The organism is Butyrivibrio proteoclasticus, assembly GCF_900115735.1.
Lineage (GTDB): Bacteria > Bacillota > Clostridia > Lachnospirales > Lachnospiraceae > Butyrivibrio > Butyrivibrio proteoclasticus_B.
The window spans coordinates 57,672-115,342 of sequence record NZ_FOXO01000007.1 but is presented as its reverse complement, the minus strand read 5'-3'; the positions used below and the strand labels follow the sequence as shown (position 1 = coordinate 115,342).

Annotated in this window: 62 protein-coding genes (2 of these 62 cut by a window edge); 2 read left to right on the top strand and 60 right to left on the bottom strand. The window is 40.1% G+C overall.

What is annotated here, in order from left to right; genetic code table 11:
• The 41 genes from BM146_RS06220 to BM146_RS06020 form a co-directional block, all read right to left on the bottom strand.
• Positions 1–164, bottom strand: the 5' portion of a protein-coding gene (locus BM146_RS06220; RefSeq protein ID WP_022775057.1) for a Fur family transcriptional regulator. 85 nt of this gene lie to the left of the window's left edge; 164 of the gene's 249 nt are visible here — the first part of the coding sequence; the start codon lies at positions 162–164; its stop codon lies off the left edge, out of view.
• Positions 165–181: 17 nt separating this feature from the next.
• The gene (locus BM146_RS06215; RefSeq protein ID WP_074885948.1) at positions 182–547 is read right to left on the bottom strand and encodes a heavy-metal-associated domain-containing protein; all 366 of its coding nucleotides are present in this window, start codon (positions 545–547) and stop codon (positions 182–184) included.
• A 70-nt stretch (positions 548–617) separates the two neighbouring features.
• Complete coding sequence (locus BM146_RS06210) at positions 618–779, bottom strand: FeoB-associated Cys-rich membrane protein (RefSeq protein WP_074885944.1); 162 nt, start codon at positions 777–779, stop codon at positions 618–620.
• Between the two features lie 32 nt (positions 780–811).
• Positions 812–2,803 (bottom strand): ferrous iron transporter B, encoded by a 1,992-nt coding sequence (gene feoB, locus BM146_RS06205; RefSeq protein ID WP_074885941.1) that lies wholly within the window; start codon positions 2,801–2,803, stop codon positions 812–814.
• Between the two features lie 146 nt (positions 2,804–2,949).
• Positions 2,950–3,162, bottom strand: a complete 213-nt coding sequence (locus BM146_RS06200) for a FeoA family protein (RefSeq protein ID WP_074885938.1) — start codon at positions 3,160–3,162, stop codon at positions 2,950–2,952.
• 298 nt (positions 3,163–3,460) lie between these two features.
• Entirely contained in the window at positions 3,461–4,852 is a 1,392-nt protein-coding gene (locus BM146_RS06195) for a PhoH family protein (protein ID WP_074885935.1), read from the bottom strand.
• A gap of 1,774 nt (positions 4,853–6,626) precedes the next feature.
• On the bottom strand, positions 6,627–7,859 hold the full coding sequence (locus BM146_RS06185; RefSeq protein ID WP_074885930.1) for a glycerate kinase type-2 family protein: 1,233 nt from the start codon (positions 7,857–7,859) through the stop codon (positions 6,627–6,629).
• A gap of 31 nt (positions 7,860–7,890) precedes the next feature.
• Complete coding sequence (locus tag BM146_RS06180) at positions 7,891–8,574, bottom strand: GntR family transcriptional regulator (RefSeq protein WP_074885927.1); 684 nt, start codon at positions 8,572–8,574, stop codon at positions 7,891–7,893.
• A gap of 133 nt (positions 8,575–8,707) precedes the next feature.
• Positions 8,708–10,168 carry a GntP family permease gene (locus BM146_RS06175; protein ID WP_074885924.1) on the bottom strand — a complete coding sequence of 487 codons (1,461 nt, stop codon included), beginning with the start codon at positions 10,166–10,168 and terminating at the stop codon, positions 8,708–8,710.
• A 31-nt stretch (positions 10,169–10,199) separates the two neighbouring features.
• The gene (locus BM146_RS06170; RefSeq protein WP_074885921.1) at positions 10,200–11,366 is read right to left on the bottom strand and encodes a UxaA family hydrolase; all 1,167 of its coding nucleotides are present in this window, start codon (positions 11,364–11,366) and stop codon (positions 10,200–10,202) included.
• Entirely contained in the window at positions 11,363–11,683 is a 321-nt protein-coding gene (locus BM146_RS06165) for a UxaA family hydrolase (RefSeq protein WP_074885919.1), read from the bottom strand. The genes BM146_RS06170 and BM146_RS06165 overlap by 4 nt, the downstream gene beginning before the upstream one ends.
• A 12-nt stretch (positions 11,684–11,695) precedes the next feature.
• Positions 11,696–12,982, bottom strand: coding sequence for a nickel-dependent lactate racemase (gene larA / locus BM146_RS06160; protein ID WP_022774153.1), 1,287 nt, complete (start codon positions 12,980–12,982; stop codon positions 11,696–11,698).
• Between the two features lie 178 nt (positions 12,983–13,160).
• The gene (locus BM146_RS06155; RefSeq protein ID WP_074885916.1) at positions 13,161–14,804 is read right to left on the bottom strand and encodes a SulP family inorganic anion transporter; all 1,644 of its coding nucleotides are present in this window, start codon (positions 14,802–14,804) and stop codon (positions 13,161–13,163) included.
• A 145-nt stretch (positions 14,805–14,949) separates the two neighbouring features.
• Positions 14,950–16,848: a peptide ABC transporter substrate-binding protein gene (locus BM146_RS06150; protein WP_074885913.1), complete on the bottom strand. Its 1,899-nt coding sequence runs from the start codon at positions 16,846–16,848 to the stop codon at positions 14,950–14,952.
• A gap of 61 nt (positions 16,849–16,909) precedes the next feature.
• Complete coding sequence (locus BM146_RS06145; protein WP_074885911.1) at positions 16,910–17,926, bottom strand: ABC transporter ATP-binding protein; 1,017 nt, start codon at positions 17,924–17,926, stop codon at positions 16,910–16,912.
• Positions 17,926–18,912 (bottom strand): ABC transporter ATP-binding protein, encoded by a 987-nt coding sequence (locus BM146_RS06140; protein ID WP_022774158.1) that lies wholly within the window; start codon positions 18,910–18,912, stop codon positions 17,926–17,928. Before BM146_RS06140 ends, BM146_RS06145 begins: the two co-directional genes overlap by 1 nt.
• A 225-nt stretch (positions 18,913–19,137) precedes the next feature.
• Positions 19,138–20,196 carry an ABC transporter permease gene (locus tag BM146_RS06135; RefSeq protein ID WP_074885908.1) on the bottom strand — a complete coding sequence of 353 codons (1,059 nt, stop codon included), beginning with the start codon at positions 20,194–20,196 and terminating at the stop codon, positions 19,138–19,140.
• Between the two features lie 37 nt (positions 20,197–20,233).
• Positions 20,234–21,163 (bottom strand): ABC transporter permease, encoded by a 930-nt coding sequence (locus BM146_RS06130; protein ID WP_074885905.1) that lies wholly within the window; start codon positions 21,161–21,163, stop codon positions 20,234–20,236.
• A gap of 434 nt (positions 21,164–21,597) precedes the next feature.
• Positions 21,598–22,365 carry a flagellin gene (locus BM146_RS06125; protein WP_083413421.1) on the bottom strand — a complete coding sequence of 256 codons (768 nt, stop codon included), beginning with the start codon at positions 22,363–22,365 and terminating at the stop codon, positions 21,598–21,600.
• Positions 22,366–22,770: 405 nt separating this feature from the next.
• A complete protein-coding gene (locus tag BM146_RS06120) occupies positions 22,771–23,208 on the bottom strand; it encodes a hypothetical protein (protein ID WP_074885903.1) in 438 nt (145 codons plus the stop codon).
• Positions 23,209–23,501: 293 nt separating this feature from the next.
• Positions 23,502–25,079, bottom strand: a complete 1,578-nt coding sequence (locus tag BM146_RS06115) for a helicase HerA-like domain-containing protein (RefSeq protein ID WP_074885900.1) — start codon at positions 25,077–25,079, stop codon at positions 23,502–23,504.
• A 124-nt stretch (positions 25,080–25,203) separates the two neighbouring features.
• Positions 25,204–28,455: a carbamoyl-phosphate synthase large subunit gene (carB, locus tag BM146_RS06110; RefSeq protein ID WP_074885897.1), complete on the bottom strand. Its 3,252-nt coding sequence runs from the start codon at positions 28,453–28,455 to the stop codon at positions 25,204–25,206.
• Positions 28,456–28,612: 157 nt separating this feature from the next.
• Positions 28,613–28,987 carry a desulfoferrodoxin family protein gene (locus BM146_RS06105; RefSeq protein WP_074885895.1) on the bottom strand — a complete coding sequence of 125 codons (375 nt, stop codon included), beginning with the start codon at positions 28,985–28,987 and terminating at the stop codon, positions 28,613–28,615.
• Between the two features lie 194 nt (positions 28,988–29,181).
• Positions 29,182–29,712, bottom strand: coding sequence for an arsenate reductase/protein-tyrosine-phosphatase family protein (locus BM146_RS06100; protein WP_420314839.1), 531 nt, complete (start codon positions 29,710–29,712; stop codon positions 29,182–29,184).
• A 692-nt stretch (positions 29,713–30,404) separates the two neighbouring features.
• Complete coding sequence (locus BM146_RS20500; RefSeq protein WP_242949354.1) at positions 30,405–30,569, bottom strand: DUF2087 domain-containing protein; 165 nt, start codon at positions 30,567–30,569, stop codon at positions 30,405–30,407.
• Positions 30,521–30,889, bottom strand: coding sequence for an ArsR/SmtB family transcription factor (locus tag BM146_RS06090; RefSeq protein WP_074885889.1), 369 nt, complete (start codon positions 30,887–30,889; stop codon positions 30,521–30,523). Before BM146_RS06090 ends, BM146_RS20500 begins: the two co-directional genes overlap by 49 nt.
• 494 nt (positions 30,890–31,383) lie before the next feature.
• Positions 31,384–31,677: a hypothetical protein gene (locus BM146_RS06085; RefSeq protein ID WP_074885886.1), complete on the bottom strand. Its 294-nt coding sequence runs from the start codon at positions 31,675–31,677 to the stop codon at positions 31,384–31,386.
• Positions 31,678–31,681: 4 nt separating this feature from the next.
• Positions 31,682–32,017: a HepT-like ribonuclease domain-containing protein gene (locus tag BM146_RS06080; RefSeq protein ID WP_074885883.1), complete on the bottom strand. Its 336-nt coding sequence runs from the start codon at positions 32,015–32,017 to the stop codon at positions 31,682–31,684.
• A complete protein-coding gene (locus BM146_RS06075) occupies positions 32,018–32,332 on the bottom strand; it encodes a nucleotidyltransferase family protein (protein WP_074885880.1) in 315 nt (104 codons plus the stop codon). It lies immediately after the preceding gene.
• 225 nt (positions 32,333–32,557) lie between these two features.
• Positions 32,558–32,944, bottom strand: coding sequence for a DUF5688 family protein (locus BM146_RS06070; RefSeq protein WP_074885878.1), 387 nt, complete (start codon positions 32,942–32,944; stop codon positions 32,558–32,560).
• 443 nt (positions 32,945–33,387) lie between these two features.
• The gene (locus BM146_RS06065; RefSeq protein WP_074885875.1) at positions 33,388–34,584 is read right to left on the bottom strand and encodes a site-specific integrase; all 1,197 of its coding nucleotides are present in this window, start codon (positions 34,582–34,584) and stop codon (positions 33,388–33,390) included.
• Between the two features lie 119 nt (positions 34,585–34,703).
• Positions 34,704–35,069, bottom strand: coding sequence for an excisionase (locus BM146_RS19990; protein WP_242949351.1), 366 nt, complete (start codon positions 35,067–35,069; stop codon positions 34,704–34,706).
• Complete coding sequence (locus BM146_RS06055) at positions 35,062–35,346, bottom strand: hypothetical protein (RefSeq protein WP_074885871.1); 285 nt, start codon at positions 35,344–35,346, stop codon at positions 35,062–35,064. Before BM146_RS06055 ends, BM146_RS19990 begins: the two co-directional genes overlap by 8 nt.
• An 80-nt stretch (positions 35,347–35,426) precedes the next feature.
• Positions 35,427–35,663 (bottom strand): hypothetical protein, encoded by a 237-nt coding sequence (locus BM146_RS06050; RefSeq protein WP_074885867.1) that lies wholly within the window; start codon positions 35,661–35,663, stop codon positions 35,427–35,429.
• A 64-nt stretch (positions 35,664–35,727) separates the two neighbouring features.
• A complete protein-coding gene (locus BM146_RS06045; RefSeq protein WP_074885864.1) occupies positions 35,728–36,954 on the bottom strand; it encodes a DUF6591 domain-containing protein in 1,227 nt (408 codons plus the stop codon).
• Positions 36,955–37,069: 115 nt separating this feature from the next.
• Positions 37,070–37,234, bottom strand: a complete 165-nt coding sequence (locus BM146_RS19400) for a hypothetical protein (protein ID WP_177201604.1) — start codon at positions 37,232–37,234, stop codon at positions 37,070–37,072.
• A 7-nt stretch (positions 37,235–37,241) separates the two neighbouring features.
• The gene (locus BM146_RS06040; protein WP_074885861.1) at positions 37,242–37,604 is read right to left on the bottom strand and encodes a hypothetical protein; all 363 of its coding nucleotides are present in this window, start codon (positions 37,602–37,604) and stop codon (positions 37,242–37,244) included.
• A gap of 184 nt (positions 37,605–37,788) precedes the next feature.
• Entirely contained in the window at positions 37,789–38,685 is an 897-nt protein-coding gene (locus tag BM146_RS20495) for a major tail protein (RefSeq protein WP_330391747.1), read from the bottom strand.
• Positions 38,686–38,881: 196 nt separating this feature from the next.
• Positions 38,882–39,160: an aldo/keto reductase gene (locus BM146_RS06030; RefSeq protein WP_074885858.1), complete on the bottom strand. Its 279-nt coding sequence runs from the start codon at positions 39,158–39,160 to the stop codon at positions 38,882–38,884.
• Entirely contained in the window at positions 39,144–39,539 is a 396-nt protein-coding gene (locus tag BM146_RS06025; protein ID WP_074885855.1) for a hypothetical protein, read from the bottom strand. Before BM146_RS06025 ends, BM146_RS06030 begins: the two co-directional genes overlap by 17 nt.
• A gap of 116 nt (positions 39,540–39,655) precedes the next feature.
• Positions 39,656–39,973: a hypothetical protein gene (locus tag BM146_RS06020; RefSeq protein WP_074885852.1), complete on the bottom strand. Its 318-nt coding sequence runs from the start codon at positions 39,971–39,973 to the stop codon at positions 39,656–39,658.
• A 30-nt stretch (positions 39,974–40,003) separates the two neighbouring features.
• Between BM146_RS06020 and BM146_RS06015 the strand changes: the two genes are divergently transcribed.
• The gene (locus BM146_RS06015; RefSeq protein ID WP_074885849.1) at positions 40,004–40,405 is read left to right on the top strand and encodes a helix-turn-helix domain-containing protein; all 402 of its coding nucleotides are present in this window, start codon (positions 40,004–40,006) and stop codon (positions 40,403–40,405) included.
• Between the two features lie 180 nt (positions 40,406–40,585).
• Here the strand turns inward: BM146_RS06015 and BM146_RS06010 are convergent, their stop codons facing one another.
• The 17 genes from BM146_RS06010 to BM146_RS05935 all read right to left on the bottom strand — a co-directional run bounded on the left by BM146_RS06010 (position 40,586) and on the right by BM146_RS05935 (position 55,289).
• Positions 40,586–42,388 (bottom strand): hypothetical protein, encoded by a 1,803-nt coding sequence (locus BM146_RS06010; protein WP_074885846.1) that lies wholly within the window; start codon positions 42,386–42,388, stop codon positions 40,586–40,588.
• Positions 42,389–42,570: 182 nt separating this feature from the next.
• Positions 42,571–43,554, bottom strand: a complete 984-nt coding sequence (locus BM146_RS06005; protein WP_074885843.1) for a hypothetical protein — start codon at positions 43,552–43,554, stop codon at positions 42,571–42,573.
• A gap of 35 nt (positions 43,555–43,589) precedes the next feature.
• Positions 43,590–44,348, bottom strand: coding sequence for a hypothetical protein (locus BM146_RS06000; protein WP_074885840.1), 759 nt, complete (start codon positions 44,346–44,348; stop codon positions 43,590–43,592).
• Between the two features lie 309 nt (positions 44,349–44,657).
• Positions 44,658–46,082, bottom strand: coding sequence for a sensor histidine kinase (locus tag BM146_RS05995; protein ID WP_074885837.1), 1,425 nt, complete (start codon positions 46,080–46,082; stop codon positions 44,658–44,660).
• A gap of 17 nt (positions 46,083–46,099) precedes the next feature.
• A complete protein-coding gene (locus BM146_RS05990; protein WP_074885833.1) occupies positions 46,100–46,864 on the bottom strand; it encodes a LytR/AlgR family response regulator transcription factor in 765 nt (254 codons plus the stop codon).
• A 350-nt stretch (positions 46,865–47,214) separates the two neighbouring features.
• The gene (locus BM146_RS19395; protein ID WP_207649900.1) at positions 47,215–48,114 is read right to left on the bottom strand and encodes a hypothetical protein; all 900 of its coding nucleotides are present in this window, start codon (positions 48,112–48,114) and stop codon (positions 47,215–47,217) included.
• Positions 48,115–48,214: 100 nt separating this feature from the next.
• Complete coding sequence (locus tag BM146_RS18990; RefSeq protein WP_083413420.1) at positions 48,215–49,009, bottom strand: hypothetical protein; 795 nt, start codon at positions 49,007–49,009, stop codon at positions 48,215–48,217.
• A gap of 38 nt (positions 49,010–49,047) precedes the next feature.
• Positions 49,048–49,644 (bottom strand): hypothetical protein, encoded by a 597-nt coding sequence (locus BM146_RS05975; protein WP_074885830.1) that lies wholly within the window; start codon positions 49,642–49,644, stop codon positions 49,048–49,050.
• Positions 49,610–49,765 carry a hypothetical protein gene (locus BM146_RS19390; RefSeq protein WP_177201602.1) on the bottom strand — a complete coding sequence of 52 codons (156 nt, stop codon included), beginning with the start codon at positions 49,763–49,765 and terminating at the stop codon, positions 49,610–49,612. The genes BM146_RS05975 and BM146_RS19390 overlap by 35 nt, the downstream gene beginning before the upstream one ends.
• A gap of 21 nt (positions 49,766–49,786) precedes the next feature.
• Positions 49,787–50,461, bottom strand: a complete 675-nt coding sequence (locus tag BM146_RS05970) for a hypothetical protein (RefSeq protein WP_143087433.1) — start codon at positions 50,459–50,461, stop codon at positions 49,787–49,789.
• Positions 50,462–50,491: 30 nt separating this feature from the next.
• A complete protein-coding gene (locus BM146_RS05965; protein WP_074885822.1) occupies positions 50,492–51,022 on the bottom strand; it encodes a hypothetical protein in 531 nt (176 codons plus the stop codon).
• Positions 51,023–51,225: 203 nt separating this feature from the next.
• Positions 51,226–52,071, bottom strand: coding sequence for a hypothetical protein (locus BM146_RS05960; RefSeq protein WP_074885819.1), 846 nt, complete (start codon positions 52,069–52,071; stop codon positions 51,226–51,228).
• A 54-nt stretch (positions 52,072–52,125) separates the two neighbouring features.
• Positions 52,126–53,379: a M56 family metallopeptidase gene (locus tag BM146_RS05955; protein WP_074885817.1), complete on the bottom strand. Its 1,254-nt coding sequence runs from the start codon at positions 53,377–53,379 to the stop codon at positions 52,126–52,128.
• Positions 53,380–53,440: 61 nt separating this feature from the next.
• Positions 53,441–53,833: a BlaI/MecI/CopY family transcriptional regulator gene (locus BM146_RS05950; RefSeq protein ID WP_074886058.1), complete on the bottom strand. Its 393-nt coding sequence runs from the start codon at positions 53,831–53,833 to the stop codon at positions 53,441–53,443.
• A 247-nt stretch (positions 53,834–54,080) separates the two neighbouring features.
• Entirely contained in the window at positions 54,081–54,512 is a 432-nt protein-coding gene (locus tag BM146_RS05945) for a C-GCAxxG-C-C family protein (protein WP_242949350.1), read from the bottom strand.
• A gap of 2 nt (positions 54,513–54,514) precedes the next feature.
• Complete coding sequence (locus BM146_RS05940; RefSeq protein ID WP_074885814.1) at positions 54,515–55,102, bottom strand: 4Fe-4S binding protein; 588 nt, start codon at positions 55,100–55,102, stop codon at positions 54,515–54,517.
• Positions 55,089–55,289 carry a 4Fe-4S binding protein gene (locus BM146_RS05935; protein ID WP_074885810.1) on the bottom strand — a complete coding sequence of 67 codons (201 nt, stop codon included), beginning with the start codon at positions 55,287–55,289 and terminating at the stop codon, positions 55,089–55,091. The genes BM146_RS05940 and BM146_RS05935 overlap by 14 nt, the downstream gene beginning before the upstream one ends.
• Before the next feature lie 125 nt (positions 55,290–55,414).
• On the opposite strand from BM146_RS05935, the gene BM146_RS05930 reads away from it, so the two are divergent.
• On the top strand, positions 55,415–55,759 hold the full coding sequence (locus BM146_RS05930; protein ID WP_074885807.1) for a winged helix-turn-helix transcriptional regulator: 345 nt from the start codon (positions 55,415–55,417) through the stop codon (positions 55,757–55,759).
• A 17-nt stretch (positions 55,760–55,776) separates the two neighbouring features.
• On the opposite strand, the gene BM146_RS05925 is transcribed toward BM146_RS05930, so the two are convergent.
• Both BM146_RS05925 and BM146_RS05920 read right to left on the bottom strand, forming a co-directional pair.
• Entirely contained in the window at positions 55,777–56,760 is a 984-nt protein-coding gene (locus BM146_RS05925; protein ID WP_074885803.1) for a class B sortase, read from the bottom strand.
• Positions 56,761–56,874: 114 nt separating this feature from the next.
• Positions 56,875–57,671 carry the 3' portion of an amidohydrolase gene (locus BM146_RS05920; RefSeq protein WP_074885800.1) on the bottom strand. The gene runs 664 nt beyond the window's last position, so only the last 797 of its 1,461 coding nucleotides appear in the window; its start codon lies off the right edge, out of view; the stop codon is at positions 56,875–56,877.

The following is a 57,671-nucleotide window of genomic DNA, read 5'->3' as shown; positions in this document are numbered from 1 at the left end:
ACAGTAGCCATTCCTACGCTGTTGTCCTTTGCCATGACCTTATAATATATATCTTTACAGGAAGAATGGTCATTTCCCATAATAACATCAACTATCAGTTTTCTCTGCTTGGTAATACGGCATCCGTTTTGTTTAAGTCTGTCTATAACCTGTTCACTGCTCATACTACTGCTCCCCCTCCTTATAGTGCCTCCACACTTATAACTTCATAGCCAGCCTTAGTTATGGTGTCACAAATAAGGCTTTCAGGAATCTCCTTATATAAAGAAACATACGCCGCCTTTTGGGATAACTTAACTTTTGCCACTACCCCGTCCAGCTCATCAAGTTTTCTTTCAACCCTGTTCTTACAGTTATCACAGTGCATGCCCTCTATCGTCACTTTAAGTTTGGACAAAGGTTTTCCGGGAATTTTCTTTTTGGGAGCTTTTTCTTTGGGGCCTCCACAGCATGATCCCTCTCCCTTCATGTGCTGGATCGTACCTCTGACAGCAAAGAAAAGGATCACAGAAATAACCAGAATAATTATTATATTGGAAACGTTCAAACTGTTACCTCCAACAGATTCTAATACAAATCTAGTGCCTTATCTGCCTGACAAGACACTAGACATCTGATCATTGTTTTTTTGTTAAAGAGCTACATGCTTTTGCTTTGCTGCAGTTTCCCGCCATTGGACAACCTATGCAGTGTGTGCCCTTTTTCTTTTCCTTATAGATATAGAAAACAGCAAGTCCAACACAAAGTAAGATTATAATTGAGATTAAAATATCTATCATGATAACTCCTAACTAACAATTGCTTTTAAATATCAGCCAAGTTTGTACTCAAGTACCATCTGTTTCTGATTTCTCTTGATGATATATGTGATAATTGCTGCAAATACTGCTACTGCAACAAGTCCGCCTACAAAGCCTGTTCCAAAAGAACCTGTTGTGATAAGTGTACCAATCTGGTATACAAGGAATCCAACTGTAAATCCTGTTGCAAGCTGGAGAGCGATCGCACCCCAAAGCCACTTAGCAGATTTCATTTCAGAGTTCATAGCACCAAGTGCTGCGAAACATGGTGGTGTATATAAGTTAAACATAAGATATGCAAGTGCTGCAACCTTTGTTATTCCCATAACTGCTGCTACTGCATTTCCTTCACCGATAAGCTCAAGTTCCTCTGTATCAATGAGGTTAGAGATAGCATAAACTGTAGCGATTGTTCCTACAACGTTCTCTTTTGCAATAAAGCCTGTGATAGCTGCTGCAGCAAGCTGCCAGCTTACGATACCAACTACAGGAACAAGAAGATAAGCAAATGGTCCTGCTACGCCTGCAAGGATTGATGTGCTCTCCATTCCCTCTTCAACAGGCTGGAATGAGAAGTCAAATGTCTGCATGATCTGAACTACTGTGTTACATACTAAGATAACTGTTCCTGCCTTAACGATATAAGCCTTACCTCTTTCAAGCATTGACTTAAGTGCAAATGTAAGACTTGGAACCTTGTACTCAGGAAGCTCAATGATAAAGAATGACTTTCTGTACTTCATACCTGTAACAGCCTTGATGAGAAGAGCTCCTAAAAGGATAAGGAGGATACCACCCATGTAGCAGATGAAGCTAACCCATTTTGATTCAGGGAAGAATGCGCCTGCAAAAAGAGCTATAACAGGAAGCTTAGCACCACATGGCATGAAAGTTGCAAGCATAGCTGTTGCACGTCTTTCTCTCTCATTTCTGATAGTTCTGCATGCCATGATAGCAGGGATACCACAACCTGTACCAATGATCATAGGAATTACAGACTTACCTGAAAGACCTACTCTCTTGAAGATAGGATCAAGAACTACTGTTGCTCTTGACATATATCCGCAATCCTCTAAAAGAGCGATGAGGAAGTACATAACCATAACAAGTGGAAGGAAACCTACTACGGCACCAACACCACCGATAATACCATCAACAAGAAGGGCATAAAGAAGTGGATTAGCATCTGCCATAGCATCTCCAACCCATCCCTGGAAGCTTTCGATCCATCCGGCAAGAATATCTGCAAGCCATGTACCTACTGTTGTCTGTGAGATGTAGAATACAAGCCACATAATAGCAGCGAAAACTACGATACCGATAACCGGATGAGTAATAATATTATCAATTGTATCGCCGATGTTCTTATCTTTTGTAAGAACCTTACGGTTTTCAACATCTGCAACAATCTTATTTACAAATTCGAAACGCTTTCTGTCTGCCTCTTCAACTTCAGACTTGTTAGAAAGGTCGATATTTCCTTCTGAATATGCTGCCTTCTGTCCTTTTCCTTCAAGCTCTGCAGCAGCCTTAACAACGTCCTTAAGACCTGTCTCTGATGTTGCAACTGTATTTATTACAGGGCAACCAAGCTTTTCTGACAAAGTCTTTACATCAACCTTGTTACCTTTTTTATCATTGGAATCTGTCTTATTAAGTGCAACTACAACAGGAATTCCAAGCTCAAGAAGCTGTGTTGTGAAGAATAAGCTTCTGCTAAGGTTTGTAGCGTCAACAATATTTATGATTGCATCAGGATGCTCATTTTTAACGTAACCGCTTGTGATGCTCTCCTCTGATGTAAATGGTGACATTGAATATGCACCAGGAAGGTCTACAGCGATAAGCTCCTTGTCCCCATCATAGAAGCTCTTTTTAATAGGACTCTCCTTTTTGTCTACTGTAACGCCCGCCCAGTTACCTATTTTTTCATTACGACCGGTGAGAGCATTGTACATGGTAGTTTTTCCACTGTTTGGATTACCAGCCATTGCGATTCTCATTTCTTTTCCTCCTGAAATAAACTAATTGTATTTTATTTATCAGGGACGCACCTTACGATGAATCCGAGCAAACTAAGTTACTTATGGCTAACAGCCTGTGAAAAAATATCTGGCATAAATTGATATGCCAGTCTTTCAGATAATGATCAGATTGTAATAGCGCTTGCAAGTTCAGGATCGATGTTATATCTTGCATCCTTGATTGCAACTACAAGATTACGCTTCTTATCTACAACTGTGATCTTCTCTCCGCTATAGCATCCAAGTGAAAAGAGAAAACTCTTCATGTCCTCATCATCACCTGTATCTACGCCAGTAACAACATACTCTTGACCAAGTACAGCTTCATTTAATGTCATATCAGTACTCCTTTTCGTTACCTCTTGCTAACCAAATGTTAGTTTATTCTAACTGATATTTTTTGTCAACAACAGGTTTTGCACAATTTAATATTTATTTTTTATTAGGAAAATTATAATGATTCTTGTTAGCTATTGCTAACTTCTTTTTCTAAATAATATCCTTTTTGAAAAATAATGTCAATAAAATATTGATTAATCTTTGATAAAGGAGATGGCTTTAAAGGAATCTTCTATGAAATAAAAAAACTGGCTCATGCAAAACGCATAAGCCAGTCAGATCAAGCGCATTGTTCAATTAAAAATACTTTTTGTCCTTCATTCTCTCAATAGCATCCATAGCAAGTTTACTTCTCTCGCACTCTGCTGCAGAAAGGGATATCTGCCATGCATAAGGACTTCCCTTCATATGCTCTGAAGCATATGACAAACCATTTGTCCTCTCATCAAGGAAAGGTCTGTCTATCTGGTTAGGATCACCTAAAAGGATTATCTTGGTGTCCTTTCCGGCTCTTGTAATGATTCCTTTTGCCTGAGTTGGAGTCATGTTCTGAGCTTCATCAATAATAAGATAGGTCTTAAGTATTGACCTTCCTCTGATGAAGTTTAATGCTTCACACTGAACGATTCCTCTTTCAAAGACCTCATCTGTCTTTCCCTGCAGCTCTTTTTCATCCTTATATCTCTCTTCTTCATTGGAGTCAATGAGCTGCTCAAGGTTGTCGATAATCGGTCTCATAAGAGGTGATATCTTCTCCTGTTCATCGCCGGGGAGAAAACCAATATCATCATCAAACTGAGAGTTTGGTCTGCAGACAAGAATCCTTCGATATTCACCAGTCGGTCTGTTTATCATCTTTTCAAGACCTACAGCAAGTGAATAAAATGTCTTGGCTGTACCAGCCATGCCCTTTACAATTACAAGCGGAGCTACATCAGCAGGCTGCATGAGCGCTTCCTGAAGGAAATACTGTCCGGCATTTCTGGGTTTAACTCCATATGGCTGACTCTTTTCAAACTCAAGCTTTTTTATGAAGCCTTTAGATACACGGCCCATCTGGGTTTTATTAGTTGACTGATCTGCTCTTACTATAACAAATTCGTTTTCATACAGCTCAGGTGAATACTGATTTCCATCGTCATCACAGCAATAGACTTTATCAACAGGAATACCTTTTTTCTTGAAATCCTTAAAGATTTCTTCCGGCGCAAAAACAGATATTCGTCCGCTATACTGCTCGCCATGGTCTGCAACCTGTTCTGTTGTGAAGTCCTCTGACTTAATACTAAGGAGCTGTGCCTTAATCCTCATCAGAATGTCCTTAGTTACAAGAATTACCTGAAACTTGGATACCTCACTTAGACCCTTACATACTTTCAGGATACGATTATCAGATTTATAATCTGCCATATCCTTAGGGAGTTCTACATCTTTAAAGTTCTTTTCAACTCTAAGAAGTCCCCCATTGTCAAGCTCTACACCTGCAACCAGATCGCCTGATCCTCGAAGCTGATCGAGAATTCTGATTGCCTCTCGTACATTCGCTCCTCTCTCGCCCTCATCTCTCTTGTGGGCGTCAAGCTCCTCTAACACTACCAGCGGAAGAACGACCTCGTTATCATCAAAGCACTTTAAGGCGTGTGGTGCCTGAATCAAAACGTTGGTGTCCAGTACGTAGATCTTCTTCATGCGTAGGTCCCCCTCTATTTGTATGACTTATATTGTAATTATACCACATATAGTGGTTGAGGGATACAAAATGAAAAAGATATGTAATAAAAATCCTTTTTATTTGTATATGCGTAAGTGACTTCTCTAACTCTCTAAAAATTTTAGATTGCGGCTACGTACGCCACCATTGACTGAACCTGAGGAAAACGCCTTGTCAGCTTTGCCGACGGTGAGGATGATGGGAACAGTAATTAGATTCGCGCACCGTCGGATTCAGCATTGTAGCGTTTTCCTCAGAACCCGTCAATGGCAAGCACCTACGGTGTGGCTGGGTTTTAATACCTCGGGTTCTGACTCCGAGAACAGTATGGGCGGCTACTTTCAAGGAAATCTGGAACTATATACCTGCGGCTTCCAATGTAAAGAGAGCGAAGATTATGTTTTGGAAATATAGCCTGATTTTTGAGCTTACAACACCATTCGACAATGATTTTGACTTGCGATTTTGGGCATATACGGCTTTTTTGAAGTTCACGCACCATCATATAGCTGATCATATGTCTCAGTTCACTCATCCAATGGATGTGGCAATCCATTTTTTCTCGTATATGCCCATTTTCACTTCCTAAAAATTTTGTCGATGGATGTGTTAGCTTAAAAATATGACTATTTACCCATTTCACTGTGACAAACCGGAGATGTTGAAAAAGATGCCGGAGTGATGTGGGATAAGTGCTTAATTATTGTTCATCTTATCCTATGGATTTAACATTCCGTATAGTGTGTTTTCTCATGAGTAGGATAAGTGTTTGACTTTTGCGGGTTTTTCTCCCACTATTCTTATCATTTTTGTTAACAATTATGCTGGTTTGTAGGATAAAACCATTGTTTTTATCGCGTTTATCCTACTTTTCATTCAAGCGCAGTGTTCAGAAGGCTGAAAGTGTAGGATAACTTCAATAAAATTTCATGTTTTATCCCACGTCTCAGAAAATTGGCTTGGGTTGAATGGGATAAGTATTACAGTTTTTTCGGTTTTATCCTACATCCCCGCTACTCCCATATTTATCCAATGTTTGAATCGCCCCCAGATAGCCATTGTAATGATTTGCATGAATCCTTATGCTAATTAAATCCATGTCATTCCGTCCGTATAACAATCCATACAGTGGAAATAATTGTTTTGAGCATATAGCGATTTGGAAAGCTTCCAGTCACCTCTGATTTTTACAATTTTGTCCTTATAGCAACTTTTTGCGATGTTACACCCCTCATGAAAGTTCAAATGGGCTTATAGGCCGATTTCAAGCTTCGGGCCACCATGATGAGGGGTAAAGTCTGAAATCAGGCTATGAGCCCAAAACTTGTCTGATTGCAGGTGGCCGGACTATTGAAAACGAGCTATATGCCCAAAGCAGCATCTCAGCTCTAATTACATTGGGAGCTGCGGGCATATAGCTCTACATATTCTTGAAAGTGGCCACCCCTACTGTTCTCGGAATTGGATCCTGAGGCACCTTAACCTAGCCACACCGCAGGTGCTTGCCATTGACGGGTTCTGAGGAAAACGCTACAATGCTGAATCTGACGGTGCGAGAAAATCTACTGTTCCCATCATCCTCACCGTCGGCAAAGCCTGCAGGGCGTTTTTCTCAGACTCAGTCAATAGTGGCGTACGGTGCCAATTACTTACGCATATACAAAAAGAGAGTACTCTGATATATGCTAATTGCACACATAAGAATCCTCTCCCTAATCTACAACGATATTCTTTTATAGCATTTTTATTGACTTAAACTCCTATCAGCAGTACTGCAACATCATTAACGTTTGTCCCAGTGGGGCCTGTTATAACAAGACCATCTACGAGCTTTAATGCATTATATGAATCATTATTGGCAAGAACATCAGATATTGTTATTTCTTTTGATAAAAGAGCTTCTTTTGTATCGCCATCTACAATGCCGCCTGCGGCGTCTGTTGGCCCATCTGTTCCATCACTTCCGACGGAAAATACACATACGTTCTTAAGTCCGCCAATGCCTTCTGCACAAGCCAGGGCAAGCTCTTGGTTCCTGCCACCAAGACCTTTTCCTGTAAGCTTTACTACTGTCTCACCGCCCATGATATATGCAAGCTTTTTGCCATCTTTTGAGTGTTCTCTGGCAATGGCAGAAATAAACTGCCCTGCTGCCTTTGCTTCACAGTCAAGACATGCTGTCAGGACAATAGGTTCATATCCAAGTTCCTTGGCCTTTATGGATGCAGAGGCACAAAGCTGCTTAACACTTCCTGTGACTATAGTTTTAACATTAGATAGCTCTTTTGGTGTCTCCTCAGTTAAAAGAGCTTTCACATCTTCTATCACTTTAAGGCTATATTTATTTATGATCCCAGTTGCATCCTCAGTCGTTGCTGAGTCAGGATACGCCGGCCCTGAAGCAATCATATCAAGAGGATCTCCGATTATATCTGAAAGGATAATTGAAAAAACTGTTGCCGGTTCGCACATTTTGGCAAAACGGCCGCCCTTTACATTTGAGAGTCTCTTTCTTATAGTGTTTATCTCTGTGATACTTGCTCCCGATGAGAGAAGCTGCTTGTTGATATCCTGAAGTTCAGACAGTGGAACCTTGGGATCTTCGAACAAAGCTGAACCGCCACCTGAAACAAGGAAAATAACAAAGTCATCTTTAGAAAGACCTGATACAAGCTTTTCTGCTTCTTTTGTTGCAGCTACAGAGTTTTCATCAAGAACAGGGTGTCCTGCCTCAAAGCATCTGATCCCTTCTATCTGGTCTTTAACATGATCATACTTGGTAATGCACACACCATCTGTAATTTTATCGCCAAGTTCATCTTTTGCAGCCTTGGTCATCTGCCAGGCAGCTTTACCTATTGCGACGAGATATATTTTCCCATCACATGCAGGTAACTTCTTAAGAGCTTTTTTTACCGCATTATCAGGTAGTGCGCTTGCAATTGAAGCATTGATTATTTCTTTTGCATCTTCTCTTATACCCATGTTTTCCCCCATTGATACTTATGCAGCCTGTTTATTCATCCTCATCGTCTTTAGAACATTCTCCAAGCAAGTGCTCCAAAGCTGTATCCTTTGCATAGGTCAGATGAGTTTTGTTTATCCTGTCTGCGCCTTTATAATCACCACTTATCAGTTTATCAATTATATCTGAATGCTCTTTTTGAGACTCATCAAAACGTTCTCTTGTAGATAAAGAGAATATTCTAAATAGCATATTCATATTCCTGACTTTTCTGTAAAGCTCCATCAGAATACTGTTATCACAACACTCAATGATAAATCTGTGAAATTTGGAATCAACTTCAATATACATGTCCAGATCATCTTCTTTATGGTACTTTTTAAAGTCTTTTTTATAATCCGTAAGCTTCTTTTGCTGCTCTTTTGTAAGCTCTTTTGGAAGGTTCAATATAGCGTAGGACTCTAAAAGCTCTCTTATCTCATATATCTCAATTATCTCTTTTTGTGTAAATTCTCTTACAAATGTCCCCTTATTTGGAATTTCTTTTACAAGCCCATCTGCAGATAATTGCTTTAGGGCTTCGCGAACAGGGCTTCTGCTAACTCCAAGCTCCTTGGAAAGCTCCACTTCCTGAAGCCAGAACCCCGGCGCATACTCCCCTGAAACAATAGCTTTTTTAATAATAGAATATACCTGATGACTTATTGTATTTACCTGCAGTTTTTTTGTTGGCATACGTTTTTTCCCCATATAATACGATTTCTGATAAAAATACTTATCATCAGAATTATACCAAATTTCGAGCTGTTAAAAAAAATAATCCGGTCCAAAAGTCTGTATATTTGGACCGGATCTTTCGCATATAGTCTTAATGAATGAACAAGCTAAGAATGATTATAAGAATCGATCCAAAGATTGGAATAATAAATGTTGAAATTGTCCATGTCTTTAGAGATGTTTTGATGTCCATTCCTGAGAAGTTAGTTACAACATGGAAGTAAGAGTCATTAAGGAATGAAGGCATCATAGCTGTAAGGCAGACTGCCAAAGCTGCAAGATATGGATTGATTCCAAGTGTAGCCATCATAGGAGCTACGATTGCTGAACCTGTGATCATTGCAACTGTTCCTGAACCCTGTGGGAATCTCATGATTGTTCCAATGAGGAGTGGAACTAGGATTGCAGGAATACCCATAGCTACGATTCCGTTAGCCATTATCTGAGCTGCACCTGTTGCTTTAACAACAGCACCTAAAGCACCACCGGCTGCTGTGATAAATACTATAGGACCTGCGTCCTTACAAGCTTCTCCCATCATAGCAATTACAGTCTTGTTATCAAGGTCTTTTGCCAGTCCAAATGCACCAATGCAGAGAGAGATGAAAAGGGCGATGATTGGTGTTCCAAGGAACTGTACGATTTGTCCGACCATTGTGGCCTTAAGTGCTGTCTGTCCTACCAATGTGTTTAAAAGAATGAGTACTACAGGTAAAAGAAGAATTGTAAATGAAATAAATGCTCCAGGGAGCTTTTCTGTTGAAAGAAGCTCAGCAAAATCTGTATTTTCAAGGTCTTTTCCTGCATTTAACTTAGCTTCGATCCTGTCGAGAACCTTAAGCTGATCTGCTGTATATTTTGATCTGTCAATCTCAGATGGAACAACGAATTTGTCCTTATACTTTTCACCGAACCAACGGAATAAGAATACTGATACGATGAAAAGAGGAATTGAGAAAAGAAGTCCTGCAATAATGAAAAGTCCAAGATCAATTGTTATGCCATTTTGCTGGAATGTGCTGATAACAGCAAGTGGTCCGGGTGTCGGAGGAACCATGAAATGAGTAATGTAAAGGCCCATTCCAAGAATACCGCCAAGCCATACCATTGATTTCTTGGTAAGTCTTGAGAACTCTTTTGCAAGAGAAGAAAGAATTACAAAACCGCTGTCACAAAATACAGGAATAGAAACAACAAATCCTGTAAGTCCAAGAACAACATCTGCATTTTTTACACCTACAAGTTTTAATATTGTAAGTGCCATTCTCTTGGCTGCTCCACTCTTTTCCATAAAAATACCCATTATTGTACCAAAGCCAATAACAATACCAATGGAAGTCATGGTGCTTCCAAAACCGCCAGTTACAGTGCTTACTGCAACTGATAAAAGATTGCCACCTTCATTACCTGTTCCAACAAGAAGTGCGTTTCCTGAAAGGATTGCAATAAAGATAGCAGACACGATCATCGCCGGGAAGGGATGAAGACGTGTGCAGATGATGAGAACCATCATCACAACAATACCGATAAGCATTGCTAATACTGGATTCATAAAAGAAACCCCCTTTCACTTTTTGTGAATTTTATATAACAGGTCCGAGACAGTGAATGTCTATTGCGCTGAAATACTGAATCGCCTCATTTTTTGTCATCTCTCCGTTCAGTACCCGCAATAATTTATCAAATGCCTCTTCCCCTACCTGTTCTATAGTTTTTTCTCCCGTTATGATAAGACCGGCATTGAGGTCCATATCGTCCTTCATATTTTCATAAGTATTTGGATTGCCACAGATTTTGATTACAGGCATGCTAGGGAACCCCTGTGGTGCTCCGCGTCCTGTTGAAAAGCACATGAACTGCGCCCCCGTTGCAGCCATGCCGGTAAGGATTTCAGGTTCTCTTCCTGGCGTATCCTTTATCCAAAGACCTTTCTGATCAGTAATGTGTTCCGGATACTCCAAAACACCCTGAATTGGTCTTGTGCCGCTCTTTACAATAGCTCCAAGGCTCTTTTCCTCTATACTTGAAAGACCTCCTGCAATATTTCCCGGTGTAGGCTGTCCCCTTCTCATATCACAGCCTATACTCTTTGCTCTGTCCTCCATTTCAGTAACGATCTGATATATTTTATCTGCCACCTGCTTATTGACAGCTCTTTTAGCTAAAAGATGTTCTCCTCCAAGGAACTCTGTAGTCTCGCCAAAGACTACTGTTGCCCCAAGGTCAACAAGCTTATCAGCCACATATCCGATAACGCAGTTTGATGCCATTCCGCTGGTGGTATCAGAAGCGCCGCATTTAATTGCCATTACTATTTCTGATACGTCAGCCTTTTCCCTTTGCTGGCCTGAGATCTCTATTACAAGTCTTCTTGCTATGTCAGTTCCCTCTCGTATAGCCTTTGAAACTCCGCCAAGGGCCTGGATGTGAATGATTTCTGTTGGCTTACCTGTTGCCTTTAGCTCCTCATACATTCTGGCATGATCGGTTCCCTCACAGCCAAGGCTTACAATCAGCACAGCTCCTACGTTAGGGCTTTTCCCCAAACTGATAAGCGTATCTGTAACCCTGTCAAGATCAGGTGGAAGCTGACAGCATCCCTGATGATGCATGTAGGTAACAGTTCCCTGAACCTCCCTGCAGATGGCATTTGCTACGTCATTTGCGCAGGTTACAGATGGGATGACAGCCACATAATTTCTAGAGCCAACTGAGCCATCTTTTCTTCGATAACCATTCCAAGTTGTCATGACTTATCCCCCTTTTTCTCAAGATCTCCTCTTCCTCTCATGCTATCAAGGTTGTGAACGTGTACATATTCGCCAAACTTTATATCATGAGTGGCTACTCCTATTTCCTCGCCGTACTTTGTTATCTGCTCGCCTTTCTTTATATCTTTTACGGCAATCTTATGACCGTAAGGAACATTTCCAATTACTTTTACATTTGTCTTTTGGCCCTTTTTATCTCTGATCTCAACTTCTGTTCCATCAGTTATATTTTCTGCAAAAATGGTGGCGACATTATCGAGGTCATTTACTTTAAGAGCAATCTTTACTTCCTCCATACTCCCTCCTTCTCAATTTTCAGGTGCAACAGCAAGTACACTTACCCCGTCAGGGATCACAACTACACTGGCATCTTTTCCTTTTATTCCATAAGCTATCTCAAGTGCTTCATCAGGAGTTTTTGCTGGTATCATGTTGCACTTTTTCACAGTCTCAGGATCAAGATATGTTGTGACAAGGATCATTTTGTGCTTATGAAGGATCCTTGCATAGATCTGAGGGCACCACTGCTCAGGGATCGTATCCTTTGCAGGGATTTTGGATAGATAAGCATCAATTTCCTCAGGTGTTCCCATCTGGATCAGCTTTTCAAAATGAGTTCCTCCCATACCATCAGCACAGCTGCAACACATAATGATCACGCCGTCTTCTCCGGCACAGGCTTCTGCTGTAGCAACTGCCTTGGGGCTCTGATAAAGGTTCTGATCAAGAGGATAGCCTCCATTGCTTGTAACAACTATATCTCCTGTAATGCTAGGGCACTGTGACCACTCTCTTATAAACTTAACTCCCTGTGCATGCGCAGCCTCAAGGTCACCGGCCCAGGCAGCAATAACTTTTTTCTCAGCGTTAAGTGCTACATTTAAGATAAACTGCACGTTCACTCTTCTTGCAGCACACAACATATCCTCATGTATAGGATTATGCTCAAGTACACCGGTTTTTGCATACTTACTGGCTATTGCCTGATAGGAATGATTCATGTTTACAGTTTCCTGTGAACAGATTCCAGGCAAAATACTCTTTCTTCCACCGGAAAATCCGGCAAAGAAATGAGGTTCAATAAAGCCTTCGCAAATAAGAAGGTCACATTCTGTCGCGAGCTTATTAACATGGAATTCAGCGCCTGATGGAAGTGTTCCCATATCAGCAAAGTCAGCCGGCTCAAATGCATTATTGATGGCAATCTTCTCGTTATCTACTATCTCATCGCCAAACATTCTGCGCTGTTCTTCCTCGGTTGTTGCCCTGTGAAGACCTGTGGCAATAAGTATCGTGATATCAGCATCAGGACTTCCCTTCCTGATCTCTGCAAGCTCCAATGGAAGTGTTATTTTACTAGGCACAGCTCTGGTGTGATCACTTGTAACCAGCACAACTTTCTTTTTACCTTTGGCAAGTTCGCAAAGTGGTGCCACTCCAATCGGATGTTCTAAAGCCTCTTTTACAAGCTCTACCTCTGTTTTTTCAGTTTTAAATTCGTGCATTTTTGCTGTGATAACAGCTTTAAGATTCTCCTCTTCCACATGAATGTCCATGGTGGACGTGTAGTAAGGAATAGAAATTGTTTTTTTCATGCCCCGCCTCCAATAAGATGTATCATGTATACATCATACATTCATTGTAGACTCGTGCATCTGATATTACAATGTGGTTTTATCTATTTTTCGACCAAAAAAGTGACAAAAAAAATGGTTTATAAATGGTGATTATTTCCATTTACAAACCATTCCCTGTTGTTCTATTCAGTTTCCATCAAATTTCAGATGCTCTCTTAAGTGCATCCTCAATATGAGGTTTAAAGTTTTCTCTTCCCACAAGGTCTACGAAACCATCTTTTTCCATAGTGTTCATAGGCTGCTCATTAACATGTGAAAAGACAAGCTGTACATTATTTTTCTTACATCTGTCATAGAGCTGCTCAAGTGAATGCATAGCTGTTGCATCGATAGCAGGTACACCACGCATACGGATAACAAGTGCTCTTGTGAAGTCCTTGAAGCTGATCTCTGCAATCTGCTCAGCATCACCAAAGAACATAGGTCCTGAAATCTCATATACTCTTACGTGCTTTGGAATATCCTTAAGCTCTGTTCCATCAGGGTCATCTTCAGGATCAAAATACTTCCATCCGCGAACTCTTGACTCTTCGCTCATTCTCTTCATGAAAAGAACACAAGCTGCAACCATGCCAACTTCAATAGCTACAACAAGATCAAATACAACAGTAAGCACAAAAGTAGTTACAAGTACTATAATATCGCTCTTTGGAGCTGTTTTGCACAGATGAACAAAAGTTTTGTACTGACACATATTGTAAGCAACCATGAAAAGAATTGATGCGATGGTCGGCATAGGAATAAGCGCAGCAAGTGGCATAAGAATAACAAGTACCAAAACAAGGCAGATTGCATGAACCATACCTGCAATAGGAGTTCTTCCGCCATTTTTTATGTTTGCAGCTGTTCTGGCAATAGCGCCTGTAGCAGGGATACCACCGAATAAAGCTGATCCGATGTTACCAACACCCTGGGCAACAAGTTCCATATTAGATCTGTGCTTGGAATCGATCATGCTGTCAGCAACAACACAAGACAAAAGAGATTCTATTGCAGCAAGAATTGCTATAGTGAATCCATCTCCTGCTACAGACTGAATTGTTTTAAAGCTAAATGCCGGCATATGTGGTGTAGGAAGTTTTCCGCTTATCTCATAAAGATCACCGATAGTATTAACATGAAGGCCACCAAATTTAACAATAAGGATACCAACAATAACTGCTATCAGAGATCCGGGAATCTTCTGATTAACCTTAGGCCATACAATCTGGATAGCAAGACAAAGAAGTCCCACAAGAAGTGCCTGGCAGTTAAAGGTTCCAATATTTTTTACAATGGCTTCCACCTTATCAACTGTCTCAACAGTAGCTGTTCCGGCAGGATATGTAAGTCCCAAAAAGTCTTTTACCTGACCTATTGCAATTGTTACTGCAATACCTGCTGTAAATCCGGTTGTAATTGTATAAGGGATAAATTTTATAAGAGAGCCAAGCTTAAATACCCCCATCAGAATAAGTAAAACACCCGCAAAAATAGTTGCAAGGGCAAGACCATCCATTCCCTTTGTTGCTACGATACCTGCTACGATAGTAGCAAATGCAGCTGTCGGTCCTGCTATCTGAACTCTGCTGCCGCCAAGGAATGAAATAATAAATCCGGCAACGATTGCTGTGTAAAGACCTTCCTGTGGTCCAACACCTGAAGCAAGAGCAAGTGCAATTGAAAGGGGAAGTGCTATGATAGCTACAATGATTCCCGCAACAAGATCAGTTGCAAACTGCTTGCCATTATAACCCTTAAGGGCCGTGAATAACATGGGTTTTAATTTTTCGTTTTCCATAATCTCCTCACCTATATAAATAAACTAAAAATCACCAAGAAATATAATACAACAACTAAAACAATAAGCAAGAAAAAAACACGGAAGATGCATTATTTTTCCCGCATCTTCCGTGCTTATTTTTTCACATATTTATATCAATCTATTATTCTGCCACTGTGCAGTACATGAAGTACTTGTATCCAAGTGGGCTTGAGAAGAAGCCGTTTACCTTGTCAGAGATCATGTAAAGATCTGTGTAGTAATAGATTGGGCAGATGCAACCTGTTGACATAAGAAGGTCTTCTGCTCTGTGCATAAGTGCATAACGTGTGTTAGCATCTGTGCACTTCTTGATGTCAGCGATAACTACATCATATGTCTCAGCCCAGGTTCCGTTCTCAACCTTTGTGTCATATCCAAGGTCTGTAAGATCGATTGAGTATGCAGCAACCTTAGCGTTGTCGCCCTTACCGAACTGAACATCGTTGTTACCTGAAGCTGTTGTCCACATATCAAGGAATGAAATAGGATCGTTGTAATCACCAAGCCAACCGTTACGAGCGATTGAATAGTTACCAGCTTTACGTGTATCAAGGAATGTAGCCCACTCCTGGTTCTCAAGGTTAAGTGTGATACCTACACCTGCAAATGTTGACTGAATAGCTTCACCAATTGCCTTGTGTCCCTCTGATGTGTTGTAGAGGTATGTAAGTGTTGGGAAGTCTGTGAACTGCTGTGTAGACTCATCAAATGTATAGTACTTCTTAAGTGTCTCAAGTGCTGAAGTCCAGTTTGCTTCGTAAGCTGCATCTGTTACATCATAGTAACCTGTGAAGCTTGAATCTGGTCCGGCATTCTCATAGAACTGAGATCCATCAGCATCTGTAAGACCCATAGCAACGAATGAAGAAGCAGGAACCTGTCCGCCCTGTGCAATGTCGTTAACAATGTAATTTCTGTCGATGAGAAGTGCAAGTGCATTACGAACTTCATTCTCAGCTTTTGCTTTTTCAACGCCTGTAAGAGTGCTTGTTGAAGGAAGGATTTCTTCATTGATGTTCCAGCATACATAGTATGTTCCAAGCTGACCAGCTGTTACAAACTGTGTAGGATAGTTCTCTTTAAGAGATGCGATCTCATTTGTAGGAACATCATCGATGAACTCCCAGTCACCATTCTCAAAGTTAGCAAGCTGGTTGTTAGCATCATCTGAAAGATAGAAGTTGATCTCGTTCATTGTTACGTTAGCAGCATCTACAAAGTTCTCGTTCTTTGTAAGAGTGATAACTGAGTTATGATCCCAAGATGTCATTGTGTAAGCACCGTTGTTTACATATGTAGAAGGATCTGTAGCCCATGCTTCGTTAGCAACTACATCCTCACGAACAGGCATGTATGTTGGGAATGCAAGAAGCTCGTTCCAATATGCAATCTGGTTAGCAAGTGTTACTTCAAGAGTCTTGTCATCGATAGCTTTTACATTAAGCTTTTCTTCACCTGTTGCGCCGTCAGCCCAAATATCAGCATATCCGTCAACAACCTCAAACATGTAGCCATAGTCTGCTGCAAGAGCCTGGCTTGCTGCACGGTTCCATGCAAATACGAAGTCATTTGCTGTTACAGGCTGTCCATCTGACCATGTAAGACCATCACGAAGTGTGTAAGTATAAGTAACTGTTCCATCCTCATTCTCAACACCATCTACAAGTGCTTCTGCACAGTCTGGTTGAAGCTCAAGATTTCCGTTTGCATCAAGTCCCCACTTTGCAAGACCTGAGAAAAGGTGGTTGATCATTGTTGCACCATCAACTGCAGAGTTAAGTGCTGGATCAAGTGTTGCAGGTTCAGAAGCAAGACAAACATTTATTACACCCTTGTTTGTTCCTGCATCAGCTGCTGGAGCAGCATCTGTTGAAGCATTAGCATCAGAAGCTGTTGTTTCTGTGCTCTGTGGCTGCTGAGTATCTGTGCTCTGTGGAGCTGTCTCTGATGATGCACCACAAGCTGCAAGGCTCAGTACCATTGATGAAGCAAGTAATACTGATAATAACTTCTTTTTCATAATTATCCTCCTTATTAAGATAATAATTTTATTAAAAAATGCCTTAAAGCATCTTTTAGCTTTAGTTAAGAACTATCTTGTTCTGAATCTTTGCAACATCTTCAATATGGTGACATGCAACAAAATGTCCTGATGAAACCTCTTTAAACTCAGGCATACTCATGGCACAATCCTCCTGAGCATATGGACATCTTGTTCTGAATGGGCATCCAGAAGGAGCATTCAGAGGGCTTGGGATATCGCCGGAAAGGACAATTCTCTTATTAGCCCTTGCAATCTTTGGATCAGGTACAGGTACAGATGAAAGAAGGGACTTGCTGTATGGATGAAGCGGATTGTTGTATATTTCCTCTGCATCAGCAAGTTCTACCATTTTTCCAAGGTACATAACTGCTATTCTGTCACTGATATGTCTTACTACCAAAAGATCATGAGCTATAAAAAGATATGTAAGTCCCAATTTGTCCTGAAGTTCATCAAACATGTTAATGACCTGAGCCTGGATAGAAACGTCAAGGGCTGAAACCGGCTCATCACACACGATAAATTCAGGATTTACGGCCAAAGATCTGGCAATACCAATACGCTGACGCTGTCCGCCTGAGAACTCATGTGCATATCTTGAAGCATGCTCAGAGTTAAGTCCTACATAGCTCATAAGCTCAAGGATACGCTCTCTTCTCTCTTCCTTGGTCTTGTAAAGGCCGTGGATATCAAGAGGCTCTCCGATAATATCAGAAACCGTCATTCTTGGATTAAGTGAAGAATACGGGTCCTGAAAAACCATTGTGGCTTTCTTTCTAAACTCTTTAATATCTTCCTTGGTCTTTATCTGTTTGCCGTCATACCAGATTTCTCCGGCTGTTGGCTTGTAAAGATTCAGGATTGTACGTCCTACTGTCGTCTTTCCGCATCCTGATTCTCCTACAAGTCCAAGTGTCTCTCCTTTTTTTATGGTAAAAGAGACATCATCTACTGCCTTGAGAGGCTTAGTCTTAAAGAATCCTACGTTTACATTGAAATATTCTTTAAGATGTTTTATTTCTACAAGATTCTTTTTGTTTGATACTTCACTCATCAGTTAACCCTGCCTTCCATCTGCTTCTTAACGTTCATCCAGCAACCGGCAGCATGATCATCATTGATCTGCATACGCTCTGCTCTTTCGCGCAAACATATCTTCATAGCCGCATCGCATCTGGGTGCAAATGGGCATCCCTTAGGCATATTAAGAAGGTCAATAGGAGTACCTGCGATAGGTTCAAGTTTCTTGCCCTCTTTTCCTTCTGTAGGGATTGAACGAAGAAGTCCTTTCGTATATTCGTGGCATGGATTATAGAAAATCTCATCCGCTGTACCCTGCTCACATATTGAACCGGCATACATAACAATTACTTCATCACACATCTGGGCTACTACCCCAAGGTCATGTGTGATCATTATTATCGCCATTCCAAGTTCTTTCTGAAGTGACTTCATAAGATCAAGGATCTGAGCCTGTATCGTAACGTCCAAAGCTGTTGTAGGCTCATCCGCAATAAGAATATCCGGCTCGCAGGCAAGTGCCATCGCTATCATTACACGCTGTCTCATACCGCCTGAAAACTCGTAAGGATACTGATTCATTCTCTTTTCGGGCTCATTTACATTAACAAGTCTGAGCATTTCTATCGCACGCTCTTTTGCCTGCTCTTTATTTCTGTCTGTATGAAGGAGAATCGCCTCCATCAGCTGATGTCCGATTGTATAAGTAGGATTGAGTGATGTCATTGGATCCTGGAAAATGATTGACACTTTATTTCCGCGTACAGTCTTCATGACTTTTTCGCCGGATCCTACAAGTTCCTGGCCGTCAAGTTTGATTGAACCGGAAACTATTTTTCCTGTTCCTGCAAGTATCTGCATTATCGAATATGCAGTAACCGATTTACCGGAACCTGACTCTCCTACAATTCCCAGGACTTTTCCTCTGTCCAGGTTAAAAGATATTCCATTAACTGCCTTTACCTCACCGGCGTCTGTGAAGAATGAGGTATGAAGGTCTCTTACTTCAAGTAATCTCATCAATTTATACTCCCGATTATTTATTGTATTTCTGATCTTAGTTTTGCCTCGTCAAGTGATTTTCTAATGTAGTTCTGCTCTGACACTTCGTGTCAGCCAGAACAAAGTAGTACACCAGACTCGAAAGGACCTCGCTAAGTGATTTTCTAATGAAGTTCTGCTCTGACACTTTGTGCCAGCCAGAACAAAGTAGTACACTAAGCTCGAAAGGACCTCGCTAAGTGATTACTTTTCCAACTTGGGGTCAAATGCATCGCGAAGGCCATCACCAAAAAGGTTAAGTGAAAGAACTATAAGTGAAATAACAAGTGCAGGTATTACAAGTCTGTATGGATATGATGAAATACCATTAAGTGCATCTGAAGCCAGAGAACCAAGTGAAGGCATAGGTGCATTTACACCAAGTCCAAGGAATGAGAGGTAACTCTCAGTGAAAATAGCACTTGGAATCTGAAGAGCTGTTGAAATAATGATTACTGAGAAGCAGTTAGGAATGAGGTGCTTTAAAATGATCCATTTGCCTCTTGCACCTGCTGCCTGTGATGCAAGAACATATTCCTGCTCACGAAGTGAAAGGATCTGACCTCTTATGAGTCTTGCCATAGAAACCCAGTAAAGAACACCAAACACTATAAACAAACTGATGATGTTTGAACCGATCTTGGCAAGTACCGTTCCATCCAAAGCTCCTTCCATTACAACCTTAAGTACTGACGAAAGAAGGATGACCATAAGCATATCAGGAAGTGAATAGATAATATCAACTATTCTCATGATTATCAGGTCGACCTTTCCTCCGGCATATCCGGCAACCGAACCGATTGTCATGCCAATGATAAGAACGATAATGCTGGCAAAAAAACCAACTGCTAAAGAAATCCTTGTTCCATAAACTACACGGATGAAATAATCTCTTCCCTGAGAGTCAGTTCCAAAAATATGAGGAATGACTGTCTCTCCTGCTTCCATTCTTCTGATTTCCGACCTTCCATACTCAAAGGGTCTAAGATCATTGAAGGAATTATCTACCGGCTTACCCGGTGTCATACCAAGCATCTGATCATATGAATATGGCCAGAACATTGGAATAAAAATTGCTGCCAGTGTAATGATCACTATAATAAAGAAACAAACTGTTGCAACTTTATTTTTTAAAAGTCTCTTAACGCTGTCCTTAAAGAATGTTGATGAAGGACGCATCTGAACCATATATTCTTTTTCTTCTTCTGTAGCAGGGATGAAATCGTCCATGTTAACCTGCGAACTAAGCTTTGAAATATCCATCTGGAAAATCTCCTAACAATTTATTGAAATATTGCTTTTATTCTAATGTGATTCTAGGATCTACAACCTTGTACATGATATCTCCCACAAGATTCATGATTACGATAAGTGTCGCAAGAACGATTGTCGTTCCCATAACTAGTGGATAATCACGGCCTGTAATACTATTTACAAAAGCTCTTCCAATTCCGGGAACTGCAAATATCTGCTCAACTACAAGAGAACCCGTAACAATTCCCGCAAGCATTGGCCCAAAGTATGTGATTACAGGAATCAGTGAATTCTTAAGGGCATGTCCGAAAACTATCTTCATTCCTGAAACACCTTTTGCCTTGGCTGTTCTAATATAGTCCTGACCAAGAACCTCAAGCATTGATGACCTTGTAAGTCTTGTAATATATGCCATCGGATATAGAGAAAGGGTAATGACCGGAAGAACCAATCCATTTTGTGATGCCCCGTTTGCCGGAAACACTTTTAGCTTTATAGCAAAAAGAATGAGAAGAAGTGACCCCATGATAAATGATGGCATGGACACAAATGCTGTCGTAATTATCATTATTACTCTGTCAATAAGCTTGTTCCTTCTAAGGGCTGCAACAGAGCCAAGGATCACGCCGCAGATAAGCGCAATAACAGCAGCGATCACTCCGAGCTTAGCTGATGTCTTCATTCCGTCAAAAATAATGTCATTTACATTACGACCTCTTTGTTTTAATGATGGCCCGAAATCAAATTTCGTAACGACATCCTTCAAATACGTAAGATATTGGATTCCAAGGGGTTTATCCAAACCATATTTGGCCTCCATCGCTGCCTTTACCGATTCGGTAACTGCTTTCTCACCTGTGAATGGTCCGCCTGGAACTGCATGCATTACGAAAAACGTAACCGTGATAACTACCCAGACTGTAACAATTGCAAGGATGACTCTCTTAACAATGTACATTAGTGTCTTTGTGTTCATTCTAAATCTCCACCTACCTGTTTTATTTGTTTCTATCCAGTTGCCATTAATGGTGCAAAGCGTTGACGCTTCAACGTGCTACATCGTTTGCGTTATAAAAATTGCAATGACACCTCTATTTGTGCGCCATTGCACTCGTCAACAAGATTGTATACACGCATATAATCATGCAACTGCACTTATGTTATAAGAGAGCTTACTTTATGTCAAGCTAATTAGGTTAATTTCGCTCTAACTGATTAATAAACATCAAGTATCTTTGTGCAAAATACATATGTCCGCATATGGCGTACATTTACTACTAATTGTTCTTTGATTTTTTTTAATTTTTTTCTGATTAACATAAAAAAATCTACGTAATTATTATATCATAATTACGTAGATTTTTTAATTAAATTAAATATAGCTTTAATCGAGTATAATTAATCGATTAGTCAGGCGAAAAGCATCAAGCTTTGTTGCTCTTTGTCTTCCATTTGTTTTTTCTGGAGAATCATTTGGTAAGAATCCAGCGCCTGCTGGGTCTTGAGTTTCTGATAAGCCTTTATGGAATTATCCTCTTCTTTATCCATCTGATACCCATTGAGTTCAAGTGCAGCATGAGAGTTATATGATAATGCATAATCAACTCCATTTGACTGTGCCCCTACGTTTGCCCTTGAACTTGTAACCTTTTCCAGAGCACTGTCAATTGCACCTATGTCAAAATCTCCTGTAACATCATAATCTGCTATTCCAAGGGCTTCCAATGTAGAATTGTAAGTAGAAACTGTAGACACGGATCCATTGCTGTCAGTAGCAACCTTAAAGTCCCCATTTGAGCCATCAAGAAGATTCTTCTCGTTGTAATTTGTACTTCCTGCTATATCTTCTATTCCCTGCTTATACTGCTCGATCTGATTCTGAATTGACTGTCTGTCGCTGTCTGATAATATTCCGTTTTTTGCCTTAACAGAAAGTTCTCTGATGGACTGAAGGTAATCAGTTATTCCGTCCATTGCTCCATCTTCAATGTTCAAAACAGATTTCGCAGATGTAAGGTTCTCGCTACCGGCATCAAGACCATTAACCTGTGTCTTGGTTTTCTCCTGAATTGCCAGCTCTGAAGCTCCCTGAGAAGCACTTTGATACGTTCCGCCTGCTGTTATAGTGGAATATGGAGAATAACTACCGTATCCACTCACAGATGAAATACTGCTCATATCAACCTCCTTTTCTCATCATGCGAAGCAAAAAATATTCTAGCTTAAGATAATCCTATCATTAAGCAAAGAAAATACTAGATGAAAAATTATAAATTATCTGGAAATTTGAAATGATGTTTCATACAAATGAAGAAATAAAAGAAACTATTAACCAATGTTAGTTTGGAACTTCAAAATGTGTTTTTCCGTATAACGCAAAAACACCCACGGGGGGACGTGAGTGCCTGCGATTTTCTTATGAGGGGGAGATAGTGATTGTCTCTAAACGGCTTAGAGAACTGTTTCATCACTAACCTTAATTAACAATATAAACTATAATTGTGTTCAAAAAGTGAATAAAATAATCTTTTTTGTGAACTTTTTGTGGAGAAAAGGCGAAGTACTTTTTTTTAATCAGGCTGATCAATGTGAGTATCTGCCGTATATCTCCGCTAATTTACTTATTTCTTCAGGTGAAAGATTCTCAACTGCATATTCCATAAGGCCATCTTTGTCACCTTCATTTACATACTCCATAACCTCTCCGGCAGTTTCTGTGTCAATATGATCTGCTATTATTTCTGTAACGGTTTCTCTATCCTCTTCAGAAAGAGACTCCAGAGCTTCTTTTACCTCAGGATGATCTGCTGCGATCTTATCAATATTATCTTCAATGAGATCAACTGTTTTCTCAGCAACAATCTTTTTAGTTCCCTCTTTTATAATAGGGAGAGCTACATTTATGAACAATAAAACAACAACTCCCAAAATGATGATGGATATCATCAAATGCCCGAAAGCGCTGTTTTTATCCTCTTTCTTACTTTTATAATATGCGTTTTTTCGTTTGTTTTTTGACATTTTTTCTTTTACTCCAATTTATTTTTTATAATAGATTATATTTCTTTAATAGTTCGTACACATTTTGGAAACACTTACCCTGTACTATATAATCTATCAGAAGGACAAAACTTCTGAACCCCCAACAATACTTTTTTTCATACACGGGTTGTCTGGTTCCCCACCTGGCAACCCCTCCTCCCAAAATCCAGAGCCTTTTAAAGGCTCTTTTCTTTTTGTCAAAAGAGTCTGAAAATAAAGAAACCAGCTTCTATTGTATCACAGAAGCCGGTTTCAAGATTATTATTTTCAGTTCAGACCTTAAACAGTGTTGAAAGAATGCCTCTTCCAAGGCTTGCTCCCAGATTTCCGCCAAGGGTTTTTCCAAATTTGCCAAACTTACCGCCGAAAGTCTTCCCCACCTCTCGTCCAACTGTTCCGGCAACGGCATTTCCAACTGATTTAGCTGCCTGCTTTTTCTTTCTTGCCTCTGCAGCCTCTTCTTTTTCTTTTGCCCTGGCTGCTGCGGCTTCCTCTTTGGCCTTTGCCTTGGCTGCCTCTTCCTCCGCTTTTAGCTTTGCCTTTGCCTCAGCATCTGCAAGGCCCTTTCTTTCGAGGAATTCATAGGCAGAATCCGGGTCTTCAGCCTCATAATATTTACTGTACAGAACGCTCTGCTTTATCTCTTTTTCTCTTAAAGAATCATCGATACCGCCCATAAGTGACTGTGGTGGAAGTATTGATACCTTCTCTACAACAGTAGGAATGCCATCTTCGTCAAGAAGTGAGCATACTGCTTCTCCTGTTCCAAGCTCCTGAATAACATCAGCAGTCTTAAATGCAGGATTCTCCCTAAATGAATCAGCTGCCACCTTAACAGCTTTCATATCAGACGGAGTATAGGCGCGAAGAGCATGCTGTATCTTATTTCCAAGCTGCGCGAGAACCCCATCCGGAATATCACGAGGATTCTGTGTTACAAAATAGATACCAACACCTTTTGATCTGATGAGCTTAACAACCTGCTCGATCTTATCCATCAAAAGCTTTGGTGTATCTGCAAAAAGAAGGTGTGCTTCATCAAAGAAGAATACCATTTTAGGCTTATCAAGGTCTCCCACTTCAGGAAGGGTCTCAAAAAGCTCTGAAAGCATCCACAAAAGGAATGTTGCGTACAAAGTGCCATTGTTTATAAGGCTTGTGCTGTCGAGGATATTTATCATACCCTTTCCGCCTTCACCCGTTGTAAAGAAGTCTCTAATATTAAGCGCAGGCTCGAAAAAGAACTTGTCAGCTCCTTCAATTTCAAGAGAAACAATAGCTCTCACAATCGCTGCAATTGAAACTTTGCTGATATTTCCATAGTCTGCAGCAAACTCTTTATTGTTTTCGGAAATATAGTTGAGCATTGCCTTAAGGTCCTTGGTATCTACAAGGAGAAGATCATTGTCATCTGCAATCTTGAAAGTTATTGACAATATATCTCTCTGAAGATCATTAAGTCCAAGAATCCTGGATAAAAGAAGTGGTCCCATTTCTGAAACTGTTGTGCGAAGAGGGATTCCTTCTTTGCCAAAAACATCCCAAAACGTTGCAGGATATTTTGTATAAGAAAAGTGAGCTTCATCAAGGCCAAATCTTCTGATCCTTGTCTGCATATCCTCAGAATCCCGGCCTTCACTGACCATTCCGGAAAGGTCGCCCTTTACATCAGCCAGAAAAACAGGAACTCCCATGTCACTAAAGCCCTCTGCAAGCACTTTAAGGGTAACTGTCTTTCCTGTACCCGTTGCACCGGCTATAAGGCCATGTCTGTTAGCCATTTTAGGCAAAAGAAATACCTTTTCCCCATTCTCATTATTTGCCACCCAGATCTTACCATCTTTATACATACCGACCTCCCAACAAACATATTTATAAGCAATATTTTATCACGTTTTCGCTATATATACATTTCAAATAAACAGAAAACCTGCATTTTACTGCAGGTTTTCTGTTTAGTCTATAAAAAACTACTTAGAGCTGTTTATGGTAATCCTGAAGAGAATTTATGCATCCGCATCCTTTGGCCTTAACTTCATGTATTCCTTCCGCTGCCGCCTTGCCTGCTGCAACAGTAGTAATGTATGGAATGCGCGCTTTTATTGCTGCTTTTCTTAAATATGCATCATCATGTTTAGTGTATTTGCCAATAGGAGTATTAATAATAAGCTGTACCTCGCCGTTTTTGATCACATCCTCAACGTTAGGCCTTCCGCCTTCATAATTCTTCATTATCCTGGTGGCATTGATTCCAGCCTCTGCGATTGTTTCGTATGTCTTACCTGTAGCATATATCTTGAATCCATCTTCAGCAAAGCTCTTTGCAAGTTCAGCTGCAGCAGGCTTATCTTCTGTATTTAAAGATATAAGCACTGCTCCATCTAAAGGAAGGGCTGAATTTGCAGCTTCTGATGCCTTAAAGAAAGCTTCGCCGGGAGTCTTTGCAAGTCCAAGTACTTCACCTGTAGACCTCATTTCAGGTCCAAGTACCGGGTCAACTTCAGGGAACATATTAAATGGGAATACTGCCTCTTTTACGCCGTAATATGGCGGCTCCTGCTTTTTCTCTTTTTCCTTGATCAGCTCTTTTACCGGTGAAGGACGCCCTGTTATAGATGCAGTTATGATATCTGTTGCAACAGGAACCATCTTGATGCCGCAAACCTTGGAAACAAGAGGAACAGTTCTTGATGCACGGGGATTTGCTTCAAGTACATAAACAGTGTCATCTTCGATGGCATATTGCATGTTCATAAGTCCCACTACATTCATTTCGACAGCGATCTTCCTTGTATATTCCTCGATAGTCTTAAGGTGCTTTTCTGAGATATGCTTGGATGGCACTATACATGCGGAATCTCCTGAGTGGATACCGGCAAGTTCAATATGCTCCATTACTGCAGGCACAAAAGCCTCACTGCCATCACTTATAGCATCAGCCTCACATTCAAGGGCATTGTGAAGAAATCTGTCAATAAGGATTGGTCTGTCAGGTGTTACACCTACAGCTGCCTTCATGTAGCCTTCCATGCTCTCTTCATCTCTTACTATTTCCATTCCGCGTCCGCCAAGAACAAAAGATGGACGAACCATTACAGGATAACCGATCTTTGCAGCAATTTCTTTTGCCGTTTCAACATCAGAAGCCATTCCTGACTCTGCCATAGGAATGCCAAGCTTATCCATCATCATACGGAATTGGTCTCTGTCCTCAGCAAGGTCAATTACTTCAGGCGTTGTGCCAAGGATGTTAACGCCTTCTTCTTTAAGCTTTGCTGCAAGATTAAGAGGTGTCTGTCCACCAAACTGGGCAATCACGCCGATAGGCTTTTCTTTTCTGTAGATCTGAAGTACATCCTCAAGTGTAAGCGGTTCAAAATAGAGTTTGTCTGATGTGTCATAGTCTGTTGAAACTGTCTCAGGGTTGCAATTGACAATAATTGTCTCAAAGCCAAGTTTCTTAAGAGCCATAGCAGCGTGAACACAGCAGTAGTCAAATTCGATACCCTGACCGATCCTGTTAGGGCCACCGCCAAGGATCATTATCTTTTTATTGTCTGAATCAGGAGCGCTCTCAACAACGATTCCCTCATCTTCATGCTGATAGGTTGAATAGTAATATGCGCTTCCGTCAGTGCCATATACATGAACCCCTTCCCAAGTCTCGCATAGTCCGGCTTTTTCTCTTTCATTTCTGATGTCATCTTCTGTAACACCAAGAAGCTTTGAAAGGTATTTATCGGAGAAACCATCCTCTTTGGCCTTAATAAGATCAAGGGCTTCCGGAACTTTAGAAGTGTATTTTGATGTAAGCTCCATTTCCTCTTCCACAAGTTCTTTCATCTCATTAAGGAAGTAGTGCTTTACTTTGGTGATATCATGTATCTCATCGACTGATACACCTTTTTTCATAGCTTCATATATAAGGAAATATCTCTCAGAAGAGGCGTCTTTGAGCATACGGAGAAGCTCTTCTTTGGGCATTTTTTCAAACTTCTCTATAGCGCCAAGACCATAGCGGTCTTTTTCCAAAGATCTGATTGCCTTTTGGAATGCCTCTTTAAAGTTCTTACCAATACTCATAACTTCACCAACAGCTCTCATCTGAGTTCCAAGTTTGTCCTCAACTCCATGGAATTTCTCAAATGCCCAGCGGGCGAATTTAACAACAACATAGTCTCCACCCGGAACATATTTATCAAGAGTTCCGAATTTAGAATCAGGAAGTTCTGAAAGAGTAAGTCCTGTTGCAAGCTTAGCTGAAACAAGAGCGATAGGGAAGCCTGTAGCCTTGCTGGCAAGGGCAGATGAACGTGATGTACGTGGATTGATCTCGATAACGACGATACGACCTGTTTTAGGGTCGTGAGCAAACTGAACATTAGTGCCTCCGATGACTCCAATGTGTTCAACAATTTTATAAGCCTGACGCTGCAGCTCTTTTTGAAGATCCTCACTTATTGTGAGCATAGGAGCTGTACAGAAAGAATCACCTGTATGAACGCCGACAGGATCAACGTTTTCAATGAAACATACAGTGATCATGTTATTGTCTTTGTCTCTTACTACCTCAAGCTCAAGCTCTTCCCAACCAAGGATTGACTCCTCAACAAGGACCTGATGAATGATCGAAGCCTGAAGGCCACGGGAGCAGACAGTCTGAAGTTCCTCTTTATTGTAAACAAGACCGCCTCCGGCGCCTCCCATTGTATAAGCAGGACGAAGAACAACAGGATAACCAAGTACGTCAGCTTCTTCAAGGGCCTCTTCTACACTATAACAAGCCTTTGAACGAGCCATCTCGATACCAAGCATATCCATGGTCTTTTTGAACTCTGTTCTGTCTTCGCCACGTTCAATAGCGTCAACCTGAACACCTATAACTTTTACATTAAATTTATCAAGGGTACCTGCTTTATAAAGCTCAGAACACAGATTAAGTCCGGACTGACCACCAAGATTAGGTAGTAGAGCATCCGGTCTTTCTTTTTCAATAACTGCTGTAACACGTTCCACATTAAGTGGTTCAATATAAGTCTTATCCGCCATTTCAGGATCAGTCATGATCGTTGCCGGATTCGAATTAACCAGTACTATTTCATACCCCAGACTGCGAAGCGCTTTTAAAGCCTGCGTTCCCGAATAATCAAATTCACAGGCCTGCCCGATGACAATTGGTCCCGAGCCGATGATCAGTACTTTGTGAATATCTGTTCTCTGTGCCATTTCACTCCTCCAAAAACTATTTTTAATTATCTTTTCTACTTTACCATCTTAAAGTGCTTAGCACAAGAACTTTTTTTTTGTAGAAATGAGTATAAAAAATAAGTAAAAAAATGCTGTCACTTGGAAGTTAAAGTGACAGCACTATGCGTGGTCAAGATCAGATCTCTTTTACCCAAAGTCCATGGAGGTTGCAGTATTCATACGCAGCAACTGCCTTCTCACCTTCTGCCAGAACAAACTGAGCGCAAGGCTTCTCGCCGGGGTTAAGCTTCTTCATCATGCAGCCCTTATCTGTCTCTAAGCAAATGAATTGGATGTAATGTTCAGCAAGCATTGGGTGCTCTACTTCGCCAACAACAACAGTAACAGTGTTGCCATCTACTGTAACTGCAGGAACATGTTTTTCCATAGCTCCGTCAGTAGCGCCTGGAACAAGCTCTTTCATAGGCTCTCCACAGCAAACTACAGGAACACCTGAATCATTTAGTTTTGTAATAATGTTGCCACAATGTTCACATCTGTAAAATTTCATAGCGAAACCTCCTAATGTAAAAACATGGGAATCTTAATCAAGTATGTTTTGACTCCCACTTTCGAGTAAATGATACAATATCATTTTATCATAATTACGTCTTGCAATATACACAATTATACAACATTGTCAATGTCATTTTTCAAAATAGGCAAAGGCTATTGGCTTTTATCATAATCTACCTGGTTATTTCTTTATCCTCTTGGAAAATCATCGTGAATAAGGCCTAAATCTCCGGTACCATCTCCATATTCATCATTATTGTCATCATTATCATCTGCCAACACTTCTGAAAACTCAGGACTTACCATTATCTGCCTAAACAGTCCGTGGCATCCATCACTGCAGTCTCTCCAGGTAGCATCAAAATTGCCGGTGTACCAAGGATCAGCTACATCTCCATCTCTGTCAGTAAAGTCCAACATTTTATATATCTTTTTATCGGGGTCTCCGCCAAATATGCGATTGAGGTCGCGCATATTAGCACTGTCCATCCCAATTATAAAATCAAACCTGTCATAGTCTGTTCTACTTGTCAGTCTGGCTCTCTTTTCACTTACTCCAAGCTCATTGTCATCTGTCCCTATGCCATGCTCTCTTAGTTTGGCTCTGGCCGGAGGATACACCGGGCTTCCAACTCCATTCCAAATCTCATCCGTATGTGTTGCAGATGATTCTATGTGAAACTTGTCAGAAAGGCCTTGCTTACAAACAATATCTTTCATAATGAACTCCCCAATCGGCGAGCGACAAATATTCCCATGGCAGACGAATAAAATTCTAATCATTGATTTTGACTCCTTGAAATTCTGAGTTATTCCCTGTAATGCGCACCGTTGCGGGATTAGAAAAGTGTTCACATATCACGGTCACAGAACTATAATATCACAGTTTGTGTAATAACTACGAATATCTGGGAAAATCATGGACATCAAAAGTAGTCAGGCGGGGTTGGTGATTCTGAGATATTCGGAGGAATGAAAAAGAGGCCGCTATGGTCTCTTTTCTGGCTTAGCAGTTTGACTTCATTTGATGTTTTCTCCATTTGAAGTCAAAGTGATAAGCGCTTGCGATTGACTCAATTTCCAATCTCTACACTTGAAGTCATGATGATAAGTGCTTGCAATTGACTCATTATTCAATTATGCATTATGCGGTCATATCTAATCATATTGTCAGATGATTCAAAAACTTCATAACTTCATTTGCGGTCAATAATTTCTATCCAGATGATTGATTCATTTTTCAACCATTGCAATTTGCGGTCATAAGAGATTTCCAAATTCGTTGACTCAAATACTGCAAATTATGATATGAGTCATTCCTATACAATTTATTACCCATATTCTAAATATTTGACCTTCTGCCAGTTCTTTCAAATCCGTATACAATGTATTTTCTGCTTATTATCCGGCTTCTACTTTAGGATATCAGTGATAGTATACACCCCGTCTTTTCTCTCCAAAATTCCTTCTGCAACCATATCTCTCCTGATCGTGCAAAAGTCATCATGGAAATCAGCGCTGATCAGATTTACTTCTTTCTCTGTATATTTTTTTCCCTTCTTAAATGCTTTCCAAATTTCTTCAAGGACAATCTTTTCCTTCTTACGCTGACTGGGAATAGCTTTAAGCTTGCCATATTCAAAGAAAGCATCAATAACCTTTTGCGATATGCATCGTCGCGCTCTTTTTGCAGTTCACTCTCAGATGTCTTTTCACTTAAGATATCAATGATATTAACCTCAAAAATATCCTTATTGATGGAGTACATAGTATAGTACTGATCTTTGTAAGACTTAACAGCCCCGGCATCTTCGAGTTTTTTCAGGTGAAAAGAAACTGTGACAGAGGTCAGTTCAAGGCGCTCTGCAAGGCGCTCAACGTACATATCTTCTACCATAAGCGACTTTAGTATGGACAGTCTTGACTTATCTGCAAGGCATTAAAAAAATGCAATTGCTTCCTTTTATTTGTATTAAGAGAAGGCCAATCCTAAATCAATTTGGATTAGCCTTCCTATAAACTGCGTTTTATCAATAATATTAGTTTTTCTTTATTAAGAGGTTTTCAAGAATAGCTATCGCCAAAGCCTCTATTTTACTGGATTTCTCGATTAATGAGCTTGATATAATTTGATGTTTTTTACGAATTTTGATGGGCAAAAGGTGTAGAAAAAGGTGCCATAGTAAAATGTACGTTATTCGAATCCATTATGAACTTAATTAATGGCGGTAGCTATCCGCCTAAATATTTCGCGCTTACGATGTATTTGATATTTTAGAGAGATTGCCGAAGTTGTCCGTAGATTAAAAAACGAACAAATAAAACACCTGTCTTACTCTCACACGGAGTAAAACAGGTGCTCACTGTAATTATTTTATTGTTGTAAACTCTTCACTTAGTTTTCAACAATTCTTTATCGTATTCCTCAATCTGTTTTAATAACTCTTCCGGCACATCTTTGTCCTGATTTATCAAAATCATGGCTTTGATCCTAGAAGGATTTTCAGTTTCGCCATCAACATCATGACCGGTGATAACAGTATGTTTCTCACCAATCTTCTCTAGTCTCTCAAACTTTATCTTTCTTTTATTCATTTCTTCCGGAGTAATCTTCTTCTCCGAACCTGGGGCAATAAAAGGTAGAGGCTTTAATACGGTATTATTCTGTTTCTTTGTCATTTTCATTTACCTATTTTATCCCGTCAAGCTGCTTCTTAAACTCCGGAATAACATCAAATACAATATCACAGATTATCGTCCAGTTGGTGTTGTCATAGTCGTGAACCAACCTATGCCGAAGTCCTGATATTTTTGCCCATGGAATATCTGAGTTCGTTTCCTTAAACTCCTTGCTCAGATAATATGCATGCTCACCTATGTTATATAGCGGTGTTGTTAAAGTCCATCTTATTGTTTCATCTTCTAAAATTTTGTCTCTTGTAAGCCCTGAACTGGTAACATATTCCTGAAGCTTTGAAACTGTTACTTTTATTTTTTCAATTCTCTGCTCGTCAGTATACTGCATTTAAACCTTTACTCCGTCCTTAAGTATATTTCTAAAAAACTCTGAGTTTCTATCTATCTCACGTTCCTCATAAACATCAACTTGTTTGCCCGAGATGTCATAGAGTTCATCAGCTATACAGAATACATCTGTCGGATCAAAATATTGTCCTCCAATGATCATCACATCAATATCAGAGTCCTCTGTAGCATCTCCTCTTGCATAGGAACCAAAAATAACAGCCCCATCAGCTGAGTATTTCTCAACAAGTGGCCTGATCATATCCTTTATTTCTTTGATTGAATACTTGGTAGCTATCACAACTCTATTCCTCATAAAAAATGTTTACATATTTTCTTTAATCGAAATTATTATATCATCTTTCAATCTAATATAATATATTCCACAAACCACTTTCCCTACTAAATAGCTATATCTCTTTAAATAACATGAAGCAGGAAGAGTAATCCTCCTGCTTCATAAAATAATTGAAATCCTTTATCAAGCTATTCTTACACTCTTGCTGTCATTGTCATAAACATAAACACTATCGCTAAGCACTTATTCAGGAACTACAGTCGTTCTATTGACTTCATGCACCATCTGTCTGATGAAGTCTAATTCCAAATCCAACTTGCTCCTTATCAAAATAAGCTCATGTATGCTGCTGGGTATGATATAGAAACACTTTCCTAACTTGTCTGCTAATTCACTCAACTTGTCTATATCATATAACAACCTGCCTCCATAAAGCCTGTCCGGATTTGATAAAACAAACACATCTCCATTTTCTCCGCGCATTTCTTCAGGATACAGCTGTTCCCCGTCAAGTCCGTTTATTCTGATTATAAGATCAAATATGTTTTCCAGTTTATAGGGCTGCTTTTTCATATTATCTTTGGATGCTGCTCGTAGGTCAGACTTTCTGATTCCCCAGGTCTTAAGCATTTCTTTACCATGATATTCCCAACCCCCTCGACAGGAAAATCAACACCAATATAATAAACCATGGCAAGATCAAGATATTTCTCATATATCAGATTTTCTAATAATTTTGGAGGGATTATAACGCCAAAAAACAGTAAAATCACTAGTGTTTATGCTAGTTTATGGCATATTCCATTGGTCATTTCGCTTTGAGTAAACTTTGAGTAAAAGGGCTTTTTCAAAATCATCAATGCCCTTTTTATCTGGCTTATAGGCATTTTGGCAGTGGATTGCCGTGGCAGATGAATAGTATCTTAATCATATCGTTTTTCCTTGTTTTATCAGGGCTTAGACACCTTTTTCATTTTCATTTGCCGGCATAATATATGCATATTTTGGCATATTTACACCAGCAAAAGGTGTAAAGTAAGGTGTAATTATTTGTCGTTTACACCTTAAGATTTTCACACAACGTTAAGCTTCTCGATCTCTGCTTTTGCATCCTCAAAATTCACTTGAGTATAGACATTAAGCGTGGTTCCGATGTCCGCATGTCCCATGAGATACTGAAGCGTTTTCGGATTCATCCCGGACTTCGCCATGTTGGAACAGTAGGTATGGCGGCATACATGAGGTGTAATCTCGGGCATCTGAAGCTTGTAAATGGAATTATACTTGTCCACTATATGCTTAAAGTAATGTTCCCAGTGAAGCGAGTATGTAATGCTTCCATCCTTGTCGTAATACAGAAATCCGGTATACCCGTCTACTATCGGCTCAACCTTGGGCGCGTTGCGTTCAGAGATGATCTTCCTACAGCAAGCCGCAACGTCTTCTGTCATGGGTAGTACTCTGGTTCCGCACGTAGTCTTTGTGCTCTTGATGTAGTATCCGATATGTGCACGTTTCTGAAGCTGATGGTCCACATTGATCTTGTGATTCTCAAAATCGATATCCCCAAGAGTCAGTCCGCAAAACTCCGAGATGCGAAGCCCCGTATGGAAAAGAATATAAATCCCATCATAGTATTTGCCAAAATGAGGATCCTCTTTTACAAACTTAAGGAATTTTCTCCCTTCGTCCCTTGTTATCGAAAGCCTTGTATGGCTATCATTTACGATCACGGATGCCAACTCGAAATCAAACGGGCTCTTGCAGATCAGATCATCGTCTACAGCCATCTTAAAAGCCGGTCTTAAGACGCCTCTTAAAGAATGAATTGAGCTATAACTCTTTCCATCTGCCTGAAGCTTAACAAGCCAGCATTTTGCATCTGAGAGGCGCACTGTATCAATGCGCTTTCTGCCAAAGGGATCCTTACTCAGGAAATTGGTCACCGTCTTATACCCCGCCTTTGTTGTAGGTCTCACACCGGTCTTCGTAGAAATGTATTTCTCCAAAAGTTCCAGCACTGTCATATTGCCTCCGTTAGAAACGATGTTATCAAACAGATCAGCCTGAATCTTTCTCTCCATCTCGCGAAGCGACAATGTTCTTACTTTTCCAGGCAGTGTAGCGTCATTATGATCAAGCCTCCAGCTATATACGAATCTCTCTTTCCCATCAGCATCAATATACTTGAACTGGTATCTACCGTCTTTACGCTGAATTTCTCCGTTGTGTAAAACTCTTCCTCTGTTATCCTTTCTTTTTTCACTCATATTAGTAGTCCTCCTTGTCTAATTAGAAAAGGCGAACTACCCGACATTGACATTATATCAATCGGGCTGTTCGCCTGCCACGTAATTTTTGTTCTGTTTTCATCATTTCATGTGTTTATTCATACCGCCGTTGCCTGATCAAGAAACTCTTCGAAGAGTCTTCGCTTAATGCGCTGATGCGATCCTATTTCAAGAATGAACGGCTCATTATAGTGCTCTGATATAATACTTCTAAGTCTTTTTTCTCCAATCCCGTAATACTCAGCAGCTTCCTGTATCGATAGAGAGTACTTGTCCGCAATAGAAACAGCGGGGCTATCTTTCACCACTTTTACCGGAACCGCTTTTTTCATAGTCTTCTTCAGCTCACAAAGAATTCCATAAGCAAGCGGAACCATCGTCGGAACTTTAGCGGGACGTTCTGTAATCTCATGTATCAGAGTTATTCCGTTTGCATTGTTGCATCCAAGATTTGTATTAAGCATATTTTTCCTCTCCTTCCATAGTTTTCTTTACTCCGGGCTTCCAATTTAGATTGTACGGTGAAAGAAGATCGTACACATAAATCCTGTTTGGCTTCCCAAGCCCTCTGTGCTTTCTCTGAACAAGATCATATTTCTCCAATTTCTTCAAAAGCTCATTAATCTTTTTGTTCCCACAGTTCATAAGTCTCATATCACTATTTACTTGTTTACGTGAAGCCGACAGTTTTGTAGTATCTCCACCGATTTCTACTGTAATTTCTCTAAGCCTATCAGCCATTATTTACCTCCAAAAGGGCATGAAAAAAGCACCTATCCTTTGAAAGGTAGATGCTTTTACTTTTCACATAATTTTTTTAATTAAGAGGCATAAACAGTTTCGTTTCCATCCTTATCAATTTTAATTAGTTTAACGCCACTATACTTTATGCCTTCCCTCATTTTAGTGAATTGTTCCCACGCATTATCAAAGCCTCCACCTGGCATTGAACCTGGTCCTAACCCGTTGCCATCCATTTTGGGATAATAATTGTTCCATTCAATTCTATACCCATAGGAATCCTCTTCTTCTGTAGCGGGTGATTCTTCAAATCGCATCTCTTAGCTATCCTCCTATCATTTCTTATCTGCCATATTAGTTATAAACTTAACTACGTCTACATTAGCCTGCGACTTCCAAAAGCTTTTTATTAATTCTGTTCATCACGTCAAGATAGTATTTGGCATCTTCAGTAGACATCTCATTTGTATCATACTGCTCAGCAGTTTCTGCAAAATCACTATATTTTTGAAGCATATCCGCATAATCAGCTAGTAATGATAAATCTGATGGGTTGTCTTTATATTTTTTCATAAAATCAACATACTCGTCCATAAATGACTCATAGTTGTCAAGAAACTCTTTTAAATCTGCTGATACCACGTCATTATTAGTAGTAACAGTTTCCTTTTCACTCGAATTACTAGTTTGGACAGATTTTGATTCATCCCCAATATATTTAACTGATTTAACAATTTGTTTATAGTCCTGTTCAGCATTGACATCATCTTTTTTTGCCATGAATACAGTAAAGAATCTTGATGTAGTATCTTGATCATAATAAATTGTAACATATGCGTTGAATTCGTCATCGCCATCAATCTTTGCTGTTTTAGTCATTAGGTTGTCATTAGAAATATTAACAATACTTACACCATCAGAATCCAATGTCCTACCGTCTCCATAAACATCAATCATCTTAGAAAGATTCCAATCAATGTACTCATCAGATCGGTCCTGTATTTGCTGTTTATCACTTTCTGATAATTCCTGACTTTCCAAAGATGCTTTAGGAACAATTAACCCACGATCATTATTTTCGTCTACATAAGCCATCATTTCATCATCATTATCGCTTTGTTCATAATTCTCATAGTACTCAAAATAAAATCCTGCTAATGTATCATTCTTCAGATCATTGCTATCATCTTTTGCTAACGAAATATTGAGCTGATTCTCAATAAGGGCTTTATAGTCCTCTATCCCCTTACTATTTATATCGCCTGATATCTTGACAAATAACTCATCTTGCCATGTTGCTTCATCACTTTGGAAATTTAAATTAGAAGTATTCGCACCTTCCACTTCAGCATAAATATCGTATCCAAGACTCCTACTATGAAAGATAATCCTATTGTTTTCATACTCCCAAGTATCCCCAGTTTCAACATCAGTCCACTCTTTCCAATAGTACTCTGCCCCTCCATTATCAAATAATGTTATCCCACTACCATGCAGTCCTATGTACGTTCCAGCAAAATTAACTGTTTCAGTATTATCTTCGGCAACACCGCTACTATCCTCTGTCTTTGACGCATCACTAGTCGTATTACCACACCCCACTAGCATCAATGATATCAACAATAATGCCAAGCACCTTCTCATATCACTTATCCTTTCATGATAAAATTAGTTTATATGATTAATTTTATCATAAAGTATAATCATGATTAAACTATTTATGTCAGAACGCATCAAAATCATCCTGAGTGGCCAGTACATCATAATCGCAGGTATCATTTCCACTTTCAACGTACATGTCATTTACCGTCCCGATGGTAATCAGGTCGAGGTCTCTTATGGAAATCCCGACCTGTACGCATCGTAGAAGGAAAAGCGCTGTCATCATTTCTCTATCAGTTGCTGGAAGTTTTTTTATACTCTTCCTGCTGCTGGATATTCATTCCCCAAAGAGATATAAGCTCCGGAAGAATCTCATAGATAGAGAAAGTTGAAAACTGATCAAGCCATTCATAAGGAGTTGTAAACTTCTTATCAGGCTCACCCTGCCTTGCAAAGACATAGGCCAGGTTCTCAAACATCTCAAGTGAGAACATATCCAGGTCTTCATCTCCATTTTTATCGATGTCCTTTTCCAGCTTTGACAGTTCCTTGAAGATGGCCCTGCCAAAGAGGTTACGGTATATTCTTGGAGTTGCTGCACTGGCTTTGAATGTTACATCCTTATCATCTATCTTGATGATTTTTGTTACTGCCATCTGTTACTCCTCCTTAAGTACTGGTCTTACCAGTTGTAGTGGTTCCGGATGTTTTTGCTGTAGGCATATAGACATTTCCAAACCAGCCTTCGTATGTCGCATCAGTTGTGTTGGTTCCGGTCTTGGCCTTTACATAGCCGCCGTTAATAGATGTAGCTACAAGAGAAAGCTTATCTGTCTTTGGCTACTTGCTGTTCTCGATTGTGCCACTGCTGATACCTGTCCTCTTGGCAGCGCAGTTATAAATGCAGTGACGAATCTTTCTCTGATCACCGGAGAACTCAAAAAGAAGTGCAAAGTGCTCAGGCTCCACTTCCTTATTCTCTACAAGAACGCCATTAGCATCCTCTTCCTCATGCATGATATCTGTAACAAAGGACTCAGGGATGATGGCAATCTCCAAGTCACCCTTATATCCATTGTTTGCTGCAATGGCATAATAAACACCATCATCAGCAAAAAATGAATCACTCTCTCCTTCAGGATCAAGTGATAAGTTTACAGCACCGGGAATTGGTACCGGCTTTGCATATGTTACGCTGCCATCTGCTCCAAAAGTAGCCTTTGCATAATGGCAGTTTTTGAGACCAAACTTAACTTTGTTTGTATCTTCAAAATCAAGATGGAACTGGCGAAACTCACTTACAGAACCGCCAAATCCTGTGTCACTGTTTGCATTATAAAATGTTGGCGAAACAATTATCACAGGAGGGATATCCCCTTTCTCGATCAGATTGTCAAAAAGATCTTTGGTGTACTCAAAGTACTCCCCTGCATGTACGCCCCAGCCGTGCATCAGATATATGATGTCATATTTCGTTTCGCTATCTTTTTCATCATATCCATATGGAGTGTAGACGTATGCAGTCTTTGTTATAAGTGAACTGTCATTCACATAGTCTTTGGAAGCATAGTCTATTTGGGTTATACTTCCCTGCTTTGATGCAGCACTGCGATATGATGTTGGAACAGCATCAGTCCATCCGGTCTGTGAAATTGCAGATACTATCTCATTCATATTTGATTCCTCATCCTTCGTGCTTTTAGCGTCTGATGACTCTTTTACTTCATTATCCGCCACAGCTTTCTCTGCCGGAGCATTTTACTCTTCACCGCAGGAGGATAACAATACTGTAATCAGCAACATTCCTGCCACATATTTGATATTATTCTTAAGCATGTGTTAGTCCTCCGTTGCAATCAGCCAAGGCTTTCAAGCCATGCTTTTACCTGAGCTTTAGGTCTTGACTCTGCTGTGCTCATCTTTTCTCCTCCATTTATACCTGATCGTTAAAATCTATGTTTCCTTTGGTAAATGCTATCTGTTTTACAAACATTGGCATTTTGAAATATCTTTTATCCCGGTTGATATCGGCTATCCTCTTCATATCCTCATCAGAAAGTTCAAAGTCAAAAATATCTACGTTGTCTCTAAGGTGCACCATATCTCTTGTGGATGGGATAGGTATTATCCCAGACTGGATATGCCACCTGAGTATCACCTGAGCGTTTGTTTTGTTGTATTTTGCTCCGATTTCTTCAAATGCCGGATTCATGATGAGCGAGAGATCGCCATTTTATCTTTTCAGAATTATTGAAATGATTTTGAATTAAAATCACCAGAGCTTCAATTTCCTTTTCTTTGAAGCACTCAGCTAATCCTTCGTTTATATTATTTATAGGAATATTATTTTTCAAATCATTAAGCATTTTCCCCAGTTTTATTTCTTGTTCCTTCCACTTAGGCAAACACCATCCTATTTCTCCCCAACAAGCCATTATAAACACCATATGTTCATTAAGTGTTTCAGATATTTCATCTATATTCTCAGCGATATTAAAATCCTTGGTCCATTTTTCAACATTTGCTTCGATGTTGTCCTGGCTTTGTAGAAGATAATTCAGGAACAAACTATTCATTGTTTTCTTTACCATAAACACCACACCCTTCACTCATCATGCTTCACAACATCACAGAGCATTCCTTTCCTCCATTTTCGATCAAACAGCTACTAAACAGCAGAATTTCACCATATAACCTTTTCTATTACTTATACAGAAAACTTATATTTCCCTTTTCCCATTCCTTCTACCGGAACAATGATCTTCATTTCATCCTCCATCCTTTTCAAATAGGACGTTGCTGTCACTTCCGAACATCCCAGAATTTCGACTACTCGAGAATTCCCAAAAACCTCTGTCCCGATTTTCTCATATAACTTCAATACGTTTTGTTTTATTTTATTTGTATACCCCGAATCCAAGATTTTCTGCTTTAAATCTTTGGTTTCAGTCTCAATCCAAACTTTTTTCTTTGGTTTGGAGCCATTTTTTATTTCATAGTATTCTTCATTTACAGGTATAACCACAGAAGTAGAATAGGTCTAGAGGTGTATATAATGAAAAAGACACAGACAAAAACTGATAAACAAATAAATGAATTCCGTCAAGCTCAAAAAGATCTCGGCGATGCAGTAAAGGAAGCTCGCGAGTCAGCAAAAAAGAAGGTCACACAAGAAGGATTGGCTGAAAAATCTTTTCTGGAATCCGAGAGCATTAAACGAATTGAACGAGGCGAGGGCAATCCTCGCTATTCCACACACCACCCATTAGTCAGAAACTTGGATATGAATCCCTATAAAATTTTTTATAGAGAAAAATACGATGAAAACACTAATCTAATGGATTTAATTCACTATCTCATGACAAACTGCTCTGATGCTGAAGCCAAAAAGCTTTTACCCTTCGTTAAGGGCTTCATAAACATGTTCCATTCTGAAAACGCCAAAGACATTGAATAAAAAAGAGCCTACTCTTCTACATAGAAAAAAGCAGGCTCTCCACATTTTTCATGTGCCTGGCTCGGCGCTTTTTTCAATCTTAAACTCTGTAACATAAATTAACATATGTTAATAGTTTTTTTGTAAAAATAATACTCTGCTCAGTATAAACAAAACAGAGTATTATCTTACTGCCGGACGTTAAGCTTCTTTTTTCCTTTGACTCAAATAATAGTTAGCCATCTCAAGATATGGGTTTCTCCATTCAGGAGCATTGGCACGCATCTCGGCGTCCTTAGCGTCCATAAACTTACAGAACTCATCAAAGGAATAGCGTTTACTACTACCATCATACATATACCATTTGCTGGCAGCATTGGGATCCTGTTCAAGAAGTCTTTCACGGGTAGTCTTCTGATTCTGCCTGAGCTTCTCAACGTTACGCTCAATTAACTCACCCTGCATCTTCATAAACTCATATCCGTCCATAGCTTTCTGTATCTTACCGTTTTCATAGTTCTCAGCTATGAGCCGCTTTACGTGTTCTGCTTCTTTTTCTTCCTGCTGCTTATTTTCTATAGCAGTCTCCTTTGCCTCATCTATCGCTTTATCTGTATCGGCAAGGAGTTTTTCCCATTCTTCATCCGTCAGCTCTCCGAGATCCTTATCACCACTCTGCAAAGCAAATAATCCTGCGGTCTCTTCCAGCATTTTTAGAAGGACTGACGCATCAAATGTTTCGCCTGTCTGTTCTTTTGTAAAGGATACTTTAGATCCGGAAATTGCATCGTTCCAATTGCTCTTTTTGGAGATAGCCTCATCAAGTGAAGTATACTCTGATTTCCCAAGTGGATCAGTGACCCCTTTTAACACACTGTAGCTGCCAAAAGTATATCCGGTACCTGTATCATGGGCATCTGCATACTGACAATATGCAAACATCTCAACAGCTGAGGCATTCTTTGGATCCACTTCATTTATGTTAACATCGATATCCTTGCCACCAACATGGACTCTTACTATAGCCTCATCTGATCCAGGCTTAAACACTTCTGATGCAGTCATCACATAGCTCATGTTTCCTACAGGAATAGAACTCATTCCAATTATGGGACTAACTATCTCTTTCTGATCATCTTCCTTATCACTTATCTCGACAGGCTTCTCTGCAGTTGCCGAATCAGCTCCGCCGATTTCTCTGGTGCCATAGTAACTTATGGTCTGGAAGCGGATTCCGGAAAATGTTCCAAAACTGCCTGTATCTCCCCATACCTTAGCACCTGCAAATGTTGTTGCATTTTCTACAGGTTCAGGAGAAATGCCTGTCCCCACGCCGGAAGTCATCATTACTTCCATAAGCCTGTTTATGTGGGAAAGAAGCTGCTCTGCTCCAAGTGTGCTTACTCCCATCATCTTGAAGTTATTTATGGAGCCATTAAGCTCTGACAGAAAATTCTTTTTCTCAAAGATATCGTTAGGAGCCACGTCATCTACTGCCTGCATAGCTTCATCAGCGATATCTTCTGTATCACGGATATATGCGCACAGCGCGGCAAATTCCGTAAAATCTGAGTCTGTCGGATCCACGTCGTAAGGATCTATCTCCTTTGAAAACTCATTGCCGTTTTCATCTGTTCCGGTTGCTGTATATTTCCTGCTATCGCCCATCACATCGATTCTTATCTCAAACTTCTGCATCATCCCCTGATAAGAATAGGCGGTTTTGCCGTCAGCAAGTTGCGTTGATGTCATTCCTGAGTTCCACACATTTGCCGTTATAACTCGTGTATAGCCTTTCTTTGCAGGCTCTTCTTTTGCCAGGGCATCCACAACCTCAGGTGAATCCTCATTTTTTTCAAGAATAGCACTCTGGAAATCGCTGTTTCCGATTGTCTGATTTGAATAAAAGTGGGCACTCTGTACAAATGCGCTCTGCGTGTAATAATAGTTTCCGTTTGTTATGGTATTTGGCATAAGTGTTCCTTTCTGCAGCTCATCTGTCATTCAGAGCTGCTCCACTCTCCTGAAAGGACCAAGTGGTTAATTGATTATCAGTTGCGGCGCTTTGCTCTTTACTTTCACCTTCCTTCTTAAAAAGCCGAATATCATTAGATTTATCAATCCATTGATATCCGGCAGTTCCATCCTAACCTCTCTATATATTATCGGAATAAGTGCTTTGCTCCTTAAGTGCCATATAACATTTTTCTATGCTCTATGGCCTTTTCCGTCAGTTCTTGATTCAGTTCTTTTCTTTTCTGATAGTCCTCAAGCTGCTTCTTTTGTCTCGCTGCTCTCTGAGCCCGGCGTCTTGCATTATCATTGTTGTTATTTCGCCTGCTCCGCTGAGAGTTCTCGCTGCGCATCTTCTCCAAAACTTTATCAAGCTTCTCTGCAGCACTCATAAGTTCTGACTCACGTCCCTTGATGGCTAGATCAACGTGCTGAATGGTTCCTGCAGTCCCATCCTCCTTTAGAAAGATTCCTGTCTTTCTCACTTTCCCATCTAAAACACCATCCGCACCATCAAGAGTAAATTCCGTGCTTTCTGATCCCAGGAAAATAGCCCCGACACCGGATTCCTTTAGTGTCCTAAGATTATCTTTTCCATCATCAGTTTTACTCCAGACTTTGAGCTTATCATAGACCTCATCGTTTTCATCAATCCAGCCATTGCCATCTGTATCGTACTTGGCAAGATCCTTAAAGCCATCACCGCTCTTTACTCCAAACAGTTCAGTGCCGTCATTTACCTTTCCATCTCCGTTCTTATCAAGAGCTAAAAATCCACTCCCTGACTTGGTCATTGATATTTCATCCTGCTTGCCGTCCGCATCAAGATCAAATTTAAATTTCGTATCACTTAAAGAAGCTGTCTGACTTCCTGTATTGATTATCAATGGATCATAAAGATTATCCAGTGGTGACGATATCGGTATAAATGTTTCATGCTCCTTTTTTCGAACCATACTTACATCAACATCAACATTTATTTCTCTTCCATCTTCTGTTTTTATATTACCTGTTGCCTTATAATCAGTTTTTTCCTTTTCTACATGCTTTTCTACTATTCCGGCAAAAAATCTGCCTGTCCCTGCGCCGCCACTGTTCAAATCCTTTTGATAGCTGTAATTTGAATTAGTATATACATCACTACTTGCTATCTTCATATGCTATTTACCTCATACTCTTGCGCATTTTGGGTTTAAAACCATCGTGAAAACATCGATGACAGGAGTGAATTACCATATCCACCAAATCCACCCAAAAGGTTTCCAGTATTGTATGTGCCATTAGATCCATAGATGCCTGTATTCCTCGAATACCTGCTTGATGTAATGGCTGCTTGTGATGTTAAAGATGCATTGCTTCTAAGCCTTTGTCCAAATGATCCGGCTTCTCCTAATATCTTTTTGACAGTAGCTTTGTCTGCTCCTTTTAATACATCTTCATCAACAGATAACTCTCCTGTCTTAGAGTTGTAACCTATGCCTATCTTTCTAAGGTCTGACACATTATTAAGTGCATCTTCTCTCATCCATCCGGCTCTGTTTCTAACTGAGGTGCTTGTAGCATTTTTTGCTCCACTGTTGACATCATTGTAACCATCCACAAAATTCTTTACAGTTTTAAGCAGCTGGTCTGTGTTCTTTTCTTCATAAATCTCACTGTTTGCAAGTTTCTTACCGGCGCTTTCTACCTTTACAGCTCCATCAGCAACCTTCTGATCAGACATATATGCACTATTGTATGTGCTGTTATATGCGTTATTCATAGTTTTCACGGTATTGGCGCTTAATCCAAAATAGCTATTATTTATAGCGCCTGATGTTCGTGATGTGCTCCTTGTACCTGTAGTCCTGCTGCGATTATTAACTTTAGACGTTCCGTGTCTGTTCCAAATACTGGAGGCTCCGCCTATCCTGCTAGTCAAGACATCAAAATAGTTTTGCCCAAAATTCATAAAAACACCTCCTGAGTAGAGCACTTGACGAGGTTCTTCCCGAGTCTAGTGCGAACCATACCTGTGCACTTAACGAGGTACTGTCGAGTTTAGTGCAGCAGGTAGTTTCTGTTCCATATCAAGTATCGTCTATGACCGGAGGCAGTTAAATAGCTTTGACACGAACGGACCTTTTTATGTAATGAATAGTCAGTTTTTCATTACTATTCAGTCAGCAGCCAGCACTACGCTGCTGGCTGGCTGCGTAAGAAAGTGATTCAAGTGGCAATTTTGCCCATCGCGAAGCGATTTAATTGCAAAATTGCTTAGTTACTGGTCAGGAACTGAACAGTAACAGTTTTTCTTCTGCAACATTACCTTAACCTTAAAAACCTTATTGTCTGAATTGATATCCACCGCTCCAAGATATTTATCTGCGATTCCCATGACGCTCTTTAACCCCAGCCCGTGCTTATCTGCGTCAGAATCCATTTTCTTTGTACTGATAATGCTGTTATCAGAAGCACGCTTCAATTTTCCATCAAACGAATTCTCTATTTTTATCAAGTAAAAGTTATCCTTTTGTTCCCCAATAAGTCTGATAAACCTATCATCCTCCGCCACGGTTAGTACTCCATCCAAAGCGTTATCAATAAGATTATTAAGAATAATCCCCATATCCAAAGCACTGATTCCATTGTCATCAGGGAAAAGAAATTCTGACTTAAAATCGCAGTTCATGCTACATGCCTGGGCTGCAGCCTCATTTATGACAGCATCCGTAACAGGATTATTTGTCGCATACTGCATAGCTTCTGAGCTTAACTCAATGTCCATGTCTCCAAGGAATTCTTTTGCATCGCCTATCCTGTCTTTTTCCAAAAAGCTCTTAAGAATCATGAGTTTTCCGGCCATATCATGCCGAAGCGTTCTTATACGGTCATGGTATTTTTCAGTATATTCAATCTTTTTCCTGATAAACTCCTGCTCCTGAAGCTGCTCCTGTAGCCTAAGCTCCTCTTCTTTAAGTCTCCTGTAGCGCTGCCATGTAGCAATTGCAGACATTTCTCCGATAAAAATAAGCACAGCCAGAATTGGAATAGTAAATCTAAGATCCCGTTTCTCATCAAGCAGCACAAAAACCTCTTTATCAAGCGGTACAACCATAACTTCTACAATTATGTAACAGATAATATATGACACCGCGGAATATATCGATAAATATAGAGCTTCAGTCCATGACATTTCATACTTGACCGTACATATTTTTCCGGTTACGAAATATTCGAGAAATAGGAAAATTGCAAAAAAAATAACCTGCAAAGCCATCAGTATAAACATCCAGTTCCATAGGTTTTCCACTGCGCCTTCCCTGGAATAATCTATAGTTGCTGTAACATAATCTGAAATACTGTTGAAAATAGCAAAGTTTATCAAGTGCCATACGTAGAATACGTTCTGCCAGAGAAAGAAGACAAAGATGATATGCGGTAATATCTTTTGATTATAAAAATAGAACACTGCAACTATAGTCAGAAGGCTTATTATACTGTACAGACCTTTTGTAGAATATGGAATTGAAAACAACACTATCCCTTCAATCGTGATTATCACTGACAATACAATATTCTTTGGTCTGCTAAGTGTCTCTTTATTTATAAAAAGCTCTGCAAACATTCCAAAGAACAGGCCACGTATCAATATCATAGATACTCCGTAGATTTGTTCCATAATTCTGATATTTTCCTCTGTCATACTGCCTCCTACAATCGTCAGGATATGAACTCCATGTAAGCCCTTATAAAATCAGCGTATTTGTATTTTGACATTATAAGTGCATCCCCATTATCAACCTGTACCTCTGATCTGGAGTAGCCTTTTATATGCCTCATATTAACCAGATAGCCTCTGTGAACCCTAAAAAAACTGTTCCCCAGTTCATCCTCAAAGTCATTCATCTGCCGATACACTTCATGCTTAATTCCTGGCAAATGGACAATTGCTTTTCGTCCCGAGCTCTCAATATATAAAATATCCCGAAGCTTTATATTTATTGTCCCTTTACCTGATTGTATGGATATAAACCTGTCTTTCTCATTTTGATATTTTGTCTCGCATATGAGCTGGGCATCAAGTCTGTTCAGTTCCTCTATTGCTCTGTGAAGCTCACTCTCAAATGCAGCCTGCGAAACCGGCTTTAGCAGATAATCAAATGCCTTAACGCCAAAGGCATCTCCCATCCTATCCGGTATACCTGTAACAAAAATTATAAGTGGCCTTGATGCTCTCATACTTTTGCCACTTGCCTCTATGCGCCTTCCAAGTTCTTTTGCTGTTTCTATTCCGTCATTTTTGCCCATAGCTATATCAAGAAAAAGAATATCTATCCCGGCGCCTGCATCTATATCATTTATGAGTTCATCTCCGCCTGAGTACTCTTTAACATCCACATCATCTTTTGCCTTGCTTACCCAATCATGAAAAAGACTCCTTACATCCTCTTCATCATCGCAAATTGCTATACTGTACCTTGTCATACATTACCCTCAATTTTCATTTGCCCATTAACAGAAAAATGCTTAGCACGGACATCCATGTAAGCATTTTCCCTTAATCCCTATATTTATATTATCATCACAACGCTTCGTATTTATATGTTCATGTCATGAATGGACACTTTAATGTAATGAATAGACATTACTGAATGTTCTTATATCTGGCTGTCTACAGTGCTACCCTTAACATCACTTGAAAGGAGGCTCAGCTTATTGAGGATGTTCTGCTGTATTCTCATGATCCCCTCCTTGTGAATCAAAACAAGCATAGTTACCCGCGGTTAGACTTAAACTGTTCCATAACCAATTTTGCAGCTGAAACGAGCTTATCTTTATAATCCACCGGCAGCAGATCGCTCAGACAATTTCAAAAACGCAGCATCCAGCGCATCAAGTTCTTCATGAAGGGTCATCTCCCTAAGTTCACCATTATCTTTTACGAAAGACTTTCTTGTGCCATTTTCATGCCCTTTAACTATAGTATTCATCAAATTCGCATACGCCTCAAGGAGATCTTTACCGGAGTCTTCCACGGAGTAAAAAGACTTTCCATAAGAATGATTTTTAGTTTTCACGAAATTAAGCCTCTCTGAAAGCTCAATCTCATGATCAGCTTCATACTTCCCCTCAGGGTCATATGAATCCATCCAGTTAGGATTCTTTTCAGCATTGTTTGTAATCCACTTATACATAAACCTGAATCCTGCAATAATGCTCTCTGTTCCACCTTTTTCCATGGCTTCTTCGTTTATGCTCATGAATTCTTTATATGCATTCGGATCAAGTTTGCGCATCACATCTGCCATGTTAGTACCGCCCGATTTTCGCATTTCAGATAACTCTTCCTCTGACAGCACCTTTGGTCCTTCAAGAGCTGTAAATGTTCCCTCCGGTATTTCCCTATGAGGTTGCTCTGGAATTGGGAGCTTACCTTTACTTGTCTCCAGGGCAGCCAAGCCATCTCCTGAAAAAGATACCAGCACATTATCACCATATTGGGATGTGATATCATTCATAACACGAAAGCTTTCTTCTTTGGACATTTTGTCCATAACCTTATTCCCATGCTCATCTGTAGTATTAAACTCATAACGCACAATGGTTTCTTTTTTACCATTTCCTGAACCATAGCTCTTTAACTGCTCTGTTCCCTTATAAAACTGACTATAATCTGAACTTACCGATAATGACATTCCGTTGCCCTCCTTATCTTTGGGAAGTCCATTTCCCATACATTCTGATTATGAAATAATTGTCTTTATCTATATATCGGATGGTACTTTCTTCTTATTATATCGATGTCATGAATAGACGTTTTTATGACGTAAATTGTCACTCTTTTTTATCGATATTCGACGGTAGAATCGATGACAGAACATCTGAATAATTGCCCGTGCTCGTATATGTTCCACCCGCTCTTGCTGCAGCATTTGTCATGGACTGCGCCTTATCGTAAACCTTTGATGCAAAAGAATTATAGCCAGTAAATACACTCTTCAAAGTGCTGATATCTGCTTTTTTGAGGGCATCCTCATCCAGCTCAAGCTTATTATCCGCTCCTACAGATATACCTGCACGCTCCAGAAGTCTTTCTGTAGATTTTGTTGTCTTGGTCATCCATGCAGCATTTCTGAGGACATCCTTTGTGTTTGAACTTCCTGCACTCTCAATTGTCTTGTTGTAATTGTAGGCAAATGACTTTACTGCTTTAGTAATGGAATCCCAATCATAATCTTCTTTTGTAGTTTCCTCGCCTGTCTTCTCATCTTTTGTCTTTATCTGTTTCTTTTCCCAAAGCGAGTCCTTCATAAGAGCACCTGCGGACTTTGCAAGAGTTCCTGCAGCACTTCCCATAGATGTAAGTTTTGCTGACGAATCTCTGCCTGATGAAACACTATCAGCTTTCTGTTTTGCATAGTAAGCCTTAACAAGTTTTCCATAGGATCCATTCTTTATGCTGGCATAATCTGAGAGGTTTATCCCACCCATGATGCCATTATTATTGCCAGCTCCTGAATTGATACTTAGACCAGCCAGGAATGAACTTGCATTTTGGTTATATGCGCTATAGTCGTTATCAGCGCTATCATAATAGTTACTCTGTGAATATCCTCTGATTGTTGACATATATCCACTCTCCTTTGCTAATTACCGGAATCCGTTCCTTAAATGTGGTAATCAATATGCCTGTATTTTTCAGGCAGTGTTCTGTCAGCCAGCATGTCATTTTGTTCTTTTACCTGTTCAATTGCAGCGGCATCAGTTTCATCAAGAGCTTCATCTGATAGTGCCTCGAGATTCTCCTCGTTAAGCTCTGCCATATCCTCTGTCATTTCAGTGATTTCTTCAATCTGCTCCTCTAACTCATCCATGACCTCAGAAAGGGTACCTTTATCCTTATCAATGCCGGTAGCTTCCTCGATCATTTCTTCACGACGCTCTTCCGGTGTCTTTGGAGCCATCTTCTCAGCTTCTTCAGCAATTTTCTCACCGCGCTCTCTGGCTTCATCCAAAATATGAAACATCTGGGAATTGTTATATGAAGCCTTAGCTGCATCAATCTGATCATCATACTGCTGGAACATATCGAGCTTTCTCTGGATATCCTCCAGAGAATTAGTTTTCATGTTCTTAAGATTTTCTTTCTGCTTTTCAAAGAAAGCAATCTGATTGTCGCGCTTTGCCTGCCTCTCCATCCGGTCCTGCGTAGCTTTGCTCATAGGTCTGTTAAGAAGATTTAATCCTTGCATGTTTATATTCATAGGCGTTCTCCAATATTTTCTGAAGCTCTTCAAGCTGTTCCACCGTAAGGTTGACGTGCTTTTCTTTGATAGGATTTGGATCTAAGAGCTCCCTGAAAAAACTTTTAAGTCCATCTACCATACCTAACAGCCCATTCCTTGATCAACCAACTTGTTCTTTAGACGAATAGTAATCCTCAAACAGCTTATTGGCTGCATTCATAGTCTCTTTGCATATAGCCGGGAGTTCACGTCCCCAGGTCTTTATAGCCTGCTTGAATCCCTTTTCCATGGCTTTCTGCATCTCTTTCATCTTGTCGACATCATCTCCGGCAAGGGCTGCAGCAAAGTCAAATAACCTCTGGGATGTCTGCTTTACACCATAGTATCCATCTTCCGAAATATCTTTCTGTGCCTGTGCTCTAGTAGCTGCATCAACCTTGATGTTTCCACCAGCAAGCTGCTGCCACATATTACTTCCTGTGGCCTTGCCGTATGCACCTACCTGTCCCTGTAGAGTTTTCTGGACTATAGCCATCAGCTGGCTTCTCTGCTGCTCCTCTGCAGCTTTCATCTGCTGAACAATAGCTGCTCTGTCTGCAGGGGATTTCCTGGCGATTTCATAAGCAGCCTTATTACTGCTATCATCAGACTTTTTTTCATATACAGCCGCCTGGGGAGCAGGACCCACAGAGCGTTCTGTGCTCTGTGTCGGTAATGCCCCTGCGATAGGTGCCTGAATCGGTTTTTTCGATTCAGCTTGCACCGAACCGCTCTCATTTTCTTTTATAAAATTGTTATAATAGCCATAGTTTCCATAATTACTTGTAATACTCATACTCATCATTAACCTCCTTGTCGTTTTTCTTTACACCTTTGTATCCATTGTTACTGATCCGGTAATTGCTGTTTTTACTTCTGATGCACTGGTTGAAGCAATAGCTTCATCCAAATGCACTTCCCCTGTCTTAGTATCAGGTGCTGAAACAACTGTAACTTCAGCACCATCCACAGAAACTGTACTCTCTGCAATCTTCTCCTGAAGCTCCCCAAGCTGTTCTCTCTTTTCAGCGCGCTTCTTATCACGCTGCTCTTCTAATTTTTCTGCTCTCTTCTGTTCTTCAGCATCAGCCTTTAGAGCCTTATCCATGTTCTTATTCATCTCTGACAACTGATTCATCTGCATATTTCCGATATCAGTTGCTTTCTTTTCCATTACGGCAAGTTCTTCTTCCTTTTTGGCTGTATCACCGCCTCTGCCGGAATCTTGTTTTATCTCTGCTTTCAGAACGCCAGCTTTGCCTTCCATCTGCTTTTTGATTCCTTCCTGTGCTCTTACCTGCTTCATCGCAGAACTGGCAGATAAGAGAGATCTTGTCATAACATTTGAAATAGCCATCTGCGCCTCCTTTGCTACTCGCGATTAAATCGCTCGTATCAATTCGGGACGACATTTTAAGTTTGCCAAGGCAAAAGGTCGTCCCTCACTCATGTTTCATTTTCTTACGTAATACGCAGCAAATGCGTATTTCTACCTTGACATATTTCCATTTGTATTTTGCTAACATTTGTTAACCATCAAGGTAAAAAAATCGCTACTATTCACACTTCAATATCCATCGATCCACCGATATCTGGTTGCTGTACTTCCTGCGTTGTCATTACTGGCATATCCATTCCTCCACCAAGTGAAAGTGATACTCCACTATCATAATTTCCAGAAAAGTTTGCCTTTCCTGCATTCTCTTTTTCTGACTGTAACCTGTCAAATAATGCCTTCAGATATTTAAGATCTGCTTTTAATATATCCCTGGCCTCATCTGATCTGTGCTTAACCTTGAGCTGCTCAAGGTCTTCCGGTGTCATAGAGCCTGATAGAGCTTCTGCCATCTCATCAAGTTCCTCATCAAGCTCTACAGTTTCTTCGGCCATTTCCATCATCTCATCAGCACTAAGTTCCAGCTTTTCCATCAGAGCCTCAAACTCTTCCTGCTCAAGCTCTCTTATCTCTTCTTCTGATTCCGCATCCGGAGCGGGTTCTTCTGGCTCGGTAGGAATCTCTTCAGCTCCCTCAAGGTTTCTCTCAGCAGTCTCTTCCATCTTGAGGTTCTTCTTTTTCTTATCACAGGCTCTCATGACCATTTCAGCATGAAGTATGGCTCTGAGGATTTCTTCTTCGTCCACATCTCCATTTTTAAGCTGTTTTTTTAACAGCCCTATTTTTGCACGTATGCCATTAGAGACCTGCATGGCCTTCGTAGATGTTTTTGCCTGTAATACCTGTGAAGAAACCTGCTTAAAGCTGTACAGTACAGGTTTCTTTTTCTTTCCGGTCTGTTTGGTAGGCTTGCAAATTCCTATGGTTCCTACATGATTGCCATAAGCATCGTATAGTTTTTTCCTGTAATGCGTTGTATTGCCGCTTACGGAAACTTCCCATCCATTCACATAATCACCTCCTGTCCACGTTCACAAAATAAGCCATTGACTCCGTCCCCAGTGTCACATCCACTTGATTATCCCGGTCCAGAAATCAATTCCACTGTACTTCTCTATCTTAATGACTCCATCATTATCTGCTATAGTCTTGGCACTTACCCATCCGATGTCACTGCCACCGCCCATACCAGGAAACTTGTAGTAACCTCCTACGGTAAAGTAAATATCTTTTTCCTCATTCAAGATTTCCGGGCACCGGCGCTTAAGCTCTGTACAATCGATGAAAATGAACTCATCATCATAAGTAACAATAGACTCATCACGATCATACGCAAGAATCTCCATTTTTTCCTCACTGTAAATACCCGAAATGTCCATAGGATTATACCTTGCATAAGATACGTTTTTGATTCCTACTATCATTGATATAACAAGAACTATAGACAAAAACATACCTGCCGCAATAAGCCTCCTGTTATACTTCCTATGCTCTGTTATTCTTCCTAATCTCTTCTTGAGTACCTTATAGTTATCGTCCCAGGAAAAAGACAACCCGCTTCTGGCTCCAGAAATTCCTCTTATTCCAGATAGTCGTTTAGCATTATCCAAAAGAACCTCGCCGTACTCTATCGCTCCTATATCATTTCGCTGCATCGTTACGGCATCACAGACATCTTCAAGATCCCTTTTCAAATATCTTTCACCGATATGCAGAAATACATTGGGCCATAACAGTATTCGAATGGCCTCCCATAAAAGCTGAATCCACAGGTGTCCCAGCATTATGTGAGTTTCTTCGTGTTTAATAACTGTCTGTATTTGAGTTTTTTCCAATCTGTTTGAAATAACAATGACCGGCCTAATACACCCTGTACAGAAGGAGGAGACGTCTCCATCAATAACCTTTATGCTGAATCTTGACATATCCTCTTTATAGTCATCAAGTTTTCGTACCAGTCTGTGCAGCTTTCTCCTTCGAATAATGAGCCAGATTGCAAGACTGATTCCTATAAGAATATATATCAGAGAAATAATCTGCCACTTGCCACAAAGTGCATACCACCAGTAAAAGAGCTTTACACCAAGCTTTGTTTCCACGTAAAAGTGCAGTTTTCCACAAAATAAACAAGGAATCATCAGCGCCCATAAAGCAGCTTTCCCAAATATGGACTTGGAAAGCAAAATACTTCTGAGCAACATGATGATCCCTATAACGATCACTGACATAAGCGCACAAAAACCAAGTATGGTCGCATAATATACGCATACGAAATGTAAAAATTCATATAGACCATGCAAAAACTCTTGAAACGACATTCCCTGTCCTCCATAAGCTCATCCGTGAGCACATATCTGATGTCCCTAGTAAATTCCGGTTTTACTGTTTCTTAGATTTCTTTATAATAGCTTCCAGCTCTGCAATCTGTTCTTTAGTAAGCTTCTCATTTTCCAAAAAAGCAAATGCAGCACCGGCAGTATTACCTCCAAAGTAGCTATTGGCAAAGGCCTTGCTCTTTTCACGTCTGAGTTCATCCCTCCCTTTTGTTGCAGTATAGTGATAAACCCTACTGTCGTGCGGATCAACTGTATATGAAAGAAGTCCTTTTTTGCAAAGCCTGTTGATCAGAACCCTTACCATCCTCTGCGTCATGCTGGAAGCCCCAGGAAGTCTTTCTGTTATCTCTGATGAAGTAAGATCGTGATCACAATTCCATAAAGTCTCCATAATAAGCCATTCGCTCTCACTTGGAAGCATCTCTTCTCTTGGCATATGAACCTCCAACTTTTTGTAAACTCCCTCCTGCACTTTAATCAGAGAATTGTTTACAATTCTCTGGCGCTGGTGTGCGCAAGCTTCAGCTTGCATACACATTTGCACACCAGTCGCATCCATAGCGGAGCGCTTTTATCGAAAATATCATTTCCGATAAAAAAGAGTGCAGGAAATGGCTATAGTATTCCTTACACTCTTATTATCGGATAACATAAGTTAATTGTTAATAGCTGTTATCATTTTTTTATTTTTCTTTCATTTTTTCCTGATCAAAAAGCTGTAACCCCAGTGCCATAACTTCGCCATAGACCATCACGGCATTTCTTACGCACTCTTCACATGGGCAAAGGGGCTTTCCATCTGTAACGGTCTTAAGATCTCTGCACTTTATGGCGCCGCATCTTCTTCCAAACTCTTCCTGAATCTGTCTTGTCTTGGCAAGAGTTCCTTTTCCCCCAGTTTTCATGCCTGTGATCATTCCGGCACCTATAAGCGCTCCACAAGTAGCCTCCATGTTTCCCATCCCTGCACAAAATCCTGCTGTTAACTGACAAAGCTGCTGCTCACTAAGCTCAGTCTCATCAGCAAGTGCCACTGCTACTGACTGCGCGCAGTTGTACATTCCGGATGTTTTCATTTCTACAGCTTTTGCTGCTCTTTCTTCTATAGTCATCATTATTATCCTCTCTTCTCTTTAATCTTGCAGATTCCCTGAGTCATTGTTCCCATTGGACAAAATGAGCACCAGGTTCTCTCTTTATACAGCGCCATAACTATAAGCCCAATAAGCGTTGATGTAAGCATCAGACTGTAAAATCCAAAGCCAAACTGAGCTACCCAATCAGGGAATATAGATCCATTATAAGCCCATTTCCACGGCACTTTAAAGGTCCAGAACAGTTTTATTGCCTTGCGCAAAGACCCAGCCCCTGAAAATACCAGATACGTCTGAAACACCATTGTGCCAAACATTGTTAAAAAGAACGCCAAAAATCCATATCTAAACCATTTCGACGAAAGCCATGCCGGAGCTTTTTTTCTTCTGGAGCACTTTAAATTTCGACCAAGGGCCCAAAATAACTGCCCTCTTCCACACATATGATTGCAAAACCACTTATTGCCACCGGCTATTGCAAAAATCAGTGGAAGTATAAAATCAATCATACCAAGCCATGCAAAAAGAATATTAAAAAAGCCCAGTGCAAAATAAATAATTGTCCATATCCAAAGATAATCATACCAATGTTTTTTCTTATTTTTTGCCATCAGAAACCTCCTGAACACTTACTGAACCTGCAGGACAAGCGCCTTCACATATTCCACAGCCCACACATTTATCATGATTGATCACTGCATAGCAACCTTTGAATATGCTGATTGCATCTCTGGGACACTCTTTAGCACAGACTCCGCAGGCAACACATCTGTTAATATCATTAACAGACTTTCTCATCTCCTACTTTCCTTTCTTTTTTCATAAAAAATACTTGTATTTTTCAGCCAACGCTTATATTGTATTAGGTATAAAAAATATATCAAGTACGCAGTTTATATGTATCTGGTAAGGAAAAACATACCATGAAAAAAGACGCAAAAAAAGAGCCTTTATGCAACAGTATTGCAGGCGAAGGCTGTGGTTTAAAAAAAGTTATAAACATAGTTGGTGGAAAATGGAAGATTATGATCCTTTGTGTCATCGATAACAACGAAACCGTCAGATATGGCGAATTAAGCCGCTCTATTGCCGGCATCACCAATACAATGCTTGCCAATTCTTTAAAGGAACTTGAAAAAGATGGTCTCGTAGAAAGAAAAATGTATAATGAGATGCCTGTCAGAGTTGAATATACACTCACCGACAAAGCAAGAAGCCTCATCCCCATTCTTCTGGAACTGAAAAAATGGGGCGAAGACAATCTCTAAATATATTTGTGCAAATATTACTCATCTACTTTAACAGCGAACATAACAAAGAACAGATCGTCCTTCTGAGTGCAGGTTGAAAGAGTTATTATCTTGTCATCAACAGTTGGCTCTATTCCTGTGTCAATGTAGGTCTTATACTCTATCGTATCAAGAAACTCACGCATTCTGGATATATTATCACCACAAACATCATAGATATAAGAATTCTTTGGAACATCCATGAATGCGAAAATCATGTATCTGCTGCTTCCCTCAGGAGTTATAATCTGGAAATATTTGTGCTCATCCAAGAATTCAAGATTCTCTTTATAAATTTTCAAAGCACCAAACATACTTCTGTCACGCATATTATGACCATAGATTATAGTATTCGAATCCGAAAAATCAGCTGATGATCTGTAATCAAGGAAAATAGCTCCTGCAGCAGAGTCATTTCCATCCGCATCCTTTAAAGCATATTTAGAATTGTCATCTGCCTGCATTAAAGGACTGCTTATAAGATCATCCTCAAATCTTATCCAGCCTACAGCCTCAGGATGGGTTTCCATAAACTGAGAAATACCAGAATCTACATAAGCAGGTTCACTGCTTTCTGCTGTAGCTGCAGCCTCTGTAATTTCTACATGAGCTAAATCATCAGAGCTTTCTAAAGTTGTTGCAATGTCTGCATCCTGAACATCAGCTATCTGGCTATAAGCGTAACTTGCTTCACTCATTGCAGCAGCATTTGAAATCTCAGCTACAGCCTCATCCTCCACCGTAACTCCTGATATAGGAGTTTCTACTGAAGGCATTTTTTTAGCTGCTGTCAGATATTTCGCTGAAATTCCAATCACCAACAAAACTATCGCTCCCGCCAAAAGAATTTTATAATGTCTGCAAACATTTTTTATAATACTTGCAAGGACTATAAGAACAATTTCAATCCATATTAAAAACGGAGCAACATTCCTGTGTTTATTGTTAAAAGCCTTTATCTTACCTAATAAATTCTGCATAACTATCTATCCTATCTTTAAAACATATACCGAATGATTCTATCTAAAAAGCAATACATAAGTCAATATGTTTTAGTAAAAAACTTCCCACAGTTCCGTGTGGGAAGTTTTCATTTAAATCTTTGCTAAAGCTCCTTCTGGAATTGGACAATTGTAGCCATCTTTTGTTCTTTCCATTAATTCCAAAGTGCTTTCTTTTATTATTTCTTTATTTTCAAAAAGATCTATTGCTGTCGCTGCAAGTACCTTCCCTGCGTGGAGCGCGGCTTTTCGACCAATAGAAGTACCGCCGCATGCTACATTCTGCCAACTGTGTCCCGGACACCCATTAGGCCAGGATGCCACATGAATTTGAAGAGTTGGGCAATTGTTGCTAACATCTCCTACATCAGTTGAAGAGGCTTCAAAAGCATCTCCCAAGAAATGCGGCAACAAGAAATCATTCATATAAGTAGCATTTTCTTTTCTCAGCAAGGCAGATTTCCTGGCATACTCTTCGTCAAAAGAAGACCCAATACCTGGATTTTTATCCCTGCCATCATATGTTAGCGCAATCTTTTCAGCAATCTGAAGTTCAGCTTCATTATGAGAGGGAACCCCCAGTTCTTCAAAGTTACTGTACGCTATTTTTTCCAAAGTCCTATTGGTAACAGTATCCGACATGCCATCTATAAATGTTCTCTCTACAGTTGTATCAGTCATAAGAGCTGCACCCTCTGCAATCTTGTCAACTCGCTTTTGAAGTTCCAATGCTTCTTTTACATGATTCGATCTTACCATATAAAGGACCTGTGCCCTGGCCTGAACTACGTTGGGACTAATACCACCTGCATCTGTTATAGCGTAATGAACTCTGGCTTTGTCGCTCATGTGCTCTCTTAAAAACTGAACGCCAATATTCATCAGTTCCA

Coding starts and splice junctions, on each gene's coding strand:
- BM146_RS06040 (WP_074885861.1), bottom strand. CDS start 37,604: ATGGCAGTAACAAAAATCATCAAGATAGATGATAAGGATGTAACATTC.
- BM146_RS06055 (WP_074885871.1), bottom strand. CDS start 35,346: ATGGCTGATAGGCTTAGAGAAATTACAGTAGAAATCGGTGGAGATACT.
- BM146_RS06165 (WP_074885919.1), bottom strand. CDS start 11,683: ATGGAGGAAGTAAAGATTGCTCTTAAAGTAAATGACCTCGATAATGTC.
- BM146_RS06050 (WP_074885867.1), bottom strand. CDS start 35,663: ATGCGATTTGAAGAATCACCCGCTACAGAAGAAGAGGATTCCTATGGG.
- BM146_RS05925 (WP_074885803.1), bottom strand. CDS start 56,760: ATGCAGAATTTATTAGGTAAGATAAAGGCTTTTAACAATAAACACAGG.
- BM146_RS06070 (WP_074885878.1), bottom strand. CDS start 32,944: ATGCTTAAGACCTGGGGAATCAGAAAGTCTGACCTACGAGCAGCATCC.
- BM146_RS06125 (WP_083413421.1), bottom strand. CDS start 22,365: ATGAGCAGTATTTCATCTGTGAGTGGATACGGTAGTTATTCTCCATAT.
- BM146_RS06010 (WP_074885846.1), bottom strand. CDS start 42,388: ATGACAGATGAGCTGCAGAAAGGAACACTTATGCCAAATACCATAACA.
- BM146_RS06120 (WP_074885903.1), bottom strand. CDS start 23,208: ATGTCAAAAAACAAACGAAAAAACGCATATTATAAAAGTAAGAAAGAG.
- BM146_RS06090 (WP_074885889.1), bottom strand. CDS start 30,889: ATGGTAGAAGATATGTACGTTGAGCGCCTTGCAGAGCGCCTTGAACTG.
- BM146_RS06135 (WP_074885908.1), bottom strand. CDS start 20,196: ATGGATATTTCAAAGCTTAGTTCGCAGGTTAACATGGACGATTTCATC.
- BM146_RS06085 (WP_074885886.1), bottom strand. CDS start 31,677: ATGAAAATGACAAAGAAACAGAATAATACCGTATTAAAGCCTCTACCT.
- BM146_RS06065 (WP_074885875.1), bottom strand. CDS start 34,584: ATGAGTGAAAAAAGAAAGGATAACAGAGGAAGAGTTTTACACAACGGA.
- BM146_RS05935 (WP_074885810.1), bottom strand. CDS start 55,289: ATGAGAAAGTCTGTTAATGATATTAACAGATGTGTTGCCTGCGGAGTC.
- BM146_RS19990 (WP_242949351.1), bottom strand. CDS start 35,069: ATGCTTAATACAAATCTTGGATGCAACAATGCAAACGGAATAACTCTG.
- BM146_RS05965 (WP_074885822.1), bottom strand. CDS start 51,022: ATGGCTATTTCAAATGTTATGACAAGATCTCTCTTATCTGCCAGTTCT.
- BM146_RS05975 (WP_074885830.1), bottom strand. CDS start 49,644: ATGAATATAAACATGCAAGGATTAAATCTTCTTAACAGACCTATGAGC.
- BM146_RS05990 (WP_074885833.1), bottom strand. CDS start 46,864: ATGACAAGGTACAGTATAGCAATTTGCGATGATGAAGAGGATGTAAGG.
- BM146_RS06145 (WP_074885911.1), bottom strand. CDS start 17,926: ATGAGTGAAGTATCAAACAAAAAGAATCTTGTAGAAATAAAACATCTT.
- BM146_RS06180 (WP_074885927.1), bottom strand. CDS start 8,574: ATGCCAACAAAAAAACTGCAGGTAAATACAATAAGTCATCAGGTATAT.
- larA (WP_022774153.1), bottom strand. CDS start 12,982: ATGAAAAAAACAATTTCTATTCCTTACTACACGTCCACCATGGACATT.
- feoB (WP_074885941.1), bottom strand. CDS start 2,803: ATGAGAATCGCAATGGCTGGTAATCCAAACAGTGGAAAAACTACCATG.
- BM146_RS06130 (WP_074885905.1), bottom strand. CDS start 21,163: ATGAACACAAAGACACTAATGTACATTGTTAAGAGAGTCATCCTTGCA.
- BM146_RS06045 (WP_074885864.1), bottom strand. CDS start 36,954: ATGCTAGTGGGGTGTGGTAATACGACTAGTGATGCGTCAAAGACAGAG.
- BM146_RS05950 (WP_074886058.1), bottom strand. CDS start 53,833: ATGCCAAGAGAAGAGATGCTTCCAAGTGAGAGCGAATGGCTTATTATG.
- BM146_RS06175 (WP_074885924.1), bottom strand. CDS start 10,168: ATGAATCCAGTATTAGCAATGCTTATCGGTATTGTTGTGATGATGGTT.
- BM146_RS05970 (WP_143087433.1), bottom strand. CDS start 50,461: ATGAGTATTACAAGTAATTATGGAAACTATGGCTATTATAACAATTTT.
- carB (WP_074885897.1), bottom strand. CDS start 28,455: ATGGCACAGAGAACAGATATTCACAAAGTACTGATCATCGGCTCGGGA.
- BM146_RS05995 (WP_074885837.1), bottom strand. CDS start 46,082: ATGACAGAGGAAAATATCAGAATTATGGAACAAATCTACGGAGTATCT.
- BM146_RS06005 (WP_074885843.1), bottom strand. CDS start 43,554: ATGAAGATAGCAAGTAGTGATGTATATACTAATTCAAATTACAGCTAT.
- BM146_RS06195 (WP_074885935.1), bottom strand. CDS start 4,852: ATGAAGAAGATCTACGTACTGGACACCAACGTTTTGATTCAGGCACCA.
- BM146_RS06210 (WP_074885944.1), bottom strand. CDS start 779: ATGATAGATATTTTAATCTCAATTATAATCTTACTTTGTGTTGGACTT.
- BM146_RS18990 (WP_083413420.1), bottom strand. CDS start 49,009: ATGTCAACAATCAGAGGATATTCACAGAGTAACTATTATGATAGCGCT.
- BM146_RS06015 (WP_074885849.1), top strand. CDS start 40,004: ATGAAAAAGACACAGACAAAAACTGATAAACAAATAAATGAATTCCGT.
- BM146_RS06185 (WP_074885930.1), bottom strand. CDS start 7,859: ATGGGTATAAGAGAAGATGCAAAAGAAATAATCAATGCTTCAATTGCA.
- BM146_RS06105 (WP_074885895.1), bottom strand. CDS start 28,987: ATGAAATTTTACAGATGTGAACATTGTGGCAACATTATTACAAAACTA.
- BM146_RS06200 (WP_074885938.1), bottom strand. CDS start 3,162: ATGACATTAAATGAAGCTGTACTTGGTCAAGAGTATGTTGTTACTGGC.
- BM146_RS05930 (WP_074885807.1), top strand. CDS start 55,415: ATGAAAAAAGACGCAAAAAAAGAGCCTTTATGCAACAGTATTGCAGGC.
- BM146_RS19390 (WP_177201602.1), bottom strand. CDS start 49,765: ATGGTAGATGGACTTAAAAGTTTTTTCAGGGAGCTCTTAGATCCAAAT.
- BM146_RS06170 (WP_074885921.1), bottom strand. CDS start 11,366: ATGACAACTTGGAATGGTTATCGAAGAAAAGATGGCTCAGTTGGCTCT.
- BM146_RS06155 (WP_074885916.1), bottom strand. CDS start 14,804: ATGGAAAACGAAAAATTAAAACCCATGTTATTCACGGCCCTTAAGGGT.
- BM146_RS19395 (WP_207649900.1), bottom strand. CDS start 48,114: ATGGGAAATGGACTTCCCAAAGATAAGGAGGGCAACGGAATGTCATTA.
- BM146_RS06140 (WP_022774158.1), bottom strand. CDS start 18,912: ATGAGATTACTTGAAGTAAGAGACCTTCATACCTCATTCTTCACAGAC.
- BM146_RS05940 (WP_074885814.1), bottom strand. CDS start 55,102: ATGGCAAAAAATAAGAAAAAACATTGGTATGATTATCTTTGGATATGG.
- BM146_RS06025 (WP_074885855.1), bottom strand. CDS start 39,539: ATGGTAAAGAAAACAATGAATAGTTTGTTCCTGAATTATCTTCTACAA.
- BM146_RS06150 (WP_074885913.1), bottom strand. CDS start 16,848: ATGAAAAAGAAGTTATTATCAGTATTACTTGCTTCATCAATGGTACTG.
- BM146_RS06115 (WP_074885900.1), bottom strand. CDS start 25,079: ATGTATAAAGATGGTAAGATCTGGGTGGCAAATAATGAGAATGGGGAA.
- BM146_RS06080 (WP_074885883.1), bottom strand. CDS start 32,017: ATGCAGTATACTGACGAGCAGAGAATTGAAAAAATAAAAGTAACAGTT.
- BM146_RS06030 (WP_074885858.1), bottom strand. CDS start 39,160: ATGAATCCGGCATTTGAAGAAATCGGAGCAAAATACAACAAAACAAAC.
- BM146_RS06100 (WP_420314839.1), bottom strand. CDS start 29,712: ATGAAAGATATTGTTTGTAAGCAAGGCCTTTCTGACAAGTTTCACATA.
- BM146_RS06075 (WP_074885880.1), bottom strand. CDS start 32,332: ATGAGGAATAGAGTTGTGATAGCTACCAAGTATTCAATCAAAGAAATA.
- BM146_RS05955 (WP_074885817.1), bottom strand. CDS start 53,379: ATGTCGTTTCAAGAGTTTTTGCATGGTCTATATGAATTTTTACATTTC.
- BM146_RS19400 (WP_177201604.1), bottom strand. CDS start 37,234: ATGATGACAGCGCTTTTCCTTCTACGATGCGTACAGGTCGGGATTTCC.
- BM146_RS05945 (WP_242949350.1), bottom strand. CDS start 54,512: ATGATGACTATAGAAGAAAGAGCAGCAAAAGCTGTAGAAATGAAAACA.
- BM146_RS06000 (WP_074885840.1), bottom strand. CDS start 44,348: ATGAATTTTGGGCAAAACTATTTTGATGTCTTGACTAGCAGGATAGGC.